We start from the raw sequence: 42,682 nt of genomic DNA, 5'->3' as shown, positions 1-42,682 counted from the left end.
CACTAATCCACCCGAAGGCTTCATCGTTCGACTTGCATGTGTTAAGCACGCCGCCAGCGTTCGTCCTGAGCCAGGATCAAACTCTCCGTGAATGTTTTCCCGACTGTGCCCATTGAAGAGCGCGGGTGACACCACGAGAGCGGAACAGTCAACCGGAATAAGGCTGACCGTTCACAGCGTCCTCGCTGTGTTTCTATCAAAGGAACCTCAACCCGATCCACGAAACCGTGAACCAGGCCGGGGTATCAACATATCTGGCGTTGACTTTTGGCACGCTGTTGAGTTCTCAAGGAACGGACGCTTCCTTTGGTCCCGTTTCCGGGTCCCTCCGGGCTTCCCTTCGGTTCTTGCTGTGTTGCTGTCTTGCGTTTCCGACTCTATCAGACTCTTTTCGCGTCTCACTTCTCATGGAGAAGCAGTCTCGATTAAGAGATCCAACGGCCTTTGGATTGGCCCTTTGCCTTTCAGCGAGCCCGACATTATCAGAAACATCCGGGCCGAACTAAATCGGCCGCTGTGATTCGAATGATGTATCGGAAAGCCCTGCGGAGATTCGATTCCCGCTCAGGGCCGAGTAGACATTAACCACTGCTCTCGAACTTGTCCAGCTTCGAGGCAACCGTTCAAATCTACCTCCCCACACAGACCCTGTCAACGATCGGCAGCAATCTTTGTGGAGCGGAGAGGAGACTAACAGGTCAGCGACCCGCAACGCACATCAGGCTGCCGTGGGCAGTTGGGCGCTCTGGTCGGCGCTCTCCACGTCGCCCGTGTCGCCGGCGCGGGCCGCTCGGCCGCCGAGCACGTACACGTATGCCAGGAAGGCCAGTTCGGAGAAGACACCAATCGCGATGCGCCCCCATGTGGGCAGGCCGGACGGGGTCACGAAGCCCTCGATCAGGCCCGACACGAAGAGGATCAGCGCCAGGCCGATGGCCATGCCCACGGCTGCTCGGCCCTGTTGGGCGAGCGCTGTTCGACGGGTGTACGGGCCGGGGTCGATCAGGGTCCAGCCGAGGCGCAGGCCCGTACCCGCGGCGACGAACACAGCCGTCAGTTCGAGCAGTCCGTGGGGAAGGATCAGGCCGAGGAACGTGTCCAGTCGGCCGGCGGACGACATCAGGCCGATGCCGATGCCGAGGTTGAGCATGTTGAGGAAGAGGATCCAGATCACCGGGAAGCAGAGGAAGGCGCCGAGGACGAGGCACATGGCGGCGGCCTGGGCGTTGTTCGTCCACACCTGGGCCGCGAAGGACGCCGCCGGGTGACTTGAGTAGTAGGTCTCGTACTCGCCGCCGGGACGGGTCATCCGGCGGAGGTCTTCGGGGGCCGCTATCGCCGACTGGACCTCGGGGTGCGCGGCTATCCACCAGCCGATGATGGCGGCGACGAGCACCGAGAGCAGCGCCGTCGGTACCCACCAGTGGCGGGCGCGGTACACGGCGGCGGGGAAGCCCGCCGTAAGGAAGCGGGCGGCGTCGCGCCAGCTGGAGCGACGGGTGCCGGTGACCACCGAGCGGGCGCGCGCGACCAGTTGTGTCAGGCGCCCGATGAGCATGGGGTCCGGGGCGCTGGACTGGATCAGGGAGAGATGGGTGGCCGTGCGTTGGTAGAGGGCGACGAGTTCGTCCGCCTCGGCTCCGGTGAGGTGCCGTCCACGGCGCAGGAGAATGTCCAGGCGGTCCCACTCGGGTCGGTGGGCCGTCACGAAGACGTCGAGATCCATGGTCGGCTGCTGCTCCAGGCACTGGGTGCGTACGGTCCGTACTACTGCGGCGCGTTGCAGGCCAGCTTGGCAGACTGAGCGGTCCGGGGGCAGAGAAGGTCGGCGAAGGGTGGCATCGGTGAACGAGCTTGTGACGGGCGACGCGGTCGTATTGGGGCTGCGCCCCGCGAAGCTGCCGAGCCGGGCGTTGGCCGTCGTCATTGATCTGGTGGTGGTGTGGGCCGCATACATCGTGGTGTCGATCGTTCTCACCATCGCGACGGACTCGCTGGACACGGCCGCGGTGGCGGCGCTGGCGGTCGCGAGCTTCCTTCTCATACCGGTGGGCGTGCCGATTGCGGTGGAAACCCTCAGTCATGGGCGTTCGTTGGGGAAGCTGGCGTGCGGGCTGCGGGTGGTGCGTGACGACGGCGGGCCCATTCGCTTCCGTCACGCGCTGGTGCGCGGGGCGATGGGTGTGGTGGAGCTGCTGATGTCCTTCGGCGTGATCGCTTGCATCGCTTCGCTCGCATCGGCCCGTGGACGGCGCGTCGGGGACCTCTTCGCGGGGACGTTGGTCGTACGCGAGCGGGTGCCCGCCGACCGGGCCCGTGCCGTACCGCCTCCGCCGCCGTGGCTCGTCGGCCGGTTCTCCGAGCTGGATCTGTCCTCGGTGCCCGACGATCTGTGGCTGGCCATACGGCAGTACCTGACTCGGATGGGGCAGCTCGACGCCGCCGTCGGCTGGTCGATGTCGCAACGGCTGGCCGACGATCTGGCCGCGCGTACGGGCGTGCCGCTGCCGCCGGGTGTGCCGCCGGCCGCGTATCTGGCGGCCGTGGTGAACGAACGGCAGGCGAGGGACGCGCGGCGCGCGTTCGGCTCCGCGACTGCCGCCACCGTTGCCGCTCCCACGACCGGCCCCGTCAGCGCACCGGCGCCGCGTCCCCCGCACGTACGTCGGCCCGTGGTCGAGCAGCCTGACGGAGCACAGCAGGACGCGCCGCAGGACGTGGCGGCTCCCCCGGTCTCGAAGTTCGCGCCGCCCGCCTAGGCGGCGTCAGGGCAGGGCCGATGGCGGGGTTTCGAGGTCTTCCAGCTCGATGCCCGGCGCCGCCAGGACCACGTCCCCGCTGATGTGGACGCTGTGCTGCTCCCCGGTGTCCAGGGCGCTGACCTGGTACTCGTCCACGGTCAGGGGCCCATTGTCAGTGGCATGCGCTTCACTTCTCATCAGCGCCCAGGACTGGTCGACAGTGCGGGGGGCGAGGACCGGGTCGGTGAAGGCGACCAGACGGACCCGGGTCGCGGGGGAAGCGGGAGTGAGGCGGAGAAGGCGGGTGATCGCGATGAGAAACGCGGGGGATGTGCCGGTGAAGGCGTGGGCGCGGACGTTGCCTTCGGTGGCCTCCGTACCGGTGGGGTCGGTGCGGACCCAGGTGACGCCTTCGAGCGCGGCGGCGCGGACCCGCCAGCTCGCCGCGTGCAGTTCGAGCCTGATGGGGCGGCCGAGTTCGTCGAGGGTGAGGTCGACGGAGCCGGCGTGGTCACCGGAGGGGGCGGTGATCTGGGAGACGTAGCGCCAGCCCGAGGGGCCCGGCGCGCAGTGGAAGTGTTCTTCGCCCAGGGGGGTGTGGTCGTGCGGGTCGTGGAGTGAGTAGCGGCCACGGGGCATGTGCGGGAGTCCTTCGGTGTCCTCGGGGGGTGTGCCGTGAGACCGCACGGAGTACCGCCCGCGAGACACGGACCGCCTGGACCGGAAGCCGGTGGGACCAGGGGTCGGAGAGCGGGGCAGGCCCCCAACACGGGGGTGTGGGGGCCTGCCCGTACCGCTGGTGTCAGCGGCGGGTGCGTGTGGGTCAGTAGCGGTACTGGTCGGGCTTGTACGGGCCTTCGACCTTCACGCCGATGTACGCGGCCTGCTCGGGGCGGAGCGTCGTGAGCTTCACGCCGAGCGCGTCGAGGTGGAGGCGGGCGACCTTCTCGTCGAGGTGCTTGGGCAGCACGTAGACGTTGGTCGGGTACTCCTCCGGCTTGGTGAAGAGCTCGATCTGGGCCAGGGTCTGGTCCGCGAAGGAGTTGGACATCACGAAGGAGGGGTGCCCGGTCGCGTTGCCGAGGTTCAGCAGGCGGCCCTCGGACAGCACGATCAGCGTCTTGCCGTCGGGGTAGGTCCAGGTGTGGACCTGCGGCTTGACCTCGTCCTTGACGATGCCCGGGGTCTTCGCGAGACCGGCCATGTCGATCTCGTTGTCGAAGTGGCCGATGTTCCCGACGATCGCCTGGTGCTTCATCTTGGCCATGTCCGAGGCCATGATGATGTCCTTGTTGCCCGTCGTGGTGACGAAGATGTCGGCGATGCCGACGACGTCGTCCAGCGTCGAGACCTGGTAGCCGTCCATCGCCGCCTGGAGCGCGCAGATCGGGTCGATCTCGGTGATGATCACGCGGGCGCCCTGGCCGCGCAGGGATTCCGCGCAGCCCTTGCCGACGTCGCCGTAACCGAAGACGACGGCGACCTTGCCGCCGATGAGCACGTCGGTGGCGCGGTTGATGCCGTCGATCAGCGAGTGGCGGCAGCCGTACTTGTTGTCGAACTTCGACTTGGTCACGGCGTCGTTCACGTTGATCGCCGGGAAGAGGAGGGTGCCCTCGCGGTGCATCTCGTAGAGACGGTGGACACCGGTCGTGGTCTCTTCGGTGACGCCGCGGATCTCGGACGCCAGGAGGGTCCACTTCTGCGGGTTCTCGGTGAGAGTGCGGTTGAGCAGACGGAGGATGTAGCCGTACTCCTCGCTGTCCGCCGTGTCCGGGTCCGGGGCCGCGCCGGCCTTCTCGAACTCGACGCCCTTGTGGACGAGCAGAGTGGCGTCGCCACCGTCGTCAAGGATCATGTTCGGGCCGGCGGTGGAGACGCCCGGCCAGGTCAGGGCCTGCTCCGTGCACCACCAGTACTCTTCGAGCGTCTCGCCCTTCCAGGCGAAGACGGGGATGCCCTGCGGGTCGTCCGGGGTGCCGTTGGGGCCGACGGCGATCGCGGCGGCGGCGTGGTCCTGGGTGGAGAAGATGTTGCAGGACGCCCAGCGGACGTCGGCGCCGAGCGCGACCAGCGTCTCGATGAGGACGGCGGTCTGGACCGTCATGTGCAGGGAGCCGGTGATGCGGGAGCCCGCGAGGGGCTGCGCCTCGGCGTACTCCTTGCGGATCGACATCAGGCCGGGCATCTCGTGCTCGGCGAGGGTGATCTCCTTGCGGCCGAACTCGGCAAGCGAGAGATCGGCGACCTTGAAGTCCTGTCGGTTGGCGACAGTGGTCATAGCGAGCTGCTCCTCGTAAAGGGGTCGAGGGTGGGTACGGCTGACTGTGCGGCGGCGGGCATACGAATGCCCGGACGTACGCAACGCAGTCCGTCGGAGGCCCTCTCTCCCTCGGCCGGTCCGCGCCGCAGACCGCCCGACCGCCATCAGCAGCGACGTCTGGCTCTGCTGACGAATCTACACCGATCGGCGCAGCGCCTTACAGCCCACCGGGGTTGGATGGCCCGCCGCCGCGCGCGAGGAGGCCCCGGCGCGAGGTGCGCCGGGGCCTCCTTACGGATGCGATGAGCTGGTCAGTGGTCCTTGTCGGCCTCGGGCGCCAGCTCGTCCTCTGTGACGCCCGGCGACTTGGCGGGGTTGGTGCCCTTCGCCGCCGCCGCCGCGCTGTAGATGTCCGGCTCCAGGTAGATCACACGGGCGATCGGGACCGCTTCGCGGATCCGGTTCTCGGCCGCGTTGATCGCCTGCGCGACCTCGGCCGCCGTGTCGTCGTGCTCGACCGCGATCTTGGCCGCCACCAGCAGCTCCTCGGGGCCGAGGTGGAGCGTGCGCATGTGGATGATGCCGGTGACGACGTCGCCGTCGACCATCGCGGCCTTGATCTTCTCCACGTCCTCCAGACCGGCGGACTCGCCGAGCAGCAGGGACTTCGTCTCGGCGGCCAGGACGATCGCGATCACGATGAGCAGGACACCGATGCAGAGCGTGCCGATGCCGTCCCACACGCCGTTGCCGGTGCCGAGCGCCAGGCTCACGCCCACGAGCGCGAGGATCAGACCGACCAGCGCGCCGAGGTCCTCAAGGAGGACGACCGGAAGCTCGGGAGCCTTGGAGTGCCGGATGAACTCCTTCCACGAGCGCTTGCCGCGCGTCGCGTTGGACTCGACGATCGCCGTGCGGAACGAGAGCGACTCGACGATGATCGCGAACACCAGGACGCCGACGGGCCAGTACCAGGCCTCGATGGCGTGCGGGTGCTTGATCTTCTCGTAGCCCTCGTAGATGGCGAACATGCCACCGACGGAGAAGAGCACGATGGAGACGAGGAACGCGTAGATGTAACGCTCGCGGCCGTATCCGAAGGGGTGCTCCGGGGTCGCCTCGCGCTTCGCCTTCTTGCCGCCGAGGAGCAACAGTCCCTGATTGCCGGAGTCGGCGAGGGAGTGCACGCTCTCGGCGAGCATCGACGACGAACCACTGAAGAGGAACGCCACGAACTTGGCTACTGCGATCGCGAGGTTGGCGGCGAGCGCCGCCACGATCGCCTTGGTTCCGCCTGACGCGCTCATGGGTGCGGTGGATCCCTTCATCGGTCTGCGGCCCTGGCGCCGCGGTACGGCGGGACATTGTTGCAGTCGCGGAAGCGGACCGTACCCCAAGCGGTGTTTCAGGCGATGACGGTGGCCCGGAAGACCGTGCCCGTACCGGTCAGTTCGGTCTTTTCGCCCGCGGGGACGAAGACCGAACCACCGGGGGTGAGGTCGACGTCGTTGGCACGCGGTGTGCCCTCGGTGCAGAGGAGGATCTGGGGGGTGCCGACGGTGAGTTCGCGGGGTGCGGCGCCGGGGGCCAGGGTGTAGCGGGACAGCCGGAACTCGTCGATCGGGGTGTCGTACAGCTCCTCGCCGGCCGGCGAGGCCTCGGGGCGGAGTACGGCGGGGTCGGTCGCCTCGAAGCGTACGACGCGGAGCAGTTCCGGTACGTCGACGTGCTTGGGGGTGAGGCCGCAGCGCAGGACGTTGTCGGAGTTCGCCATGATCTCGACGCCCAGGCCGGTCAGATACGCGTGCGGGACGCCGGCGCCGAGGAAGAGCGCTTCGCCGGGCTGGAGTCGTACGTGGTTGAGCAGCATCGCCGCGATGACACCGGGGTCGCCGGGGTAGTGGTGGGCGATCGACACATATGGCGAGTACTCGCCGCCGAGGCGTGCCGCCGCTTCCGCCGAGGAATGAACCGTGTGGGACATCTCGTCGGGGTCGGCGGTCAGCACGGCGGTGAGGACTTCGCGCAGCGCGGCCTCCTCGGGATGTGCGTGCAGGAGGTCCACGTACGGCTTGAGCGAGTCGACGTCCAGCCGGGCGAGAAGGTCCGCGGTCTCGGCGGGGTCGCGGAAGCCGCAGAGGCCGTCGAAGGGGGTGAGGGCGCAGATCAGTTCGGGCTTGTGGTTGGCGTCCTTGTAGTTGCGGTGCGGCGCGTCGATGGGGACGCCCTGGCGCTCCTCCGCCGCGTAACCCTCCTTCGCCTGGGCGAGGTTGGGGTGGACCTGGAGGGAGAGAGGTGCGCCTGCGGCGAGGATCTTAAGGAGGAAGGGGAGGCGTGGACCGAACTTCTTGACGGTGGGGGCACCGAGTTCGGCCTCGGGGTCGGCGGCGATGAGGTCGGAGAGCGGGTGGTCGAGGGGGGTGGTGGTGCGGTTGACACGGGACGGGGCCCCCGGGTGGGCGCCCATCCACATCTCGGCTTGGGGCTCGCCGGTGGGGGCGGTGCCGAGCAGCTCCGGGATGGCTGTCGTGGAGCCCCAGGCGTAGGGGCGCACGGTGTTGGAGAGGCGGTCCATGGGTGCTTCCTTGTCGCGGGACGTACGAGGCAGGTGCGGCGATGAGTTGACCGCGCGGTGGTGATTGACGTGCGGTGGCGAGTTCAGGACAGGGGTGAGGGACAAGGTGAGAAACGGCTGAAGTTCTTTGTGTGGGAGGGGCGTTCAGTGGGCGGGGCGGTCGCCGTGCCCGATGTCGGTCGGGGTCATTCGCGGTTGCCTGAGGCCAGGGCCAGGTAGACGGCCGTGAAGTCGGTGATGGCGACGAGTTCCGCGAGGGCTTCGAGTTCGCTGCCCTCCTGCGGCTCCAGCTCGCTGATGGCCGTCTCGTGGCTGATGGCGAGTTCGCGGGCGGCGGGGGCGGCGGTCAGTCCGCCGACCGGGCGGTCGCGGAGCAGCACGACCCGGGCGCGCAGGGCCTGGGGCTCCTCGACGCGGTCGCGGAAGAAGTCGTCGGGGTCCGCGGCGCCGCCGGCGAAGTCGCCGCCCAGGAGGAGGCCGTGGGCGGGCAGGGCGCCGGGCAGCTCGGCCGCGAGCGCGGGGCGGCCGGACAACTCGGCGAGTACGGCGGCGAAGCGGCGCCCGACGGGGGCGGCGGCCGTGCCTTCCGTCCAGATCAGCGGGAGGTTGTCGGCGAGTTCGGCGGCGAGCGTCTTGGCCGGGTTGCTGTATGTCGCGATGGCCGGGCCGCAGCGTTCCGCCGTGCTGTCGAGGCGGTCGGCGACGAGTTGAAGCGTCTCGGCCGGGGCCGTGAGCAGTCCGACGCGGTCGAGCAGCGAGAGAAGGGGGGTGAACAACGCCCAGAGGGCACCCGGGCTGGCGGCCTGGATCTCCTCGTACTGCTCCTGCGGTGTGGGGGCCATGGGCACGGTGAGACCGTGTGTGCCGCCGACGGCCTCGCTGAGCGGGGACTGACGCGGGGCGACGGCGACGACGGTGCAGCCCCGGCGGTACGCCTGCTCGGCAAGGAGGGCGAGGCCGGGTTCACCGCCGTCGGTGGTGGCGATCAGGAGGAGGTCGACGGAGCCGGCCCAGCCGGGGAGCGTCCAGCGCAGGGCGCCCGCAGCGGGAGCCACGCCCGTGGGGCGCAGCAGGATGACGGGTGCGGCGGCACCGGCGAGCGCGCCGAGGAGGTCGGCGACACCGAGCGCGGCGGTGCCGGAGCCCGCGAACAGGACGGCGCGGGGGCGGCCCTCCGGGTTGAGCTGCTCTATGCCCGCCTCGGAGGCGTGCCGGACAGCGGTACGTACGCGTGCTCCGGCTTCGGCGGCACCCAGGAGAAGCCCGCGGTGGTCGGCGCGGGCCAGCGCGTCCGGCGCGTCGAGCAAGGACTCGTCGAGCATGGCGGGTGGGTCTCCGATCGTTGCGCGGGCCTGCGGAGCCGGCTGTCCTCAGGCGGGGCGGCGGGCCTCGTCGACGAGGAGTACGGGGATGTCGTCCCGGACCGGGTAGGCCAGGCCGCAGTCCGTGCCGGTGCAGATCAGCTCGGGGGTGTCGGCCGAGGTGTGGTCGCTGAGCGGCGCGTGGCAGGCCGGGCAGGCGAGGATCTCCAGGAGGCCGGCTTCGAGCGGCATGTGGTGGGTGTCCCTTCGAACGAGCTGAGGTGGTGGTGCGGTGCGGGGTGATGCGGATTGGGCCACGTCAGCCTACCGCCGTGGGGTGGAGTGAGGAGCGTTCCGGGCGGTGGGGCCGACGGCGAGGCCCGCGGCGCTGCTCCCCGTACCCGCCCCGCCCTGAAACCGGGGCGGGCCCGGGACCCCGGAGCCCGCCCCGGCCGACCGGCCGGCCGCCCCGGCCGCTGCGACCGCTGCGACCGCCCGGGCCCCAGGTCGCCCCGTGCCGCTCAGGTGCGGATCAGAGCCAGCGTCTCGTCTCTGATCTTGGTCATCGTCGGTTCGTCGCGGGCCTCCACGTTGAGGCGTAGCAGCGGTTCCGTGTTGGAGGCGCGGAGGTTGAACCACCACTCGGGGGTGCTCACCGTCAGGCCGTCGAGGTCGTCGAACGTGACGTCGTCGCGATCGGCGAAGGCGTTCCGTACGGCGGTCAGGCGGGCTGTCTGGTCGTCCACCGTGGAGTTGATCTCGCCCGAGCCGGCGTACCGGTCGTAGGAGGCGACGAGTTCGGACAGTGGGCCGCTCTGGCCGCCGAGCGCGGCCAGGACATGGAGCGCGGCGAGCATGCCCGTGTCCGCGTTCCAGAACTCGCGGAAGTAGTAGTGCGCGGAGTGTTCGCCGCCGAAGATCGCGCCGGTGCGGGCCATCTCCGCCTTGATGAAGGAGTGGCCGACGCGCGTACGGACCGGGTTGCCGCCGCGCTCCTTGACGACCTCGGGGACGGACAGGGAGGTGATGAGGTTGTGGATCACCGTGCCGCCCGGGTGCTTGGCGAGTTCACGCTCGGCGACCAGGGCCGTGATCGCCGACGGTGACACTCCCCTCCCCCGCTCGTCGACGACGAAGCAGCGGTCCGCGTCGCCGTCGAAGGCCAGGCCCAGGTCCGCGCCTTCGGAGAGCACCCGCGCTTGGAGGTCCACGATGTTGCGGGGATCGAGCGGGTTGGCCTCGTGGTTGGGGAACGTGCCGTCCAGCTCGAAGTACATCGGGACCAGGTCGACGGCCAGCCCCGCGAAGACCGTGGGGACGGTGTGGCCCCCCATGCCGTTCCCCGCGTCGACCACGACCTTCAGCGGGCGGTTCGCCGAGAGGTCGACCAGGGACAGCAGATGTGCCGCGTAGTCGTTCAACGTGTCACGCTGGGTGAGCGTTCCCGGCTTGGCCGCGTTCTCCGGGGGGCCCTCCGCCAGCCAGGTCTCGACCAGTTGACGGATCTCGGCCAGGCCGGTGTCCTGCCCCACCGGCGCGGCGCCCGCGCGGCACATCTTGATGCCGTTGTACTGAGCCGGGTTGTGCGACGCGGTGAACATCGCACCGGGCAGGTCTAGGGCCCCGCTCGCGTAGTACAGCTGGTCCGTCGAGCAGAGCCCGATCAGCGTGGCGTCCGCCCCGCGCCGCACGGCGCCCTTGGCGAAGCTCGCCGACAGATGGGGCGAAGAGGGCCGCATGTCGTGACCGACGACGATCGCCGTGGCGCCCGTGACCTCCACGAAGGCCGCTCCGAAAAGCTCGACGAGCCGGTCGTCGAGCTGATCCGGATAAACGCCACGTACGTCGTACGCCTTCACGATCTGGCCCAAGTCGGCCACGGCCACCCCTCCTGAGGTCTCTGCGGACAGTCAGCACAAACTACCCGCGCTGCGGCCGAGGTCCGAAGGACAGGCCCTACGGAAGCATCCACCCGAGTACGAAGGTGCTCTGGCCCACCACGATCAGGCACATCACCAACAGCAGCCCGAGACTCCACGGCAGGACCTTCCTCAGGAGGTCGCCCTCCTTGCCCGCGAGGCCGACCGCGGCGCACGCGATCGTCAGGTTCTGCGGAGAGATCATCTTGCCGAGCACACCACCGGAACTGTTCGCCGCCGCCAACAGCTCGGGCGACAGGCCGGATTCGCGTGCGGCCGTGACCTGGAGGGCGCCGAAGAGCGCGTTGGCGGAGGTGTCGGAGCCGGTGACGGCGACGCCGAACCACCCCAGCACGGGCGAGAGGAACGCCAGTCCCGCGCCCGCGGCGGCGACGAAGTGGCCGATGGTGGCCGCCTGTCCGGAGAGGTTCATGACGTACGCGAGCGCCAGTACGGACACGACCGTGAGAATCGCGTACCGCAGTTCGTGCACCGTGGCCGCCCACTCCTTCAGCGCGTCCTTCGCCTTGAGTCCGATCACCCCGGCCGTCAGGAGGCCCGCGACCAGGACGAGCGTGCCGCCGGTCGAGACGAGTGGCAGTGAGAAGACGTTGGCCCCGACCGACTTCCCCTCCGAGTCGGCGACGTCGAGGAACGGCCAGTCGAAGGACTGAGTCGCCTTGGCCAGCAGGTCCTTGACCGGCGGGATCTGGGCGAGGGAGAAGATCACCACGATCAGTCCGTAGGGGGCGTAGGCGCGGACGACGTCGCGGCGGTCGTCCTCGACGTCCAGGTCCTCACTGCGTACGCCCTTCAGTACGGAGGTCCGCACCGCCTCGTCGGCGGGCCTGCGCGCGCTCGGTACGGCGAGCAGCGCCGCCGCGCCCACCAGCGCGGCCCCGATGTCGGCGAGTTGGGCGGAGACGAAGTTGGACGCGACGAACTGCGCGGCACCGAAGGCGAGTCCGCACGCCAGCGCGGGCGCCCACGTCTCACGCAGACCCCGCTTGCCGTCGACGAGCCCGACGAGCACCAGGGGCACGACGACGGCGAGCAGCGGCGTCTGGCGGCCGACGACGGAGGCGACGGTGTCCAGCGGCAGTCCGGTCACCTGGGCCAGCGTCACCACCGGCGTACCCATCGCGCCGAAGGCCACGGGCGCGGTGTTGGCCACGAGGGCGACGACCGCCGCCTTCACGGGGTCGAAGCCGAGCGCCACCAGCATCACGGCGGAGATCGCGACGGGGGCGCCGAAACCGGCGAGCGCTTCGAGGAGTGCGCCGAAACAGAAGGCGACGACGAGTGCCTGGATGCGCGGGTCGTCGGAGAATCGCCCGAACGAGCGGCGCAGGATGTCGAAGTGCTGGGTACGGACCGTCATCCGGTACACCCAGAGGGCGTTGACGACGATCCACATGATCGGGAAGAGACCGAAGACGACACCCTGCGCGCCGGCGGAGACGGTCTGGCCGATCGGCATCCCGAAGGCGAGCCAGCCGACCAGGACGGCGACGGCCAGGCCGATCAGTCCGGCGCGATGAGCCTTCATACGGACGGCGCCGAGCAACACCAGCACGGTGACCAGGGGAAGCGCGGCGACCAGGGCGGAAAGGCCGAGTGAATCGGCGACGGGTTCCAGTTGCTGTTCGAACACGAAAGGCCTCCGAATTCCGCGATGCGGAAAGTGATCTCTCACGACTGGGAGGCATGATCGTGTCCACGACAAGTGAGGTCAATGGCCCACACAGGATCCGTCACGGAAACCGACGCGACGGGAGGCGACGGAGCGCGACGGAATCAGTACGACGCGGGACGCTCGGCGAGGAGAGGCCTGCCCGCGGATTCGCCGTGAATGCGGCCGGACTCAGGAATCGGGGGAACGCAGCACCCGCAGATGCCCGCGGCGCCCGACCTCCGACTGGTCCGCGGCACGCGGCCCGTTGCCGCCGGGTCCGCCCGCGCGCTCCGGCGGGCGCGCCGCCTCACGCACGGCGTTCGCCAAGGCCTCGAGATCGTCACCGCTGGGCCGGGCCGGCGCCGAGCCGTCCGTGAGCCGCACGACCTCCCAGCCGCGTGGCGCGGTCAGTCGCTCGCTGTGTTCGGCGCACAGGTCATAGCAGTGGGGCTCGGCATACGTGGCGAGCGGGCCGAGGACCGCGGTCGAATCGGCATAGACGTACGTCAGTGTCGCGACAGCGGAACGGCCGCACGCGGTGCGCGAACAGCGACGTACAGGGCTCACGATGTTGGACGGTACCGCACTCTTGAGCGGGCCGCGACGACTCTCCCTCGCGCCACCCGCCCGTGTCGTGACGCGGTGTTCACCCCGCCCGGCGTGCCCGTAACTGCCCTGACCTGCACGGAAAGAGAGGTAACCAGCCAATCACCGTCTGTGATTCAGTCACCACTTGGGGCAAATCCCGCCGATGACAGCGAGCGCCACGATCCGGCGGACCTAGCGAAACGAGCCCAAGCTTGGCCGGAATGCTCAATTTGCGACATGCTGTCCGGCGGGCTCGGGGGGCCGCCGCGGTGGCTCTCCGGAGAGCTACGCTGCGTCAGTGATGGACAGTCCCGTACCGCAGCAGCCGACCGAGCCGAGACCGCGCCGCCGAGACCGCCACGGACGCGGGATGCGGGGGCCCGTCGCCCCGCCACAGGTCCCGCTCTCGGCGAGCCGCTCGGATTCGTTCCGTGATCTCGTACGGGACTCCGTGGAACGGTTGGAGCGGCGCTGGCCCCAGCTCGCGGAGATCGACTTCCTGGTGCTCGACGTGCCCGGCGCGGAGGACGAGTCGGTGCCGCTCGGCCGGTCCGTCCCCGAGGGCAAGGACCGGCCCGCGCGGATCGTCGTGTACCGGCGGCCTGTCGAGATCCGTACGAAGAACCGCGAGGAGCGCGCCATGCTCGTCCACGAGGTCGTGGTCGAGCAGGTCGCCGAACTGCTGGGGCTCTCACCGGAGTCGGTCGACCCCCGGTACGGCCAGGACTGAACCGACCGGGCCGCCCGCTCCCCGGCCCGGCGTCACTTCAGTACGTCCCCGGGCCGGCGTCACTTCAGTACGGAGAGGTCTTCCTTCGTCGCCGGTACGGACACCATGCCGCGGTCGTCCGGGAGCGTCTGCACCGTGAACATCGGTACGCCGTCCTGCGTCACCGCCAGGGTGCGCGCCGCGTGGACCGGACCGCCCGACTCGGGCTCGACCGTCAGCGCGTACGAGCCCTTCAGCCCCGCGGGCACGGGCGGGGTGACGGCCAGCGTCGTGCCGGCCTTGACCGTGTACGTCTTGACGACCTGCTCACCGCCGCCGCTGCCCGCCGAGGCCGTGACCTTCACCGTTCCCGCCTTGTCCGGCGCGGTGAGCGACAGCGTCGAGCCCTTGGCCCGGTTGTCGGGGGCCGTCGCGCGCTCCGTCACCGGGCCGGTCGCCGGGATGAAGGCGACCTCCTGGTCGGCGCCCTTGCCCCGGACGACGCGCAGCGCGGCGACCACCGGGGTCTCGCGCCCGCCGTCGGCCGGGCCGATACGTACGGAGCCGGCCTCGCCCCTGGTGACCTCTCCCAGGTCGAGCGAGGCCGTCATGCCCGACTTCACGTTGAGCGGTTCGGCGGCGGAGGAGGGGACGATCGTGCCGGTCTTGCCCGCCAGCTGCACCTTCAGTTCGGCGTCGTCCTCACCGGGTGCGAAGACCACCAGTCGTACGGAGGTGGCGTCGGCGGGGATTCCGGGGAGCACCGCGCGGGGGGCGGCGTCGGCGGAGGCGGCGAGCCAGTCGCCGCCGATCTTCTCGTCGGTGGCGTTCACCACGGCGCCCACGCGGCCGGTGCGGGTGCTGACGTGGACGGTGACGTTCGGCTCGTCCTCGCCGGTGAGGGTCGACAGCAGGACCGGGACGCTGGAGCGCGCCGGGACCGGAATCCCCTCCCCCGTATCGGACTTGAGCAAACCTTCCTTGCCGTACAGGGCGATGTCGACGACGGCCCCCGTGTCGTCGGGGTTGGTGAGGTGGACGTAGTCCTGGCGCGACTTGTCCGTGGACGCTCCGGGGAACCAGAAGTCGGTGTCGGGGGCGGTGCAGGTCATGCCGAGCAGCCCGCGCGAGTCGCCGGCCGTGATCGTGGTGGTCTGCTGAGCGCTCCAGCCGGGCGCGAGAGCGCCCGTGGCGGTGCCGACGAGCGCGGGGGCGTCCGCGCCCTTCTTGGTCCCGGAGACGGGCTTGCCGGGCTCCTTGAGGGCCAGGAACGGTTTGACCTTGGCGTCCGCTCCGTCCGCCCTGGCTGCCCCGTCCGCCGCGGACTCCTTCGACGCGTCGTCCTTCGCCTCGTCGTCCTCGGCCTTGTCGTCGTCCGTCTTCTTCTCGTCGTCGGCGGGGTCCGTGTCGGCCAACGGCTGCGCGGACGGCGCCAGTTCGGCCGCGCCACCCGTGCCCGCGCCCGTCGTTCCGGCCGGCGTGAAGGACGTGTACTCGGTCTCGGCCAGCTCCGACGTGCTCGGCGCGGGACAGAGCAGACTGCTGCGCTCCACGGGAAGCCGCGCGGGCGTCTTCGCCGCCGCCGTCGTGTCGACGGGGTCGGGCGCGCTGACCGCGGCGAACCCGGTGACCGCCGCGAGCGCCGTCGCGGCAGCGATGAGGGAGAGGGTGGTGCGGTTCACTGGTTGCTGCTCCCGTCGGGACGCTGCTCGTTCTCGTTGCCGTCGTGGTACGGCTGTTGGGCGCCGGAGTAGGGCTGCTGCCCTTCCGCGTACGGCTGTTGGACGACGTAGCCGTACTGGTCGTACTGCACCTGACCCTGCTGGTACGGGTCCGCCGGGTACTGCGGGTAGATCTGGTACCCGTCGGCGTCGTACTGGGGAGCACCTTCGTACTGAGCGGCGCCTTCGTACTGCTGGGCAGCGCCCTCGTACTGCTGCGCGCCCTGGTAGGGGACGCCCTCGTACTGCTGCCGCTCGTCCTGTCCGCCTTGGTACTGCTGTTCGTTCGTGCCATACGAGCCGTAGTCCGCGCCCTGGTAGGCGGTCTGGGCCTGCTGCCCGTCCCACTCTCCGTAAGACGGCTGCTGCGGCACAGCGGCGGCGGCGACGTACGGGGCCTCGTCCGGCACCGGCGGTACGCCCTCGAAGGCGGCGGCGTCCTCCGCGCTCTCCGTCCCCGCTTCCTTCGCCGTCTCCGCCTCGGCCTGTGCGGCGGCCCGCAGCCTGCGCGCCCGGCGCCCCTCGCCCGACACGGGCTCCGCGGGCACCTCGGCGCCCTCCTCGGGCAGATCGTCGTCGATCTCCTTGCGCCGCCCCGGCAGGGCGAGCACGAGCAGTACGACGGCGAGCGCGCCCTGCGCCCAGATCCACGCGGTGTGGGTGAACGGGTCCTCGTAGGTGAGGTCGAGCCTGCCGCCCTCGGCGGGGAGTTCGAATCCCTGCGCCCAGCCGTCGACGGTCGTCTTCTCCAGGACGCGGCCGTCGAGGGTGGCCTGCCAGCCTTCGGCGGCCCGGTCGGCGATCCGCAGCACCCGCCCGGCCTTTCCGGCCGGGATGTCGGTGTGGGCCTCGACCGTGGACGAGCCGACGGGCAGCGGCTCGGCGTCGCTCTCGCCCTCGATGATCGTGGCCCGGGAGATCTGCCGGTCGACGCGCCACAGCGCGCTGCCGTCGAGCTGGCTGAGCCGGCTGAGGCCGGGGGTGGAGTCGAGCACGCGCGACATCTGCGCCGGGGCGCCGTCACGCACCAGGACGTAGCGGATCGCGAAGCCGCTGAGCTGGTCGGTCTGGTCGGCGCCGGAGCCCGCGACAAGGCGTCCGACGACCTTGTCGAGCCCGGGGTCGCTGCCGCCCGACTCGGTCAGCTCGGCGTCACCGAGCCGGCCGCCGGAGCCGCGTACGAGCGAGTACGAGACCTCGGCGGCCGACGTACCACCGAGGACGAGCGTGCGGGGCTGGTCGCGGGTGATGCTCTCCTCGGCGACGAACGCCGGTACCTGCACCGGGTCGCGCCGCTCCAGCGGGCCGGAGGCGCCGCTGATCATCCAGCCGCCCGCCGCGAGCAGCGGGGCCGCCACGGCAGCGAGGGCGATGACCGCCGCGACGGGCTGGCGCCAGCCGAAGCTCTGGCTGGCGACGCGTTCCTTGGCGCCGTCGGCGCCGAGGACGGCCGCCGCGATGAGCGCGAGACCGTAGACGAGGGTGGCGGGGCCGGCCCAGCCGGAGTTGTTCGCGAGGACGGCGAAGACCAGCGCCACGAGGGCGGCCACCCAGGCCGCGCGCACCGCGAACTGCCGCTCGCCGCGCAGCAGCGCGGCCAGTGCGGCCAGGACGACACCGATCAGCAGCACGCCGCCCGCGGTCTTGGGACCGCCGGGGCTCATGCCGAGCAGATCGAGCGCGGTGGCCTGTCCCGTACCGAATTCCAGTCCCGCCTCCTTGAAGAGGTCGGACGGAGCCGTCAGTAGCGAGAGTGACCAGGGCGCCAGTACGAGCAGCGGGGTGCCGACCACGGCCAGCAGGCGCAGCCCGTACGCCACGATGTCGTCGCGGCGCAGGACCAGGACGGCGATACCGAGGACGAGCGCCAGCGGCCAGACGATGGGCGTGAACGCCATCACGAAGGTGAGCAGGCAGGTGTACGCCCAGGTGGCGCGCCAACTCCCGCGCGCTGAGCTGTCGCTGCCCTCGGCGCGGAATCCGTATGCCGCGACGGCCGCGCGCGCGATCAGCGGCAGCAGGACGGCCAGCACGGCCGTCCCGAGCCGCCCGGTGGCCAGGGCGCCGGTGGCGGCGGGCAGGAAGGCGTACGCGACGCTCGCCCAGGCCCGCAGGAGCTTCGACTCAATGAGCGGCCGGGAGGCGAAGTACGCGGTGACTCCGGCCAGCGGGACGGAGCAGACGAGGAGCAGGGTCAGCGCGAAGCCGGTCGAGCCGAGGAAGAGCGCCGACAGGGCCGCGAGGATCGCGAGGTACGGCGGCGCGGTCTGCGTGCCGCCCGTACCGATGGGGTGCCAGCCGTCGGTGTAACGCGACCACAGGTCCGACACGTCCGGGGGCGCGGGCAGCAGCGCGCCGCCCGCGAGTGCGCCGCCGCCGAGCAGTGCCCGGCAGGCGACGAGGGAGACGAGGAGCAGTACGGCGAACAGGACGGGGCCGGGCTTGTGCGCGAGGCGTTTCAGCCGCGCGAACTGCTCGACCTCCAGGAAGTCCGCGTCGTCCCCGCCGGGGCCCGACTCCACCGCGCCGTGGCGTGAGCCACCGGCTTCGGTCTCAGAGCCGCCACCGAGGCTTCCAGCTACTTGCTCGACCGTTGCCCGGACGGTGGCGCCGGGTGGCGGGAAAAGCGCGCGGAGTTCGCTCGGCTCCACGACGCCTTTGCCTCGTCGTTTTCGCGCGCCGATGATTCTGCCGGGGCGCAGGAGCGTGCCGAACAGACCCATGACCTCGTCGACGGCCTGTCCGGGCGCCTTGCCCACCAGATAGGCGACGGTGCGCAGGAGTGTGCCGACGACGAGCCGCAGTAGTACGTAGGGCAGCACGGCGCCGCGTGAGTTGACGAGCATCGTGTAGACGGCGCCGGCCTTGTCGACACGGTGCGGGTTGACGACGGAGCGGCCCGCGCAGTCGACGGTGCGGCGCTCGCGTGCGGCGGCCTCGGCGTGCCGCAGGACGGCGTCGGGTGCGACGAGCACCCGGTGTCCGGCGGCGTGCGCGCGCCAGCACAGGTCCACGTCGTCGCGCATCAGGGGAAGTCTGCGGTCGAAGCCGCCGAGTTCCTCCCAGACGTCCCGGCGGATGAGCATGCCGGCGCTGGAGACGGAGAGCACGGTGCGGACCTGGTCGTGCTGGCCCTGGTCCTGTTCGCGCCGGTCGAGGCCGGTCCAGCGGCGTCCGCTGTTGGCGATGGAGACGCCGACCTCCAGCAGCTGCTTGCGGTCGTACCAGCCGCGCAGCTTGGGTCCGACGATCGAGGCGTGCGTGTCGCTGTCGACGACGCGCAGGAGTTCGGCGAGGGCGTCGGGGTCGGGCGCGCAGTCGTCGTGGAGCAGCCACAGCCACTGCACGGGCTCGCCGTGCGGCAGTTCGGGCATGTCGTACGCGTCGTCCTGCCAGGTTCTGGTGACAGGGTCCCAGCCGCTCGGCCGTTTCAGATACGGCAGGTCGTCGGGCGTGAGGACGCCGGCGGTACGGACCGCCTCCTCGACGGCCGTACCGAAGCTGGTGCGGCGGGCGAGGTGGACGACGCGGTCGGGGCCGAGCGATTCGGTGAGCAGCGTGGCCGATTCGTCGGCGCTGCCGGTGTCGGCGGCGATGACGTTCTGTACGGGGCGTTCTTGGCCGATCAGCCCGGCGAGGGCGTCGGGGAGCCAGCGGGCACCGTCGTGGGAGACGAGCACCGCGGTCACGACGTGCCGCGGGTACTCCGGTGCGGTGGCTGAATCGAACGCGGCTGTGGTGGCGGACATCGAGGTAGGGGCCCTCCGGCCGGGGGGGTCGCCCCGACGGGGCGTTGGGGCGTCTCGGACGGGGCCCCACACTAACGGTAGGAACAACCACCGGATCGCCGAGCGCCTGGACAAAGCGGACTACCGGGGAGACAGCACCGGGCCGCGCCGCCCGCGCCGGTCACGACAACGGTCCGCCGCCTGCGAAGAGGACGCAGACGGCGGACCGTTCAGAAAATTCGCGCTACAGGCGCGACAGGCGCGCGAGGTGGTGCGAGGTGTTGCGCGGGCTATCGCGCGGGGTGCGGTCGGAGAATGGCCGGAACTGTTCAAACCGCGGCCTTCTTGAGTCGGCGGCGCTCACGCTCGGACAGACCGCCCCAGATACCGAATCTCTCGTCGTTGGCGAGGGCATACTCCAGGCATTCGGAGCGGACCTCACAGGCGAGACAGACCTTCTTCGCCTCGCGGGTGGAGCCGCCCTTCTCGGGGAAGAAGGACTCGGGATCGGTCTGGGCGCACAACGCGCGCTCCTGCCAGCCGAGTTCCTCGTCCGCGTCCTCGACCAGCAGTTGTTCGAACAGCTCGGTCATGTGCGCCCCTCGTCTGTCTTTACGTCCCCGTGCTTGCGGCCGTTACCGTTTTCGGCCGAACGACACGAGTGAAATTACAAGTGTGCGGATACGAGCCAGTCAAGCCGAGATCTGCTATTGGTCCCGGTATTCACTCTGCGGAACCAAGGCTATGCGGAAAGTGTTCAAATCACCAAAAACCTGACACATGCCACTGGCCTGCCCGCATCCACTCCTCCCCGAGGGAGACGCCCAGAGCCTGGACGATGTTGCGATCCAGCCACGGAAGCGATCCGAATCACAGCCTGATCACGGGAGCGCGACGGTGTTTGCGAGCACGACTGCTGCGCCATGTCTCCACGTCAGCGGGTGCACAAACCTTTCTCCGAACTCCGTAACTGGATGAGGTGAAACATTGCCGCCAAATCGGTCATTGAGTTGACAAGCGGGAACCGTTCCCGCCACCTTTGAATGCATGCCGGTCACCTCAGCCTCGTACGCGATCCACACCCGTGGATTCCGCAGCGCTGCCCAGACCCGCTGTTGCTGTTCCTGTTGTCCGTGCTGTTGAGCCACTGAAGCTCCGGCCGAACATCTCGTTCCCCCCGGTTGTTCTCCCCTTCTGCCGAGGACCCTCCACACCCATGAACAGCGACAGCGACCTTCAGATCGCAGGCGACCTCCTTGAGGTGCCGCACCTTCTCCAGCCCGTCCGTGAGCATCCGGACACCGTGGCCGAATTCGCCGGGCTGGCCCGTGCCATCGCCGCCGACCGCGCACGGTGGGCGGCGCTCGTCCGGTACGACGCCGCGAGCCGCTGGTACCACCGGCTCGGCACCGGCCCCGGCTACGAGGTGTGGCTGCTCTCCTGGGTGCCCGGCCAGCGCAGCGGACTGCACGACCACGGCCGCTCGTCCGGCGTCCTGACCGTCCTCGACGGCGAACTGACGGAGCGTACGCAAACGGCGGGCCGGACGCTCGGCGGCGGCGCGCAGCGGGTCTTCGCGCCCGGTTACGTCCACGAAGTGGTCAACGATTCGCTCGAACCGGCCGTGAGTCTGCACATCTACTTCCCGGGTCTGACCGAGATGCCGATGCACTCCGCCCGGTGCGCCCCGGCGGCCCAGGATGTCGTACCCGCCTGACAAACTGCACAGCATGCGCATTGTGGTTCTGGCCGGCGGTATCGGTGGTGCCCGTTTTCTGCGTGGCCTCAAACAGGCCGCGCCCGACGCGGACATCACGGTGATCGGCAACACCGGTGACGACATCCATCTGTTCGGGCTGAAGGTCTGCCCGGACCTCGACACGGTGATGTACACCCTCGGGGGTGGCATCAATGAGGAGCAGGGCTGGGGACGTGAGGGCGAGACGTTCCAGGTCAAGGCGGAGCTCGCGGCGTACGGGGTGGGGCCCGAGTGGTTCGGGCTCGGCGACCGTGACTTCGCCACCCACATCGTCCGCACCCAGATGCTGGGCGCCGGTTATCCGCTGAGCGCGGTCACCGAGGCGCTCTGCGCGCGCTGGAAGCCCGGGGTCCGGCTGCTGCCGATGTCCGACGACAGGGTCGAGACGCACGTCGCCGTCGATGTGCCGGACAGCCCCACGGGCGAGCGCAAGGCCGTGCACTTCCAGGAGTACTGGGTGAAGATGCGCGCCTCCGTGGACGCGCACGCGGTCGTGCCCGTCGGCGCCGACCAGGCCAAGCCGGCGCCGGGCGTGCTGGACGCCCTCGCCCAGGCCGACGTCATCCTCTTCCCGCCGTCCAACCCCGTGGTCAGCATCGGCACCATCCTGGCCGTGCCGGGGATCAGGGAGGGCATCGCCGACGCCGGGGTGCCGGTCGTCGGGCTCTCCCCGATCGTCGGGAACGCGCCCGTGCGCGGCATGGCCGACAAGGTCCTCGCGGCGATCGGCGTCGAGTCGACGGCCACCGCCGTGGCGCAGCACTACGGTTCGGGGCTGCTGGACGGCTGGCTGGTCGACACGGTGGACGCCGCCTCGGTGGCGGAGATCGAGGGCGCGGGGATCCGCAGCAGGGCCGTCCCGCTGATGATGACCGACCTGGACGCGACCACCGCGATGGCGCGTGAGGCGCTGGCGCTGGCCGAGGAGGTGCGGGCGTGATGTCCGACGACGCGGAGGTGGCGTCCTACAGCGTGCGGGCGCTCACAGGGCTGCCGGAGGTGCGCGCGGGTGACGACCTCGCGAAGCTGATCGTCGCGGCGGGCCCGGGTCTCGTCGACGGGGACATCCTCCTCGTGACGTCGAAGATCGTGTCCAAGGCCGAGGGCCGGATCGTCCGGGCGCCGGACCGCGAGGCGGCGATCGACGCGGAGACGGTGCGCGTCGTCGCGCGGCGCGGGCCGCTGCGGATCGTGGAGAACCGGCAGGGTCTGGTGCTGGCCGCGGCCGGCGTCGACGCGTCCAACACCCCTTCGGGGACGGTGCTGTTGCTGCCCGAGGATTCCGACGCCTCGGCGCGCGCGATCCGGGACGGGCTGCGGGACGCGCTGGGCGTGGACGTCGGCGTGATCGTCACGGACACGTTCGGCCGGCCCTGGCGCAACGGGCTGACGGACGTCGCGATCGGCGCGGCGGGAGTGCGGGTCCTGGACGACCTGCGAGGCGGTACGGACCCGCACGGCAATCCGATGAGCGCGACGGTCGTCGCTCTCGCCGACGAACTGGCCGCCGCCGGTGACCTGGTGAAGGGCAAGGTCGCCGGACTGCCGGTGGCGGTCGTGAGCGGGCTGGCCCGGCTGGTGGGCGAATCGGCCGACACCGCGCGGGAGTTGGTGCGGGTCGCGGCCGACGACATGTTCCGGCTCGGGACGTCAGAAGCGGTACGGGAAGCGGTCACCCAGCGGCGTACGGTCCGGGAGTTCACCGACGAGCCGGTCGATCCGGGCGCGGTACGGCGCGCGGTCGCCGCGGCCGTGACGGCGCCGGCTCCGCATCACACGACGCCGTGGCGGTTCGTCCTGCTGGAGACGCCCGAGTCGCGCGTCCGGCTCCTCGACGCGATGCGGGACGCGTGGATCGCGGACCTGCGCCGCGACGGCAAGTCCGAGGAGTCGGTGGCCAAGCGGGTGCGGCGCGGGGACGTGCTGCGTGCCGCGCCGTATCTGGCGGTGCCGTGCCTGGTGGCGGACGGCGCGCATACGTACGGGGACGCGCGCCGTGACACGGCGGAGCGCGAGATGTTCGTGGTCGCGACGGGCGCCGGTGTGCAGAACTTCCTGGTGGCGCTGGCGGGTGAGGGGCTCGGCTCGGCATGGGTGTCGTCGACGATGTTCTGCCGCGACGTCGTACGGGACGTGCTCGAACTGCCCGCGAACTGGGACCCGATGGGCGCGGTGGCGGTCGGGCACGCGGCGGCGGAGCCGAGGACGCGGCCGGGGCGGGCGGCGGAGGACTTCATCGCGGTGCGCTGAAGCGCGGGCGGCCTCGGCCCGCTAGAGATGCGCGATTCTGCCGACGGCCATGCGGGGGGCGCGGCGCGGGGGCGTACGGCCCGTGAGGAGGATGAGCCGTACGGCGCGGTGGCGCTGCCCGGCGTACGGCTCCAGCAGTTCGAGCATCCCGGCGTCGTCGGTGTCGGGGCGGCCGGCGAGCGCGTAGCCGACGATGCCCGGGAGGTGCAGGTCGCCGACGGTGACGGCGTCCGGGGCGCCGTTGGACCGCTGAAGCACCTCGGCGGAGGTCCACGGGCCGATGCCGGGGATCAACTCCAGCCGGGCGGCGGCGAGTTCGGGCTCCATGGTGGCGGCCTCCTCCAGCCGGCGGGCGACACGGACCGCGCGCGCGATGGTGTCGGAGCGCTTGGAGTCGACGCCGGCCTTGTGCCACTCCCAGGACGGGATCATGGCCCAGGTGCGGGGGTCGGGCATGACGTACATACGGCTGTCGCGGCGGCGGCCGTCCCGGCGGTCCTCTCGGCGGTCGTCGGGCGGGTCGCCGTACGGGCCGGGGGCCGGCTCGCCGTACTTCCTCACGAGGTGGCGCCAGGAGCGGTACGCCTCGATGGTGGTGACCTTCTGCTCCAGCACCGACGGGATCAGCGACTCCAGGACGAGGCCGGTGCGGCACAGGCGCAGGCCGGGGCGGCGGCGCTGGGACGCGGCGAGGAGTCGGTGGCGCGGGACGAAGGCGGCGGGGTCGTCCGCCGCGCCGAGCAACTCGGGCAGCCGCTCCAGCAGCCAGTCGGCGCCGGGGCCCCACGCGTCGGCACGCACGCCGCCGCCGTCGGCCCGCACGCGCAGGGTGCCGGGCCCGGCGGGCGTGCGGGTCGCGCGGACGGCGGATCCGTCGGGGGCGGTACGGAAGGTGGGGTCGGCGGGGCCGCGGCGCAGGGGCCCGAGGACGAGGCCCAGATCGAGGGCATCGCCGCCGGGTGGGGTGTAGAGGCGGGTCTTGGCGGAGGATGTGGCGATGGGGCCGGTGCCGGTGCCGGTGCCGGCGGGAGTGCGGGGGCGGGGGGCGAAGCGGCCTGCCACGAGGGTCCTTGGGGTCGGGGTCTGTGACGAGGGTAGGCGGTGCGGGGCGGGAGCTTTTCCCCAACCCCGCCCCTTCCCGAAACCGGGGGCGCGGGCCCCCGGACCCCTGCCGGGGAGGCGGCCCGCACCGCCGTGTGGAAACCCACCTGCGCGCCGGTACGCGGTACGGCGGCCCGCGACGCGAACCGGATCGAGACCAGGGGCGCTGCCCCCGGACCCCCTGCCGGGGAGGCGGCCCGCACCGCCGTGTGGAAACCCACCTGCGCGCCGGTACGCGGTACGGCGGCCCGCGACGCGAACCGGATCGAAACCGGGGGCGCGGGCCCCCGGCCCCCTGCCGGAGGCGGACCGCACCGCCGCACTGAAACCCAGCTCCGCGCCGCTACGCACGCCCGCACGGGCCCAGCCGCCCGCGATGCGCCGGAGCAGTTCGCATCCCGCGAAGCGGGCCAGGTACGCGGTACGGCGGCCCGCGGCGCGCACCGGATCGAAACCGGGAGCGCGAGCCCCCGGCCCCCTGCCGGAGGCGGACCACACCGCCGTGCCGGCGTACGGGCCCGTACGGAATCACCCAGCCCGCAGCCGCGCACCAGGTCGGCGCGCCCCCGCCGGGGAGCTAGGCCCTGCGGCTGCCTGTCGGCGAGCGCCCAGGGCCTCGCGTTACTCGTCCGACGAGAAGCGGATCGAGGCCGGAGGGAGCGTCGTGTCGCACCAGATGCGGGCCCCCGCGCGGAGTTCGTTGTCCGCGCCCACCGTCGCGCCGTCGCCGATCACCGTCTCCGTCAGGGTCGTACGCGCGCCCACTCGGGCCCCCGCGCCGACCAGGGAGTCCGTGACGACCGCGCCGGGGCCGATCACCGCGTTCGCCAGGATCGCGCTGCCCGAGACGCGGGCGCCCTCCGCGATCACCGCGCCCGCGCCGATCACCGTGCCCGCCGTGAGTTTCGCGTCCGGGGCGACCGTGGCCGTCGGGAGGACGAGGCGGTCGCCGCAGCGGCCGGGGATCGCGGGGGACGGGGCCACGCCCAGCACCAGGTCCGCCGAGCCGCGGACGAATGCCTGGGGGGTGCCCAGGTCCAGCCAGTACGTGGAGTCGACCATGCCCTGGAGATGCGCCCCGGACTCCAACAGGCCCGGGAATGTCTCGCGTTCCACCGACACCGGGCGGCCCGTCGGGATGGAGTCGATGACCGAGCGGCGGAAGACGTACGCGCCCGCGTTGATCTGGTCGGTGACGATCTCCTCGGGTGTCTGCGGCTTCTCCAGGAACGCCGTGACCCGGCCGTCGTCGTCGGTCGGTACCAGCCCGAACGCCCTCGGGTCGTCGACCCGTGTCAGGTGCAGCGAGACGTCCGCCCCGGACGACGCGTGGGTGGCGACCAGGGCGCCGATGTCCAGGCCCGTCAGGATGTCGCCGTTGAAGATGAGCACCGGCTCGTCCGGGCCGGAGTCCAGCCGGGAGGCGACGTTGCGGATCGCGCCGCCGGTGCCGAGCGGCTCCTGCTCGGTGACGTACTCCAGCCGCAGGCCGAGCGACGAGCCGTCCCCGAAGTACGGCTCGAACACCTCGGCCAGGTACGACGTGGCGAGGACGATGTGCTCGACCCCGGCGGCCCGTGCCCGTCCCAGCTGATGTGCGAGGAACGGGACACCGGCCGCCGGGACCATGGGCTTCGGCGTGTGCACCGTGAGCGGCCGGAGCCGGGTGCCCTTGCCGCCGACCAGGAGGATCGCTTCAGTCACCTTGTTCGTCTCTGCTTCCTGCTGGAGCCGGCGGGTCCCCCGTGCGGGGGATGGCCAGTCAGTCTAGGAGCGTCCCTGGTACTTCGCGGCGGATACACGCACCGCGCCCAGCTTGCTGTACAGCTTGTTGCCCGGGCAGTCGGTCACGAAGCCGTCCCGGTGTCCCGAGATCGCGTTCAGGCTGACCTTCTTCCCCTTCTTGTACTTGTTGCTCCCGCCCGACGTCAGCGTCACCTTGCCCTTCGGGTTGATCCCGTGCAGCCCGAGCTTCCAGGCGGCGAGCTTGGCGACGGCCGTCGTGACGGCCGCGGGCGGATTGGTCTTCGAGTACGACCCGAGGACGGCGATGCCCGTGCTGTTCGTGTTGAAACCGAGCGTGTGGGCACCCATGACCGGCTTCGTCACGCCCCCGGCGCGCCCCTCGTAGATGTTTCCGCACTTGTCGATCGCGAAGTTGTAGCCGATGTCCCGCCAGCCGCTGCTCGTCACGTGGTAGCGGTAAATGCCGCGGATGACGGAGGGCGCCTGCTTGCAGGTGTAGTTGTTGCCCGTCGCGCTGTGGTGGACGAAGGCGGCCTTCACGGTCTTCGTGTAGCCGAGCTGCCTCTCGCGCAGCTTCTCGTTCGCGCCCCAGCCCTTGCGCGAGACGATCTTCGGGCGCGGCGCCTTGTACGTCTTCGCGGCGCTCGTGGTCGTCTTCTTGGACGTCGTCGTCTTGGACGTCGAGGTCTTGGACGTTGCGTCGGGGTTCGTCGCCGGCGCCTGGCCGCGCGCGGCGTCCGCCTCCGTCACCGGCAGTTGTTCCGGTGCCTCCCCCGGGTCGACCAGTTCCAGGCTCAGGCCGCTCGGCAGCGGCGCGCGGGCGGGACGGGTCTGCGGGTCGGCGTCCGGGTGGTCGTGTCCCTGGACCCGTACCTGGACACCGTCCGACGCCCCGACCCACAGCGGCGCCGTGGAACCCCGCACGGTGCCGGAGTCACGTTCCGACGTACCGAGGTCGGCGCCGTGTTCGGCGTTGTGCGTCTCCAGGTCCTGCCAGCCGGACCAGGTGCCCGTTTCGGAGGACCGGTTCCTGACCTGGACCGATCCGTTGAGTTCGGCGTCGGCGTCGTCCCAGACGACACCGACGAGCGAGAAGGGTTGGACGTCCCGCCGGGGCAGCCCCTGCTCGGTGGCGACACCTGAGGAGCGTTCGGATCCGAGCGGGACCAGTGGCAGCGACTCGGTGGAGCCCGGAACGGGGGAAGCCGCCCGGACGTCGCGGGGAGCCGCCGCTGCCCCGGAGGGCACGGAGAGCGGGAGGACGAGAGCCGCCGCGCAGGCGACGCCGATCGAGGAAGACAGGAGTGCACGCATATCCCGATCGTGCGGCTGGCCGGCCGCGCCCGCCTTCCGGGAGCGCCCGCGGAAACTGACGGGCCGTCGGACCAACCGGTGGACGGTGTCACCGGTACGGCGGTGCGCGTCCGGCCGCGCCACGTACCCTTGCCCGCGTGAACGCCAGCGACCGCACCCCTGCCGACCTGCTGCGATCCGCCCTCGCGACGGATCCGGTCCGCCCCTTGATCACCTTCTACGACGACGCCACCGGTGAACGCGTGGAATTGTCCGTCGCCACCTTCGCCAATTGGGTGTCCAAGACCGCCAATCTCCTCCAGGGCGACCTCGCCGCCGCGCCCGGCGACCGGCTCGCGCTGCTGCTGCCCGCGCACTGGCAGTCGGCGGTCTGGCTGATCGCCTGTTCATCGGTCGGGGTGAGCGTCGACATCGGCGGCGACCCGGCCCGCGCTGACCTCGTCGTCACCGGTCCCGACACGCTGGACGCCGCCCGCGCCTGCCGCGGCGAGCGGCTGGCGCTCGCGCTGCGCCCGCTCGGCGGCCGTTTCCCGCAGACGCCGGACGGGTTCGCCGACTACGCGGTGGAGGTGCCCGGTCAGGGCGACCGGTTCGCCCCGTTCGAACCGGTGGATCCGGACGCGCCCGCGCTCTCCGTCGGCGGTGCGGAGCTGACGGCGGCCCAGGTCGTCGAGCGGGCCCGCGCCGACGCCACGGCCCTCGGTCTGACGGCGCCCGGCGCTCGGTTGCTGTCCGGCAGGCCGTACGACTCCTGGGACGGGCTCTCGGCCGGGCTGTACGCGCCGCTCGCTGCGGGCTCGTCGGTGGTGCTGTGCCGCAATCTGGACCAGCTGTCGGCGGAAGGGCTGGCCAAGCGGGTCGAGAGCGAGCGGGTCACCGCGACGGCGTAGGCGGTCCGCGACGGGCGCGCGGCGGCGCGTCGGGGTGCGACACGGTGAGCTGATGGTCCGACGGGTTCCGGCGCGGAACGCCGCCTCCGGTAGATGATCGTCGGTAGATCTGGTTCAGTGCACAACCAAGCGCGCGGTTCAGCCGTCTACCCCTGAAACCGGCGGAGCCGTGCGCCGCCGACGCCGTGAAGGATGGACTCCGCCGTGACCGACAGTGCTGGCACGCCGCCCGAACCGGACCCCCGGGCAGAGGACGAGCCGCCGACCGCGTCGCCCGCGTCCGACGGCGACGACGGGAGCGAGAAGAGACAAGAGAGCGAAGGGGAGGGCGGGCGGAAGGACGGTTCCGGTGCCGGCTCGACGGGCGAGCCGGACGGCCAGACCTCCGAGGAATCGGCCGACGCCGTCACCGAAGCCGACCCCGTACCCGAAGCCGACGCCGTACCCGACGCCGAAGCCGCCACCGAAGCGGACGGCTCTCCTGAAGCCGACCCCACGACCGGACCCGACGCCAACAGTTCCCCCGGGGCCGGCGCCGTACCCAAGGCCGAGGCCGTCGCGGTCGCCGACGGGCCCGATCCCGACTCCCCGGACTCCCCCGGCACCCCGCGCAAACGCCACTGGCTCCGCTGGACCGCGCTCGGCACCTCCGTCGTCGTCCTCGCCGCCGCCGGTGTCGGCTGGTGGTTCTACCAGAAGCTCGACAGCAACATCACCACGGACACGACCGCCGCCGCCGAGCTGCGGACGTACGAGAAGGAACGTCCCAAGCCCATCGCCGTCGACGCGAAGAACATCCTGCTCATCGGCTCCGACACCCGCTCGGGCGCGGGCAACGGCAAGTACGGCCGGGACGACGGCGGTTCGCAGCGCTCCGACACCACGATCCTGCTGCACCTCGCCGCCGACCGGCGGAGCGCGACCGCCATCTCCATCCCGCGCGATCTGATGGTCGAGATTCCGAGCTGCCTCACCGAGGACGGCAAGCGCTCCAACAAGCAGTCCGCGCAGTTCAACTGGGCGTTCCAGTTCGGCGGCGCGGCGTGCTCGATCCGTACGGTCGAGACGCTCACCGGCATCCGCGTCGACCATCACATGGTGATCGACTTCAGCGGGTTCAAGGACATGGTGGACGCCGTCGACGGGGTCGAGGTCTGCCTCAAGAAGCCCGTGGACGACGTCGACGCGCATCTGAAGCTGCCGGCGGGCAAGCAGACCCTCACCGGTGAGGAGGCCCTCGGTTTCGTACGGGCCCGCAAGACCATCGGCGACGGCAGCGACACCGAACGCATGGAGCGCCAGCAGCAATTCCTCGGTTCGCTCGTCAGGAAGGTGCAGAGCAACGGTGTTCTGCTCAATCCCACACGGCTGTATCCGGTGCTGGACGCGGCGACCAAGTCCCTGACGACCGACCCCGGTCTGAACACCCTGAGGGACTTGTACGACCTGGCGCGCGGCCTGCGGAACGTACCGACGGAAAAGGTGCAGTTTCTGACCGTACCGCGACAGCCCTATGTGAATGACCCGAATCGTGACGAGCTTGTACAGCCGGACGCGGGGCGGCTGTTCGCGCAATTGCGTAAGGACGAGCCCGTCTCGGTCGTGTCGGCCGAGGAGAAGCAGGCCTCCGAGAACACACAGCGTGACGGCGGAAGTTCAAAAACGGATGGAAAGCCGGATGACACAGGACCGTCGGATCCCTCCGCGACTCCGACTTTCCCGGGCACAAATGCCGCCGCGGGGCTCTGTGAGTAAAAGCAATACCAAGGACCGGTCGGCAGTCTATGACGATTGGGCAGATTGCCCCCTTGTAAGAGGAGTCGAATTTGTCACTGGCGTCGCTGGACGCTGAACTGGGCGGATAGTGTGACGCAATCCGGTTCATCGGACCGCGAGGTCGCGCACTGCCGGACCGAAAGACCGAGCGCCTTTGGGGGAAGAGGCGCTTCGCGTGGCACCGACGGAGGACTCAAGCAACCGTGGATGCGCATAGCCGTGGACAGTCGGACGGGATCGACCCCGCCGACCAGTGGGTGCTCAACCCGCAGACCGGCAATTACGAATTGCGACTGAACCACTCCGAAGGGCAGTCGTCCGCCCCTTCCCGTGATACGGGAAACGGGCAGAGCGCCCCTCGCCGGTCCAGAAACGCACCTCCCACGGACGGGGCGCCGCAGGGCCGTTCCGGCTCCGGCCGAGACCGCAGAGCGCCGGGCGCCGCGGGAGCGGGTGCCGGCGCGGCTGCCGGTTCCGGTGCCGACGGCGCGGGCGACGACGCCGGGGCGCGTGTCCCCCGCGCCCGTAACTCCTCCGGTTCCACGGGCACTTCGGGTACGTCCCGGCGTGACGTACCCGCCCAGCGGGGCCGCCGCGCCGCGAACAACGCCGACGCCGCCGCCGGGCGCCGCAAGCGCAAGGCACCGCCCAAGTCCCGTAAGAAGAAGCTCCTCGGCTGGACGGGCGGCATCACGGCGTTCATTCTCATCGGCGGTGCGGGCGCGGCCTATTACGCGTACCAGGAGCTGAACGGCAACATCAAGACGATCGACGTCGAGGGCGCGGGCAGCGGCGGCTTCAAGAAGGACCAGGCCGTCAACATCCTGGTGATCGGCACGGACAAGCGCACCGGGGCCGGCAACGAGAGCTACGGCGACAAGGACAGCGTCGGCCACGCCGACACCACGATCCTCTTCCATGTCTCCAAGGACCGGACGAACGCGACCGCGCTCTCCATCCCCCGTGACCTGATCACCGACATCCCGGACTGCGAGACGAACACCGAGGAAGGCAAGAAGATCGTCCCCGGTGAGCAGGGCGTCCGGTTCAACACCAGCCTCGGCCAGTCCGAGCGCGACCCGGGCTGCACCATGCGTACGGTCAAGGAGCTGACCGGTCTGACGGTCGATCACTTCATGATGGCCGACTTCAACGCGGTGAAGACCCTGACGACCGCGGTCGGCGGTGTGGAGGTGTGCGTCGACAAGGATGTCGACGACCCCGACTCGCATCTGAAGCTGACCAAGGGCAAGCACGTCATCAAGGGCGAGCAGGCGCTCGCCTTCGTGCGTACGCGGCACAGCTTCGGCAACGAGAGCGATCTGGACCGGATCCAGACCCAGCAGCAGTTCCTGAGTTCGCTGATCCGGAAGATGAAGTCCAGCGAGACGCTGACCAATCCCTCGAAGCTGTGGGACCTGGCGTCGGCGGCGACCGACGCGCTCACGGTCGACACGGGTATCGGCAGCATCGAGAAGCTGCGTGACCTGGGGATGGAGCTGTCCAAGGTCAACCCCAAGAACATCAGCTTCACCACGTTGCCCGTGCTGGACAATCCGGCCGAGGTCGTGAAGGCGACGGTCGTGGTGAACGAGGCGCAGGCGAAGCCGCTGTTCGCGATGATGCAGAACGACACCTCCCTCACCGAGGTGAAGGAGAAGGAGGCGGCGGCCAAGAGCAAGCAGGCGGCGCTCCTCAAGGGAACCAAGGCCGACCCCGCCGATGTCAGGGTTGATGTGTTCAACGGCGGCGGGCCGCAGGGTTCCGCCCAGGAGACGCTGTCCTGGCTCCAGAACGAGGAAGGCGTGCCGAAGTCCACCAACAAGGGCAACGCGCCTGCGGAGTTGGACAAGACATCGCTGGAGTACGCGCCGAACCAGGCCGACCAGGCCCGCCGTCTCGCGGACATGATGGGCCTGCCGGCCGGGGCGATGAAGCCGGGCAAGGAGGACGCCGAGGGGCTGGAAGCGATGACGCTGACCCTCGGGGCGGACTTCAAGGGCGCGGGGGTGCCCATCACCGGTCCGGCGAAGGCGCCGGAGGGCGTACAGAAGGTGGAAGCGGACAAGCAAGTGTGCGCCAAGTGAGACCGGTTCCGGTGTGCCCGGAGCGCCGGCTCGCGCGGAGCGCTTGAAAGACAGGGGTAGGGGGCACTGGGGTGGGGCAGGACACGGACAGGCAGTGGACGCGACAACGCGTGCCGCACGCCGGTGAGTTGGGCTGGGACGACAGTCTGTACGAGGGCGAAGGCGCGGGTGGCGCAGGCGGCACGGACAGCGCCTCCGGCGTTTCTGACGCCACGTCAGGTCGTGGTGCCGGCAACACCTCCGGCGACGGTCCCGGCGACGGCTCGGGCGGTGGCGACGATTCGGCCGACGGCTCCCGGAGGGCCCGGAAGGGCCGCCCCCGGCGTAGCGGCACGCGCCCGCGCAGCCGGCGCGGCAAACGCCGAATACTTCTCTGGGTCTCCTCCGCCCTCGCCCTGCTGATACTCGGCACGGCCGGCGCCGGATACCTCTACTACCGCCATCTCGACGGCAAGCTCAAAAAGGAAGACCTGACGCTCGGCGACAAGCCGATGGCCGACCACAAGGCCAACTCCGCGGGCCAGACGCCGCTCAACATCCTGCTCATCGGCTCCGACGCCCGCGACTCCAAGGCGAATCAGGACCTCGGCGGCGCCAAGGAGACCTTCGGCGGCCTGCCTCTCGCCGACGTACAGATGCTGCTGCACGTCTCGGCCGACCGCAGCAACATGTCGGTCGTCAGCATGCCGCGCGACACGATGCTGAAGATGCCCAAGTGCACGGACCCGGACACCGGGAAGGTGTACCCGGCGAGCACCGGCGACGTACAGACCAACGAGAGCCTGGGTCGCGGGGGGCCGGGCTGCACGGTGGCCACCTGGTACGAGCTGACCGGCATCCCGATCGACCACTTCATGATGATCGACTTCGCGGGTGTGGTGTCGATGGCCGACGCCATCGGCGGCGTACCGGTCTGCGTCGAGGAGAACGTCCACTCGCGCAACGCCGAGGGCAAGGGCTCCGGGCTGAAGCTGAAGAAGGGCGAGAACGTCATCCAGGGCGAGCAGGCCCTCCAGTGGCTGCGTACGCGCTACGGCTTCGAGGACGGCAGCGACCTCGCCCGCACGCACGCCCAGCACATGTATATGAACTCCATGGTCCGGGAGTTGCGCAAGGGCGCCAAACTGACCGACCCCGGAAAGCTGATGAACCTCGCCGAGGCGGCCACCGACGCGCTGACCGTCGACAAGGGCATCGACGGCGTCAACAACCTCTACAGCCTGGCGGAAGAGCTGAAGAAGGTGCCCACGAACCGCATCACGATGGCGACGATGCCCAACGTGTACGGCACGGGCTCCCAGGCCGGGCGGGTGTTCCCGAAGGAGGGCGACGCCGAGCAGCTCTTCGGCATGGTCCGCGACGACGTGCCGCTCGACGGCAAGGCGTCCAAGCGCAAGCCCCCGGCCGAGACCAAGGAACCGGCGGCGGCTCCGGCCGACACCGGAGTGCTCGTACGCAACGGCACGGGCAGCGACACCCAGGCGCCGACACCGCAGCGGGCCACCGCGGTGGCGGGGCTGCTCGCCGGCAAGGGCTACACGAAGGCCGTGTCGGACGCGACGCTCGATCCGCACGAGCGGACCGAAGTCCTGTTCCCCGACGCCGAGTTGGAGGGCGACGCGCAGGCGGTCGCCAAGTCCCTCGGTATTCCGGCGAGTTCGGTGAAGAAGTCGACGGAGGTGTCGGGCGTGACGCTGGTCGTGGGCGCCGACTGGCGTACGGGTGACACGTACCCGAAGTCGGCGGCGAAGGACGACGACAAGACGCCGGACACCGCGCGGGCGCTCAACGGGGCCGACGAGAAGCAGTGCATGGAGATCCAGCCCGGCTTCACCTGGTAGCCGGGAGCCGGGCGGCCGGCCATGGTAGCCGGGCGGCCGGCGACCGTACGAGAAGGAGCCCCGGGCGACGCGCCCGGGGCTCCTTCTCGCAGGTGACTTCGTACGTAACGGCCTTGCTCAGGCGGTCTGTTGCTGGACCGCGGGGCGGCGGCTCGCTATGACCTTCTTGGCGAGCGAGCGCGGGCTGGTCAGAAAGCCGACCCCCCACGACATGTGCATCGTGGCGAGCGCGAGCGGGATCTGGAGCCGCGCCTTGAGGGGCAGGCCCTTGCCCGCGGGTATCGAGCCCGCGACGATCGCGGCGAGATAACCGCCGGGCACGATCAGCGCCCACGGCGTGACGGCCAGGCCGACGACGATCCCCGCCACGTTGGCGCAGACCGCGACCGGCGGCGCGAGATAGCGCGGATTGATCGATCCCGCGTGGAAGCGGGCGACGACATGGCGCCAACGGCCGTAGTCCTTGTACTGCTTGGCGAGCGCCCGGACGGACGGCCGGGGGCGGTACTGGACGCGCAGCTCGGGCGAGAACCAGATCTGGCCGCCGGCCTCCCGGATCCGGTAGTTCAGCTCCCAGTCCTGGGCGCGGATGAACTCCTCGTTGTAGCCGCCCTGTTGCTCCAGCGCGGCCCGCCGGAAGACACCGAGGTACACGGTCTCGGCGGGGCCCGCCTCGCCGCCCGTGTGGAAGGCCGCGTTGCCGACGCCGATCTTGGAGGTCATCGCGGCGGCGACGGCGTGCTCCCAGTCGTTCTCGCCCTCGGCGTGCATGATGCCGCCGACGTTCTGCGCGCCCGTCTCCTCCAGGAGCCGTACGGCGGTCGAGATGTAGTTCGGCGAGAGCATGCCGTGGCCGTCGACGCGGACGACGACGGGGTGCTTGGACGCCTTGATGGCCGCGTTGAGCGCCGCCGGCGTGCGGCCGGTCGGATTGGGCACGGTCTGCACGCGGGCGCGGGCGCTGTCGGCCGTCTCACGTACGAGTTCGGCCGCGATCTCGTCGGTACGGTCCGTGGACGGGCCGAGCGCGATGACCACCTCCATCTCGCCGTCGTACTCCTGCTCCAGGATGTGCTGGACGGAGTTCCTCAGATGCCGTTCCTCGTTGAGCACCGGCATGATCACGGAGACGGCGGGGAGCTGGGCAGGCATGTGGTCCTTCGGGCGTCAGGGAGACGGGTTGCTCGAACGCCACGTTACCGCGAATGGGGGACTGCGACGCGCGTCGGGCGGGCTCAGCCCAAGGCTGCTGATCGTATGGGCCTACGTTGCGTCCCCTGGCCCGCCCTTGGCCCCGTCTCCCGGTGGTCCAGTCGTTTTCCCGTCACCCGCGGAGGTGTCCCCCGTGCCCCCACCACCCCGCTCCCCGCGGCCCCGGCCCCGGCCCGCCGGCCGGCCCAGACCGACGCGGACCGGCGTCCGGAAGGACGGAGGCGGGCGAGGCTCCCGGCCGGCCGGGAACGTTCGCGGCCGGGGGCGGAACGGACGGCCCCGCTGGGGGATGCGGGTGGCCACGACCCTCTCTGTACTGGTGCTCGGCGCCGGCGGCATCGGCCACGCGATCGTGACGAGTCTCGACACGGGAATCAGCCGGGTCGACCCGTTCAAGGACATGAAGAACCGCCCCGACGGGGGCCATGGCATGAACATCCTCCTCGTCGGCACCGACGGCCGCGACAAGATCACCAAGGAGGAGCGGCAGAAGTACCGGCTCGGCGGCGCCCCCTGCCGCTGCACCGACACGATCATGCTCGTGCATGTCTCGGAGGACCGGGAGCGCGCGAGCGTCGTGAGCCTGCCGCGCGACAGTTACGCGGAACTGCCCGCGCACACCGACGCGACCAGCGGCGACAGGCACGGGCCGCACCCGGTGAAGCTCAACGCGGCGTACTCGGAGGGCGGCCCGCATCTGACGGTCAGGACCGTCGAGAGCATGACGGGTGTGAAGATCAACCACTATCTGGAGGTCGACTTCACCAGCTTCATGAAGACGGTCGACTCGCTCGGCGGGGTGGAGATCTGCACCGCCAAGCCGCTGAAGGACTCCCACACCGGACTCGACCTCGACGCCGGGACCCACAAGCTGGACGGCGGCCAGGCGCTCCAGTACGTGCGGTCCCGCTATCTCGACGGGTCGTCCGACCTCGGCAGGATGCAGCGCCAGCAGCGCTTCATGGCGGCGCTGATCAAGCAGGCGACCAGCAGCGGTGTGCTGCTGAATCCGGTGAAGTTCCGCGGTGTGACCTCGACCATGCTCGACTCCGTCCGGGCGGACAAGGGCTTCGGTACGGAGGAGATGCTGGCGCTCGGCAAGGCGATGCGCGACTTCACCCCGGCGTCGTCGGAGTTCACGTCGGTGCCGGTCACCGAGCGCGGTTTCCCGGTCAAGGGCATCGGCTCGACGCTGAAGTGGGACCCGGTGAAGTCGGAGAAGCTCTTCCGGGCGCTGCGCGAGGACAAGCCCCTGACGCCGTCGGGGCCCGGCGGGCGACGCGGCCCGCAGGGGCCGAAGCAGCCGCCGGCCTCGGCGGTCGAGGTCTCTCCGCAGCAGATCCGGGTGCAGGTCTACAACGCGACGCGGCAGGACGGACTGGGCCAGCGCGTCGACGGCGCCCTGCGCGGGACCGGCTTCAACACGACGCGGGCGCCGCTGAACCACACGGGTCCGGAGATGTCGCGTACGCAGGTGCTGTTCGACCCGCGCTGGGACCGCTCGGCGAGGTCCCTGGCCACGGCGCTGCCGGGCTGTGAGCTGCGGCCGGTGCCCCGGCAGGGCGCGACGCTGAAGGTGATGGCGGGGACGGACTACAAGTCGGTGCGGCCGGTGCGGGCGGAGGATGTGCACCAGGGCGAGTTCGGGGCGGTGACGGGCGACCAGGTGGTGTGTCCGTGACGACGGGTGACGCGGCGGTGACGGCAGGCGGTACGCCCGTGTCGGCGGCCGTCGTGGGCGTGCCCGGCTCGGTCAGTCGTCGATGCCGTCGGCGGCGCGCTTCTCGCGCAGTTCCTTGATCGCGCGCCGCCGGGCGAGCCGGTGCGTGCGCCGGATCTGCGCCTCCTGGTAGCGCCGCTTGTCACGCTCGGTCTCCGGGACCACCGGCGGTACGGGACGGGGCCTGCCGTCCGCGTCGACGGCGGCGAAGACGAGATAGGCGCTGCCGACCTGCTGGGCGGGGGTCGACTCGTTCCAGCGCTCGGCCAGTACGCGTACGCCGACCTCCATGGAGGACCGGCCCGTCCAGTTGACCTGGGCCTTCACATGTACCAGGTCCCCGACCCGCACCGGCTCCAGGAAGACCATCTCGTCCATGGACGCGGTGACCGCGGGCCCTCCCGAGTGCCGGCCCGCGACGGCGCCGGCGGCGTCGTCGACGAGCTTCATGATCACACCGCCGTGCACCGTGCCGAGGAGGTTGGTGTCACTGCCGCTCATGATGTGGCTGAGCGTGGTGCGGGACGCTGAGGTGGGCTTACCCGGAATATCTGTCTCGGGGCGGACGGCCTGGTCTGTCATGCCCTCCACCCTATGCGGGGGTCCGTCACAGGTCGTCACGGGCCGCATTGCATCAGCTTGGCAACAGGGTTGCTGTGATTTTCCTCCACCCCTGTATACGCGGCTTCCGGGCGCGCCACACTGTCACCATGAACGATTGGCCTGACGGATGGACCGGCGACCGCGCTGACCGTGGCGGCGAACGTTACGGACGCGGCAGCGGAAGCGCGCAGCCCGAAGGTGCGCGCGCGATGCCGCACGTGCAGCGGCGCGCCGTCCCACGGCAGCAGTCGCAGGGATACGACGCGGGGTACGACGCGCCCGCGCCCAGCAGCGACTACAACACCGGCCAGGTCTACGGCTCCCCGGCCGGCCGGGGCCAGGGCGGACCGCCGAGCGTGCCGCCGCAGGGCTCGTACAACAACGGCGGGGGATATCCCCCGGCCCACGCACCGGACTGGCGGCGCCGTATCAAGATCACCGCGATCTCCCTGGTAGTCGTCGTACTCGCCGTCTCCATAGGCACGTACTTCTGGGCGGACTCCAAGCTCAAGCGCGAGGTCGACCTCTCGAAGGTCATCGAGCGCCCGGAGGCGGGCGACGGCACGAACTATCTGATCGTCGGCTCCGACAGCCGTGAGGGCATGTCCGACGAGGAGAAGAAGGACCTCCACACGGGCAGCGCCGAGGGCAAGCGCACCGACTCGATGATGATCCTGCACGACGGCTCGAACGGCCCGACGCTGGTCTCGCTGCCGCGTGACTCGAACGTGGTGATCCCGTCCTTCCGCGGCTCGGAGTCCGGGAAGATGTTCCCGAACCAGGGCCGCGAGGTGAAGCTCAACGCGGCGTACGCGGAGGACGGGCCCGAACTGCTCGTGCGTACCGTCGAGTTCAACACCGGTCTGCACATCGACCACTACGTCGAGATCGGCTTCGCGGGCTTCGCCAACATCGTGGACGCGATCGGCGGTGTCGAGCTGGACATCCCGAAGGCGTTCAAGGACAAGAAGTCGGGCGCCGACTTCAAGTCGGGCAAGCAGACGCTGGACGGTGAGCAGTCCCTGGCGTACGTCCGCACCCGGTACGCGTTCGCGGGCAGCGACCTGGACCGTACGAAGAACCAGCAGAAGTTCCTGGCGGCCCTGGCCTCCCAGACGGCGACGCCCGGCACGATCCTCAACCCGTTCAAGCTCTACCCGACGATGAGCGCGGGCCTGGACACGCTGATCGTCGACAAGGACATGTCCCTCTGGTCGCTGAGCCAGATGTTCTTCGCGATGAAGGGCGTCACGGGCGGCGACGGCACGTCGATGAACATCCCGATCTCCGGCAGCACGGGCGGGAACCTGGTCTGGGACAAGACCAAGGTGAAGAAGCTGGTGGAGCAGCTGAACAACGACGAGAAGGTCACGGTCACCTCCAACTGACACCGGGCGGACGGGTGGTCACCCTCGGACCTCGCCGCCGGTGATACGGCACGAATCTGATCATGCGCCGAAGGTAACAGCGCCCACCGACAACGCCCCTGGTTATCCACAGGCCGCCCCCGCCCGCCCGCCTCCTGGGTGGCGGGGGCCTGTGGAAGCCGGGCTACGGGAGGTTGCGGGCCATGACGATCCGCTGCACCTGGTTCGTGCCCTCGTAGATCTGGGGGCTTTACGGGTCATACGGCGCTGACCTGCACGGACACCCCTCTTGGCGGAACCCTCCCCAGCATTTCCCCATGATCGTCAGAAGTCTGCACAGGTCGGCGCCCTACTGGCGGCAGCTTCCCCGACCGGTCGGAAGAGCCGCAGGCTCCGGGGAGGTTACGCGGTTTCCCGTTGCGTCAACCGTGATCGCTTGACCCGTGCGCCCTGGCCTCGGGAGCATCAACCCAGATGCGGGGTACTGGCAGCACGGGAGACGGGAGCCCAGACCATGAAGGTCACCAAGCTGGTCAGCACGTGCGACATCAAGGACTGCCCGACGATCTACGCGACGGATCGCGGCACGCTCTTGGTTCAGGGGGAGACTCCGACCGACCACGGGCTTCAGATTCCCGCTCACGAAACCCTGGTCGAGATCCCGATGGAACTGATCCAGAAGGCGATCCGTGACAACCTCATCTAGGACCCTTGGCGACCTCTTCGACACGTTCCAGCGTGAGGCGTTCAGGCTCGAAACCCTCGACGACTACAGCAAGTCGGGAAACGTCGATGCCTATCGCGCGTTCCTGGCCGGGGAGCCGCAGCCGGACGACTACAACGCGGGCTGGGTTGAAGAACTCCGCTCACACACCGGAAAAGGGAAACGGGTCTACCGGGTTCACATTCTGCGCCGCCCGCTCACGGACTATCTCAGGTTCGAGCTCGGATGGGGGTACCGGAAGAACATGTCCGGGGGTGAAGAGTTCTTCATTCTGGACGTCACCGGCAGGCCGAACCCCCTACAGGGCGTACCTGACTTCTGGCTCTTCGACTCCGAGTCCGTGGCCGTGATGAACTACGACGGTGCCGGAAAGTACCTGGGCTTGGAAATTCTGTCATCGGAACGAACGGCGGAATTCAACGGGCACCGTGACGCGGCACTCACCCACGCGGAACCGTTCACGGAATGGTGGGCCAAGTACGGAGCGTGAACAGAGCACAGCTTGGGGCCGCGCTGCGGGCCCTGCGAGTAGCTTCCGGCAAGGAGGCCAAAGCGGTGGCCCGCAGCGCCCTCATGTCTCCGTCCAAGCTGTCCAAGATTGAAAACGCGAAGCTCGCGGCCGGCGCGACGGACGTAGAGCGCATCCTGACCGCCATCGGTGTCTCGGATGAGGTCAAGGCGGAGTACACCGAGGCTGCTCGGGCATCGGCAACGGAGGCAACGGCATGGCGCCTGTTGAAGCGCATCGGAGTCCACAAAGGCCAGCAAGCCGCCAAGGCCCTTGAAGCCCAGATGTCCACGCTCCGGCTGTTCCAACCAGCCCTGGTGCCGGGCTTGCTCCAGACGCCGGAGTACATCCGTGCCGTTCTCCAACGGCACAATCTGAGCGAGGACTCTCTCTCCCGGACAATCAATGGCAGGCTTGAACGTCAAGCGGTCCTCTACGACAACGCCAAGTCGCTGCGGTTCATAATCACGGAGCCTGTCCTGCGCTGGCGCATTGTCCCGCCACAGATGATGGTGGCACAGCTCGATCGAATCGTTTCCATTTCCCGTCTGTCTCATGTGGACATCCGCGTAGTCCCGTTGCGGATACAGCAACGCGACATTGCGAATCACGCGTTCGTCATTCGCGACGATCGAATGGTCACGGTTGAGACCGTCCACGCTGAGGTAGTCGTAACGGACCCAAGGGACGTTGGTCTCTACGTCGAGAAGTTCGAGGGATTCGAACGAGTGGCATTGTCGGGTGACCACATGCGGGGCCTGGTCGAAAGTATCCGCGACGACTTTTTGCGGGTACAGGAAACAGGCTAGAGCCGCATCCGTGGCCCGCCGAAGATGGTGCCATGGAGAGCGAAGAGAGAACTACCGACCCGGAAACCCACACGACAGCACGGACGTGTCTGTCGGAGCCACCTCGCGAGCCGTCGCCCAACCCCGGTAGCGCTGACTGCCTGTCCCTATCGGCGGCGGTCAGCCATGGCCGCGATCAGTTGAGCAGGAAGGTGCAGTGATGCTGAACGGAACCGACCTGTACGCGCTCGACATCGACGGGGCCTCGTTCGTGAAGGCGTGCGGCGGCCCCTGCACCGAGGGGTGCGTGACCCTGGCCCGCATCGGCGACGACGCATGGGCTCTGGGTGACAGCAAGCGGCCGGGCGCCGAGCCGCTGAGGTTCACCACGGAGGAGCTGGACGCGGCCGGGATTGACCCGGCGCGGTTCGGTCTGTCCGTCTGAACCACCCCTCTCCAGTCGGTCCCGGCCCATCCCTCCATCGGGTCGGGACCGGCTGGCCCTTCGCCCCTCAAGAGAAGTGAACGGGAACGACTGGTGCACCATCACGGCTATCTGTGGACCGGCCCGAAACAGCGTTTCGACCAGGAAGCGGTACGGCGGCCCCCACATCCCGAGCCGCCCCCGGCCGGAAGCAAACCGGAACTCATCCAGCGCTACCGGGAAGTGGCAGCGGAGTTCCCAACCGTTGATCTGCCTCCGCTGGAAACTGCGTATTGGCTGGTCAAGCCGCGTTCGTTAGTTCGTGCCACGTGGGATGAGGCAAAGGAAGGGGCGGCCTGGCTCGGGGAGCAGTTGGCGGAGTACACGCCCCGGTTCGCCTCGGAGATGGACAGTGACACCACCCGTCTGACCGCCCTGATCAACTCCGCTGCTGAGCAGTTGGGTTCGGGGGCTGATGTGTCGCTCGGGTTCTACCTCGAACGGCCCTCGTACCTGTCTCTGGCGATGGTGACGTGTTCCCCGAATCGCTCGAAGCCTGAACTGGCGTGCCCTGCCCGCTAGTCGAAGCAACAAAGAAGCCCCGGCCCGGGGCCGTCCTTTGCTCGGTCTCGGCGGTCGCTTCCTGCTGTTCCCACAGGTGGTTGACCATGCGCGCCGCCAGACGTGATCCCGGACGTGGTGTGTGCCCCCGGCAACACGCCGGGGGCTGTGTCTGTGCAGGTCAGTGGCGGCTGCCAGGCCGACATCCGCCCAGGATTCCCCCGGCGTGACCCAGGAACGGCCCTGATCAGGCCGCAACGGACGGAAACCCCAGGATACCCGTGCGGACCCTCGAAATCGCCTCTGACCTGCAAAAACCCTGCTAGGGAAGGTTGCGGGCCATGACGATCCGCTGCACCTGGTTCGTGCCCTCGTAGATCTGGGTGATCTTGGCGTCGCGCATCATCCGTTCCACCGGGTAGTCGCGCGTGTAGCCGTAGCCGCCGAGGAGTTGGACCGCGTCCGTCGTGATCTCCATCGCCACGTCGGAGGCGAAGCACTTGGCCGCCGCGCCGAAGAAGGTCAGGTGCTCCTTGTCGCCGCCGTCGGTGATGCGCTGGGAGCGGGCCGCCGCGGAGTAGGTGAGCTGACGGGCCGCCTCCAGCTTCATCGCCATGTCCGCGAGCATGAACTGGACGCCCTGGAAGTCGGCGATCGGCTTGCCGAACTGCTTGCGCTCCTTGACGTAGCCCGCCGCGTAGTCGAGCGCGCCCTGGGCGATGCCGAGAGCCTGGGCCGCGATGGTGATGCGGGTGTGGTCCAGGGTCTTCATGGCCGTCGCGAAGCCCGTG

Annotated in this window: 35 protein-coding genes and 1 rRNA gene (1 of these 36 cut by a window edge); 16 read left to right on the top strand and 20 right to left on the bottom strand. The window is 69.9% G+C overall.

Annotated features, from left to right (window positions below; translation table 11 throughout):
* Positions 1-92: ribosomal RNA gene (locus ACFYNU_RS09770) — 16S ribosomal RNA — on the bottom strand; the annotation flags it as partial.
* Positions 93-718: 626 nt separating this feature from the next.
* Positions 719-1,726 carry a stage II sporulation protein M gene (locus ACFYNU_RS09765; RefSeq protein WP_356584563.1) on the bottom strand — a complete coding sequence of 336 codons (1,008 nt, stop codon included), beginning with the start codon at positions 1,724-1,726 and terminating at the stop codon, positions 719-721.
* A 118-nt stretch (positions 1,727-1,844) separates the two neighbouring features.
* On the opposite strand from ACFYNU_RS09765, the gene ACFYNU_RS09760 reads away from it, so the two are divergent.
* A complete protein-coding gene (locus ACFYNU_RS09760; RefSeq protein ID WP_356584562.1) occupies positions 1,845-2,759 on the top strand; it encodes an RDD family protein in 915 nt (304 codons plus the stop codon).
* Between the two features lie 6 nt (positions 2,760-2,765).
* Here the strand turns inward: ACFYNU_RS09760 and ACFYNU_RS09755 are convergent, their stop codons facing one another.
* The 9 genes from ACFYNU_RS09755 to ACFYNU_RS09715 form a co-directional block, all read right to left on the bottom strand.
* Positions 2,766-3,380, bottom strand: a complete 615-nt coding sequence (locus tag ACFYNU_RS09755; RefSeq protein ID WP_356584561.1) for a hypothetical protein — start codon at positions 3,378-3,380, stop codon at positions 2,766-2,768.
* 184 nt (positions 3,381-3,564) lie between these two features.
* The gene (ahcY, locus tag ACFYNU_RS09750) at positions 3,565-5,022 is read right to left on the bottom strand and encodes an adenosylhomocysteinase (RefSeq protein ID WP_356584560.1); all 1,458 of its coding nucleotides are present in this window, start codon (positions 5,020-5,022) and stop codon (positions 3,565-3,567) included.
* A gap of 293 nt (positions 5,023-5,315) precedes the next feature.
* A complete protein-coding gene (locus ACFYNU_RS09745) occupies positions 5,316-6,311 on the bottom strand; it encodes a cation diffusion facilitator family transporter (RefSeq protein WP_356584559.1) in 996 nt (331 codons plus the stop codon).
* Positions 6,312-6,409: 98 nt separating this feature from the next.
* On the bottom strand, positions 6,410-7,579 hold the full coding sequence (gene manA / locus ACFYNU_RS09740) for a mannose-6-phosphate isomerase, class I (RefSeq protein WP_356584558.1): 1,170 nt from the start codon (positions 7,577-7,579) through the stop codon (positions 6,410-6,412).
* 185 nt (positions 7,580-7,764) lie between these two features.
* On the bottom strand, positions 7,765-8,901 hold the full coding sequence (locus ACFYNU_RS09735; RefSeq protein ID WP_356584557.1) for an SIS domain-containing protein: 1,137 nt from the start codon (positions 8,899-8,901) through the stop codon (positions 7,765-7,767).
* Positions 8,902-8,949: 48 nt separating this feature from the next.
* On the bottom strand, positions 8,950-9,132 hold the full coding sequence (locus ACFYNU_RS09730) for a Trm112 family protein (RefSeq protein ID WP_356584556.1): 183 nt from the start codon (positions 9,130-9,132) through the stop codon (positions 8,950-8,952).
* A 269-nt stretch (positions 9,133-9,401) separates the two neighbouring features.
* The gene (locus tag ACFYNU_RS09725) at positions 9,402-10,760 is read right to left on the bottom strand and encodes a phosphomannomutase/phosphoglucomutase (RefSeq protein ID WP_356584555.1); all 1,359 of its coding nucleotides are present in this window, start codon (positions 10,758-10,760) and stop codon (positions 9,402-9,404) included.
* A gap of 76 nt (positions 10,761-10,836) precedes the next feature.
* A complete protein-coding gene (locus ACFYNU_RS09720) occupies positions 10,837-12,453 on the bottom strand; it encodes an L-lactate permease (RefSeq protein WP_356584554.1) in 1,617 nt (538 codons plus the stop codon).
* Between the two features lie 210 nt (positions 12,454-12,663).
* On the bottom strand, positions 12,664-13,044 hold the full coding sequence (locus ACFYNU_RS09715) for a DUF3499 domain-containing protein (RefSeq protein ID WP_356584594.1): 381 nt from the start codon (positions 13,042-13,044) through the stop codon (positions 12,664-12,666).
* A gap of 319 nt (positions 13,045-13,363) precedes the next feature.
* Between ACFYNU_RS09715 and ACFYNU_RS09710 the strand changes: the two genes are divergently transcribed.
* The gene (locus ACFYNU_RS09710) at positions 13,364-13,792 is read left to right on the top strand and encodes a metallopeptidase family protein (RefSeq protein ID WP_356584553.1); all 429 of its coding nucleotides are present in this window, start codon (positions 13,364-13,366) and stop codon (positions 13,790-13,792) included.
* A gap of 59 nt (positions 13,793-13,851) precedes the next feature.
* Here the strand turns inward: ACFYNU_RS09710 and ACFYNU_RS09705 are convergent, their stop codons facing one another.
* The 3 genes from ACFYNU_RS09705 to ACFYNU_RS09695 all read right to left on the bottom strand — a co-directional run bounded on the left by ACFYNU_RS09705 (position 13,852) and on the right by ACFYNU_RS09695 (position 19,813).
* The gene (locus tag ACFYNU_RS09705) at positions 13,852-15,453 is read right to left on the bottom strand and encodes a DUF5719 family protein (RefSeq protein ID WP_356584552.1); all 1,602 of its coding nucleotides are present in this window, start codon (positions 15,451-15,453) and stop codon (positions 13,852-13,854) included.
* Entirely contained in the window at positions 15,450-19,241 is a 3,792-nt protein-coding gene (locus ACFYNU_RS09700; protein WP_356584551.1) for a glycosyltransferase, read from the bottom strand. Before ACFYNU_RS09700 ends, ACFYNU_RS09705 begins: the two co-directional genes overlap by 4 nt.
* Before the next feature lie 308 nt (positions 19,242-19,549).
* The gene (locus tag ACFYNU_RS09695) at positions 19,550-19,813 is read right to left on the bottom strand and encodes a WhiB family transcriptional regulator (RefSeq protein ID WP_023541320.1); all 264 of its coding nucleotides are present in this window, start codon (positions 19,811-19,813) and stop codon (positions 19,550-19,552) included.
* 623 nt (positions 19,814-20,436) lie between these two features.
* Here ACFYNU_RS09695 and ACFYNU_RS09690 point away from each other — a divergent pair.
* Genes ACFYNU_RS09690 through ACFYNU_RS09680 form a run of 3 tightly spaced genes read left to right on the top strand, consistent with a single transcriptional unit; the run spans position 20,437 to position 23,229 of the window.
* Entirely contained in the window at positions 20,437-20,937 is a 501-nt protein-coding gene (locus ACFYNU_RS09690; protein WP_356584550.1) for a cysteine dioxygenase family protein, read from the top strand.
* 13 nt (positions 20,938-20,950) lie between these two features.
* Positions 20,951-21,919, top strand: coding sequence for a 2-phospho-L-lactate transferase (gene cofD, locus ACFYNU_RS09685; protein ID WP_356584549.1), 969 nt, complete (start codon positions 20,951-20,953; stop codon positions 21,917-21,919).
* Entirely contained in the window at positions 21,919-23,229 is a 1,311-nt protein-coding gene (locus ACFYNU_RS09680) for a coenzyme F420-0:L-glutamate ligase (protein ID WP_356584548.1), read from the top strand. Before cofD ends, ACFYNU_RS09680 begins: the two co-directional genes overlap by 1 nt.
* Positions 23,230-23,250: 21 nt before the next feature.
* On the opposite strand, the gene ACFYNU_RS09675 is transcribed toward ACFYNU_RS09680, so the two are convergent.
* From ACFYNU_RS09675 to ACFYNU_RS09665, 3 genes are all read right to left on the bottom strand, one after another.
* Complete coding sequence (locus tag ACFYNU_RS09675) at positions 23,251-24,291, bottom strand: DNA-3-methyladenine glycosylase family protein (protein WP_388765694.1); 1,041 nt, start codon at positions 24,289-24,291, stop codon at positions 23,251-23,253.
* Between the two features lie 660 nt (positions 24,292-24,951).
* A complete protein-coding gene (locus ACFYNU_RS09670; protein ID WP_356584547.1) occupies positions 24,952-26,034 on the bottom strand; it encodes an NDP-sugar synthase in 1,083 nt (360 codons plus the stop codon).
* 63 nt (positions 26,035-26,097) lie between these two features.
* A complete protein-coding gene (locus tag ACFYNU_RS09665; RefSeq protein ID WP_356584546.1) occupies positions 26,098-27,390 on the bottom strand; it encodes an N-acetylmuramoyl-L-alanine amidase in 1,293 nt (430 codons plus the stop codon).
* 137 nt (positions 27,391-27,527) lie between these two features.
* Between ACFYNU_RS09665 and ACFYNU_RS09660 the strand changes: the two genes are divergently transcribed.
* From ACFYNU_RS09660 to ACFYNU_RS09645, 4 genes are all read left to right on the top strand, one after another.
* Positions 27,528-28,280 (top strand): TIGR03089 family protein, encoded by a 753-nt coding sequence (locus ACFYNU_RS09660; RefSeq protein ID WP_356584545.1) that lies wholly within the window; start codon positions 27,528-27,530, stop codon positions 28,278-28,280.
* 192 nt (positions 28,281-28,472) lie between these two features.
* Entirely contained in the window at positions 28,473-30,035 is a 1,563-nt protein-coding gene (locus ACFYNU_RS09655) for an LCP family protein (RefSeq protein WP_356584544.1), read from the top strand.
* Between the two features lie 224 nt (positions 30,036-30,259).
* On the top strand, positions 30,260-32,143 hold the full coding sequence (locus ACFYNU_RS09650; RefSeq protein ID WP_356584543.1) for an LCP family protein: 1,884 nt from the start codon (positions 30,260-30,262) through the stop codon (positions 32,141-32,143).
* A 71-nt stretch (positions 32,144-32,214) separates the two neighbouring features.
* Positions 32,215-33,984: an LCP family protein gene (locus ACFYNU_RS09645; RefSeq protein ID WP_356584542.1), complete on the top strand. Its 1,770-nt coding sequence runs from the start codon at positions 32,215-32,217 to the stop codon at positions 33,982-33,984.
* 117 nt (positions 33,985-34,101) lie between these two features.
* Here the strand turns inward: ACFYNU_RS09645 and ACFYNU_RS09640 are convergent, their stop codons facing one another.
* Positions 34,102-35,136 (bottom strand): glycosyltransferase family 2 protein, encoded by a 1,035-nt coding sequence (locus ACFYNU_RS09640; RefSeq protein WP_356584541.1) that lies wholly within the window; start codon positions 35,134-35,136, stop codon positions 34,102-34,104.
* 349 nt (positions 35,137-35,485) lie between these two features.
* Between ACFYNU_RS09640 and ACFYNU_RS09635 the strand changes: the two genes are divergently transcribed.
* Positions 35,486-36,877: an LCP family protein gene (locus ACFYNU_RS09635; protein WP_356584540.1), complete on the top strand. Its 1,392-nt coding sequence runs from the start codon at positions 35,486-35,488 to the stop codon at positions 36,875-36,877.
* 72 nt (positions 36,878-36,949) lie between these two features.
* On the opposite strand, the gene ACFYNU_RS09630 is transcribed toward ACFYNU_RS09635, so the two are convergent.
* Positions 36,950-37,498, bottom strand: coding sequence for an acyl-CoA thioesterase (locus ACFYNU_RS09630; RefSeq protein WP_356584539.1), 549 nt, complete (start codon positions 37,496-37,498; stop codon positions 36,950-36,952).
* 128 nt (positions 37,499-37,626) lie between these two features.
* Here ACFYNU_RS09630 and ACFYNU_RS09625 point away from each other — a divergent pair, with 128 nt between their 5' ends.
* From ACFYNU_RS09625 to ACFYNU_RS09600, 6 genes are all read left to right on the top strand, one after another.
* Complete coding sequence (locus ACFYNU_RS09625) at positions 37,627-38,907, top strand: LCP family protein (RefSeq protein ID WP_356584538.1); 1,281 nt, start codon at positions 37,627-37,629, stop codon at positions 38,905-38,907.
* Positions 38,908-39,400: 493 nt separating this feature from the next.
* Positions 39,401-39,592: a hypothetical protein gene (locus ACFYNU_RS09620; protein WP_030298065.1), complete on the top strand. Its 192-nt coding sequence runs from the start codon at positions 39,401-39,403 to the stop codon at positions 39,590-39,592.
* The gene (locus ACFYNU_RS09615; protein ID WP_356584537.1) at positions 39,576-40,100 is read left to right on the top strand and encodes a DUF6879 family protein; all 525 of its coding nucleotides are present in this window, start codon (positions 39,576-39,578) and stop codon (positions 40,098-40,100) included. Before ACFYNU_RS09620 ends, ACFYNU_RS09615 begins: the two co-directional genes overlap by 17 nt.
* Positions 40,097-40,927: a helix-turn-helix transcriptional regulator gene (locus ACFYNU_RS09610; protein WP_356584536.1), complete on the top strand. Its 831-nt coding sequence runs from the start codon at positions 40,097-40,099 to the stop codon at positions 40,925-40,927. The genes ACFYNU_RS09615 and ACFYNU_RS09610 overlap by 4 nt, the downstream gene beginning before the upstream one ends.
* 199 nt (positions 40,928-41,126) lie before the next feature.
* Positions 41,127-41,351 (top strand): DUF397 domain-containing protein, encoded by a 225-nt coding sequence (locus ACFYNU_RS09605; RefSeq protein ID WP_356584535.1) that lies wholly within the window; start codon positions 41,127-41,129, stop codon positions 41,349-41,351.
* Between the two features lie 93 nt (positions 41,352-41,444).
* Positions 41,445-41,912 carry a hypothetical protein gene (locus ACFYNU_RS09600; protein WP_356584534.1) on the top strand — a complete coding sequence of 156 codons (468 nt, stop codon included), beginning with the start codon at positions 41,445-41,447 and terminating at the stop codon, positions 41,910-41,912.
* 301 nt (positions 41,913-42,213) lie between these two features.
* Here ACFYNU_RS09600 and ACFYNU_RS09595 read toward each other — a convergent pair whose 3' ends face one another.
* On the bottom strand, positions 42,214-42,682 hold the final stretch of the coding sequence (locus ACFYNU_RS09595) for an acyl-CoA dehydrogenase family protein (RefSeq protein ID WP_356584533.1). The gene runs 704 nt beyond the window's last position; the window shows 469 of its 1,173 coding nt (coding positions 705-1,173); its start codon lies off the right edge, out of view; its stop codon occupies positions 42,214-42,216.

This window comes from Streptomyces sp. NPDC006643, from assembly GCF_042870175.1.
Lineage (GTDB): Bacteria > Actinomycetota > Actinomycetes > Streptomycetales > Streptomycetaceae > Streptomyces.
This window is presented reverse-complemented; position numbering and strand designations above follow the sequence as displayed.

What these genes read in the sequence shown, in the direction of transcription:
- ACFYNU_RS09765 (WP_356584563.1), bottom strand. Translation starts at nt 1,726, where the DNA reads ATGGATCTCGACGTCTTCGTGACGGCCCACCGACCCGAGTGGGACCGC.
- ACFYNU_RS09755 (WP_356584561.1), bottom strand. Translation starts at nt 3,380, where the DNA reads ATGCCCCGTGGCCGCTACTCACTCCACGACCCGCACGACCACACCCCC.
- ahcY (WP_356584560.1), bottom strand. Translation starts at nt 5,022, where the DNA reads ATGACCACTGTCGCCAACCGACAGGACTTCAAGGTCGCCGATCTCTCG.
- ACFYNU_RS09745 (WP_356584559.1), bottom strand. Translation starts at nt 6,311, where the DNA reads ATGAGCGCGTCAGGCGGAACCAAGGCGATCGTGGCGGCGCTCGCCGCC.
- manA (WP_356584558.1), bottom strand. Translation starts at nt 7,579, where the DNA reads ATGGACCGCCTCTCCAACACCGTGCGCCCCTACGCCTGGGGCTCCACG.
- ACFYNU_RS09735 (WP_356584557.1), bottom strand. Translation starts at nt 8,901, where the DNA reads ATGCTCGACGAGTCCTTGCTCGACGCGCCGGACGCGCTGGCCCGCGCC.
- ACFYNU_RS09730 (WP_356584556.1), bottom strand. Translation starts at nt 9,132, where the DNA reads ATGCCGCTCGAAGCCGGCCTCCTGGAGATCCTCGCCTGCCCGGCCTGC.
- ACFYNU_RS09710 (WP_356584553.1), top strand. Translation starts at nt 13,364, where the DNA reads ATGGACAGTCCCGTACCGCAGCAGCCGACCGAGCCGAGACCGCGCCGC.
- ACFYNU_RS09700 (WP_356584551.1), bottom strand. Translation starts at nt 19,241, where the DNA reads ATGTCCGCCACCACAGCCGCGTTCGATTCAGCCACCGCACCGGAGTAC.
- ACFYNU_RS09695 (WP_023541320.1), bottom strand. Translation starts at nt 19,813, where the DNA reads ATGACCGAGCTGTTCGAACAACTGCTGGTCGAGGACGCGGACGAGGAA.
- ACFYNU_RS09690 (WP_356584550.1), top strand. Translation starts at nt 20,437, where the DNA reads ATGAACAGCGACAGCGACCTTCAGATCGCAGGCGACCTCCTTGAGGTG.
- cofD (WP_356584549.1), top strand. Translation starts at nt 20,951, where the DNA reads ATGCGCATTGTGGTTCTGGCCGGCGGTATCGGTGGTGCCCGTTTTCTG.
- ACFYNU_RS09680 (WP_356584548.1), top strand. Translation starts at nt 21,919, where the DNA reads ATGTCCGACGACGCGGAGGTGGCGTCCTACAGCGTGCGGGCGCTCACA.
- ACFYNU_RS09665 (WP_356584546.1), bottom strand. Translation starts at nt 27,390, where the DNA reads ATGCGTGCACTCCTGTCTTCCTCGATCGGCGTCGCCTGCGCGGCGGCT.
- ACFYNU_RS09655 (WP_356584544.1), top strand. Translation starts at nt 28,473, where the DNA reads ATGGACTCCGCCGTGACCGACAGTGCTGGCACGCCGCCCGAACCGGAC.
- ACFYNU_RS09640 (WP_356584541.1), bottom strand. Translation starts at nt 35,136, where the DNA reads ATGCCTGCCCAGCTCCCCGCCGTCTCCGTGATCATGCCGGTGCTCAAC.
- ACFYNU_RS09635 (WP_356584540.1), top strand. Translation starts at nt 35,486, where the DNA reads ATGCGGGTGGCCACGACCCTCTCTGTACTGGTGCTCGGCGCCGGCGGC.
- ACFYNU_RS09630 (WP_356584539.1), bottom strand. Translation starts at nt 37,498, where the DNA reads ATGACAGACCAGGCCGTCCGCCCCGAGACAGATATTCCGGGTAAGCCC.
- ACFYNU_RS09625 (WP_356584538.1), top strand. Translation starts at nt 37,627, where the DNA reads ATGAACGATTGGCCTGACGGATGGACCGGCGACCGCGCTGACCGTGGC.
- ACFYNU_RS09620 (WP_030298065.1), top strand. Translation starts at nt 39,401, where the DNA reads ATGAAGGTCACCAAGCTGGTCAGCACGTGCGACATCAAGGACTGCCCG.
- ACFYNU_RS09605 (WP_356584535.1), top strand. Translation starts at nt 41,127, where the DNA reads ATGCTGAACGGAACCGACCTGTACGCGCTCGACATCGACGGGGCCTCG.